Source organism: Dactylosporangium maewongense (assembly GCF_039531485.1).
Lineage (GTDB): Bacteria > Actinomycetota > Actinomycetes > Mycobacteriales > Micromonosporaceae > Dactylosporangium > Dactylosporangium maewongense.
In genome coordinates, this window is sequence record NZ_BAAAQD010000022.1 from 190,256 (window position 1) to 232,390 (window position 42,135).

The window sequence follows — 42,135 nt, forward strand, 5'->3', positions numbered from 1 at the left end:
CGCGCCTGTGCCTCGCGCCTGTGCCTCGCGCCTGTGCCTCGCGCCTGTGCCTCGCGCCTGTGCCTCGCGCCTGTGCCTCGCGCCTGTGCCTCGCGCCTGTGCCTCGCGCCTGTGCCTCGCGCCTGTGCCTCGCGCCTGTGCCCCGTGCCCCGTACCTCGCGCCGGTGCCCCGCACCCGTACCCCGCGCCCACGCCCGTGCCCCTCGCCAGGCGCCGCTCCCTGCTCCCCGCTCCCCGCACCGGGCGCTGCTCCCCGCTCCCAGTGCCAGGCGACGGCGACGGCGACGGCGACGGCGCGACTGCACACAACCTGCAAACGCGACAGCCGTACAAGCGGCGCCGGCTCCCTTAGAGTGACCGCCATGGATGCGGTGGTGGTGCCGTTCGCCGGGGAGGGGTCCGGGAGCGGAGAACTGTCGTGGGGCCAGCTCGACGTGTGGCTGAAGATGCGCCGGCTCGGGCGGTCGTTCGCGATGGGCGGGGCGCGGCCGTTGCCGCCCGGCGCGACGGTCGAGGACGTCGCCGGTGAGCTCGCCTACCTCATGGGGCGCTACCAGTCGATGCGCACCCGCTTCATTCCAACCGCCGATGGATTGCCGCGGCAGGTGGTGCACGAAAGCGGCACGATCGACCTGGAGGTCGTCGACGGCGACGCGGAATCCGTCGCCCAGCGGTTTCGGACGACGCCCTTCGACTACGAGCACGGGTGGCCGGTGCGGATGGCGGCCGTCGTCGAGGGGGACCGGTGCACCCATGCGGTCCTGGTCATGTCGCACCTGGTCTTCGACGGCGCGGGCGCGGTCGTGATGATGGCCGAGACCGCCGCCCGCACCCCGCTGCCCGTGCGGGGCGCCGCACCGCTCGAACAGGCACGCCAGCAGGCGCTCCCGGCGGCGCGCCGACACAACCAGGCCGCCCTACGCCACTGGGAGACGCGGCTGCGGGAGATCCCCGTGCCCGTCGTGGCGCCGTCGCGGGACGTGCGCAGCCCCCGCTACCACCAGGGCGTCTACCGCACGACGGCGCTCCCGGCGGCGCTGCTCGCCGTGGCGGAGGAGCACGGCACCGACACGGCCGCCGTGCTGCTGGCCGTGTTCGCGACGGCGTTCGCGGCGGTGACCGGCGTGGTCGTGCTGCCGCTGCGGCTGATGGCGAGCAACCGCTTCCGCGCCGAGCTCGACGGCAGCGTCAGCCCCGTGTCGCAGAACGGCCTGTGCGTCCTCGACACGACCGGCGACCTCGGGACCGTCGTGCGCAGGGCCCGCGGCGCGGCGATGGCGGCGTACAAGTACGCGTACTACGACCGGCGCGACCTCGAGGCCCGCATCGCCGCCGTCGCCGCCGACCGGGGCGCCGGGGTGGACCTGGACGTGAACTACAACGACCGCCGGTTCGGCGGCTCGCTGCGGCCCGTCACGCCGCCGGCCGGCCCGGACGGCGAGTTCGCGTGGGTCAGCGCGCACGACGACCCGCAGTCCGGCTTCTTCCTCAACGTCGACGGGTCCGATGAAGTGCTGGAGCTGACGATGTACGTCGACAGCCACTTCCTCGCCCCGTCCGACGCCGCCAGAATCCTGCACGAGATGGAATCGGTGGCGTCCCGCGCCGGGGACCGGGCCGCGGGCGCTGTCGGCATTGCGGCAGTAGGGCCCTGACCTGGGCGTTGTGGTGCGGACACCACAACTCGCCTGGTCCTGCCACGACTGACCGGCCCCCGCCGCCGCCCGCATCCTGGTCCGCATGTCAAGCCTGAACTCCGGCGCCGGCCTCGCGCGGCTCACCGGTTGCATCCTGACGCTCGTCGCCTTCGTCACCGCGGGCGTCTCCGCCCTCCTCTTCGTCACGCTGCCCGCCGCGCCCACCAGCGACGACCTGATCGCGGCCGCGGCGGTCGCCGGGGTCACCGTCGTGCTGTTCGCCGTCGGGGTGCCGCTGTTCGTCATCGGCGCGCGGCGCTTCGCCCGGCAGCGGCGCGTGCTGCGGACCGGCACGCCCTGCCTCGCCACCGTCACCGCCGCCCACAACGTGACCAACGCCGAGAACGACGACCCGGTCGCCCGCATCACCCTCGCCGTCCCGGTCCCCGGCGGCGCCGCGACCGCCGTCGTCCGGCAGGTCGTCCCGCAGCGGCTGCGCCGGACCGTCAGGCCCGGCGCCGTGCTGCCCGTCCGCGTAGACCCGGCCGACCCGGCGTTCGCCGTCATCGACTGGGAGCACGCCCAGCAGCGGCACCGCATCGCCGACGACGCCGCGGCCCACGTCGCCGTCGACGTCGCCGCGGGGCTGCTGTTCTAACGACGGCGGCGTACGACCGCGACCGCCTGTCGCTTTCCTGCCCGCCGTCGTCTCCGACACCGGCCAGCCCAAGCTATCGCCGGCCACGACGGCGGCGCACGACCAGGCGACCGGCAGCCACGCGCCACGGCCCCTCGTCAGCGGCAACGACTGCAGGGGTCGTGCGGACCGGCACCGGATGGACGTCAGGCGCGGACGGCGGGCTCCGCCGCGACCGGTGCCGGGGTGCGTGGCCGGCTGATCGTGCCGCGAGCGCCGAACACCACCCGCAGGATCGTGCCGGGGGTGAGCAGCGACGTCGGCGGCGCGACGAGGTTGAGCACCCGCAGGAACGCGGCACCGAGGTTCGCATCGCGGGTCGCCGCCCGGTGCAGCCGGTGCACGAACGCGTTGACGAACCGGACCTTGAGCGTCCGCCGCCCTGGGACCTCGGCGAAGCGCAGGTCGGTGCCGACCGCGATCGACCACGGTCCGTCGACGATGCGGGCGGCCTGCCGGAAGAACCGCCGCGCGAGCCCGGTGGTGCGGCCGCCGGAGGTGTTGAGCAGGCGCCGCAGCAGGAGCGCCTCCAGCGCCGCGACCGTCATGCCCTGGCCGTAGATCGGGTTGAAGCTGCACAGCGCGTCGGCGACGACGAGGTAGCCCTCCGGGAAGCGCCGCAGCCGCTCGTACCGGCGCCGGACGCTGGCCGGATAGCGCATCGTCACCGGATCGCCGGCCGGCACCGCGCACCGGATGATCGTCGCCAGGTGCGGCGCGGCGAGGCTGTCGGCGAACGCGGCCATCCCGGCGTCGTCGGTCGGCGGGCGCTCGCCGAGCATGCCGTTGAGCGCGACGGCGACGAGCCCGTCCTCCTGCGTCGCGGCGATGCCGGACCGCGGCGCGCCGGGCACCGCGTTGGTCAGCACCCCGGACATCCCGTCGAGGTGCTCGGGCTGGTACTCGTACCGCCGCGTCACGTACGTGACGTCGACCTGCACCCGCTCCTCGGCCGGCACCGGGAAGCCGGCCGCCGACAGCCACAGCGGCCCGCGCGACGCCCGGCCGCCGGCATCGACGACGAGGTCCGCGGCCAGCGTGCCGCCGGTGCTCAGGTGGACCCCGGTCACGGCGCTGCCGTCGGCGGACAGCACCAGGCCGGTCACGTCGGTCCGCGCCACCAGCCGCACGCCGGGCAGCGCGAGGACCCGCTCGCGGATGGTGTGCTCCAGCAGCGGCCGGCCGACCCCGGCGGCGACCAGGTCCGAGGGCGCCCGCCGCATCAGGTATCCGTCGTTGTACCAGTGGACCTGCCCGTGCAGGTCGACCATCGGCGCCCCGGCGTCGCGCAGCTGCGCGGACAGCCCGGGGAACAGCTCCTCCAGCGCGGTGCGCCCGCGGGCCAGCAGGACGTGCAGCTGATGGTCCTGCGGCACGCAGCGGCGGTGCGCCGGTGCCGCGCCGAGCGTGTCGCGGTCGAGCACCACGACCCGGCCGAAGTGCTCGCGGAGCACCCGCGCGGCGAGCAGCCCGCCGATGCTGGCCCCGATGACGACCGCCGTCGTGTCCCCTGTCACGCCCAGCAGCCTATGGATCACACACGGTCGATGTCGTCTCCGTGGTTGCGGTCTGCGGCGCTCAGGCTCCCGGCGGGGGCGGCCAGGCGAGGGCCCGCAGCGCCGAGGGCTCGCCGTTGACGACGTCACGGTCATGGCTGTGCCGCTCGTCCGGGTCCCCTGGCCGGTACTGCCACAGCGCGAACGTCGTCCAGCCGGCGGGCAGTTTCGGCGGCTTCGCGGTGTACCCGGCGATGTCCAGCGGATGGTCGCCGAACGACGCGTCGTTGCCCGTGCACGGGTTCCACCAGTTGGTGTTCGTGTAGATCATCGGCTTGCGGCCGACGCCCCGTTCGATCCGGTCGACGAACGCGTGGATCCAGGCCCGCATCTGCGCCGGCGTGAGCCCGTAGCAGGCGTCGGTGCGCACCCCCGCGTACGGCCACTCCAGGTCGACGAACGGCACCAGCGTCCGCGCGTCGCGGGTGAACCGGGCGTGCCGCAGGAAGTGCTCGGCCTGCCCGACGGGGTCACCCCGGTCCGGCCGCGCGTACACGTAGGCGCCGACGTACCGCCCGGCCCGCCGCGCCGCCGTGTAGTCCGCCGCGAAGTGCGGGTTGACGTACGTGCTGCCCTCGGTCGCCTTGATGTACACGAACGCGCTGCCGGCCGCGACCTCGGTCGGCCAGTGGATGCCGAACTGCCGGTGGTCGTGGCTGGAGATGTCGATCCCGCCGACCGGGTACCCCACCGGCCGCTCCGCCTGGATCGCCGCGACCGCCGCCAGCACGGGCGGGTCCGCCGGCGGGAGCGGCAGCAACGGCGCCGACGCGACCGCCCACACCGGCGCGGTCACCAGCAGCGACCAGGCCGCCACGCCCCGCGGGTGCCGCCGGGTGAACCCGGCCGCGGCCCGCCACAGGCGCCGCGACGCCGGCACGAGGCCCGCGACGGTCGCACGGGTCAGACGCCACACCGTCCCCGGAGCCTTCGTCACCGCTCCAGTGTGCCCCGCCCCCGCCCACCCGGCCCGCCGAGCCGATCCACGCCCGCCCCGCCACGCCGCGATGTGCTATTGAGTCGGAGTGACAACTGGCTGGTACGGGCAATGATCACCGGGCACGACTCGCTGTTCGTGCAGGGCAAGGGGTACCGGTTCGATCCCTACCGGGCCACGCTGGTCACCGCCGGGCTGACGCTCGTCACCCTCGTCACCCCAGACCTCGACAGCGCGTTCTCCCAGAGCCTCCTCGCCATGCTGGCCGAGGAACTGGCGCTCCAGGCCAACGCACGGATCTGACCGCAAATGATCAGCATGTGCTTCGAGGTTCCCGGGCCGGCGTCGCCGGGGTCCGTGACGTGGGAGCGGGTCCGTGGCCGTGACGCCGCGTCGCTCACGGACACCGACCTGCGGTACAGGCTCTTCCTGGTCCACGTCGAGTTCACGGTGGATGGCGTCGAGGTCATCTGGAAAGGCCGTTGGATCACGCTGGTGGATCTGTGCCTCGGGCTGACCGGGGTTGTGAGCCAGGTCAAGGCGGGCGCACCGTCGGCGTTCGGCTACACGGAGCACGAGGAGGTCATCCACGTCGTGCCCGAGGGTGGAAGGGTCGTGCTGACGTCGTCGATGAAGTCGTGGCGGGTGGACGCGGATGCCGGCGAGCTGGTCGCGGCGTGCACCAGGTTCGTGGACACCGCGTACGCGCGCCTGGTCGCGGAGCACCCCGACCTGACGCGCAACGCGGTGATGCGACGGTTCGCGCCCGGCTGGAACTGAAGCGGGCGGTCCGGGCTACTTCGGGAGGCGGATGACGAGCTCGACGCGGCGGTTGAAGGCACGGCCGGCCGTGCTCGCGGAGCCGTCGGTGTTCTTCTCCTCGACGAGGGGCTGGGTGCTGCCGAGGCCGGCGGCGGTGACCGACGCGGCCGTGACGCCGTGGCTGGTGAGGTACGCGCGGACCGTCTCGGCGCGGCGCTGGGAGAGGGTCTGGTTGGCGGAGGCTGAGCCGGTGGCGTCGGTGTGGCCGCGGACCTGGATCGTGCCGTTCGGGTAGAGCTTGTTGATGACCTTGATGGTGTTGTCGAGGGTGTCGGTGCTGCCGATGTCGGCGCTGCCGGTGGCGAAGAGGGCGTCGCTGTTGAAGGTGACGATGTAGACGTGGACGCCTTCGGGGGTGCGGGCCTCCAGGATCGAGCCGGAGACGCCGGTGAGGTCGACGTCGGGGCCGGGCAGGCGGTACAGGGAGTCCTTCACGAGACGGGTGTCGTTCTCCGGGTCGTGGGCGTTGCCGATCTGGCACGGGATGCGCAGGACGAGGCCGGCGCCGAAGTCCTGGGTCGCGCAGGTCGGGTCCTTCTGGCCGTCGCCGTCGTAGTCGTCGAGGCCCGGCTGGGCGCCCGGCGGCAGCGACGCGGGCGGGTCCTCGGCGGCGGAGGACGCGGTGTCCTCGGTGGACGCGGGTGCGGCCGTGCCGGTGGTGGGGCTCGCGGCCGGTGCGCCGCCGGAGTCGCAGCCGGCGAGCAGCGCGCCGGCGAGCAGCAGCACGCCGGCGGCGGTGGCCGGCAGGAGCATGGCGGCGGCGGTGTGACGCCGGGCAGGTCTCATGGCGCGGAGCGTAGGCAGCCGGGAGGGGCGACGCTCGTCACCTGCGGGTAGCCGACACCCCGCGCGTCACTCAGTCGGGTGCCGGGAGGCATCCGCCGTCGGCGATGCCGCCGCCCGCGTCGACGGTGGTGCGGGGCGGGCCGTGCTCGCCGAAGACGTACCCGAGGCCGGAGTTGCCGCAGAACAGCAGCCCACCGCCGGCGTTGGCGTCCAGCCGGCCGGGCTTACGGCTCTCCACCTCGGCCAGGCCGGCGCCGGTCAGCACTCCCTCGATCGACGGACCGTCGAAGCGGCCCTCGGCGCGCAGCCGGGCCAGTCCCGCCTTGACCTGCTCCACGCACGGTTGCAGCGCCGCCATGTACTGCGGAGGCAGCGCGCGGCGCTGCCGGAACGCGTTGTTGGCCTGGTCGTTGAGCCGGAACTGCTCCTCGGGATCCAGGGAGGCCGAAGCGGAAGGGACAGCAGACGGGACGGCGGACGAGGACGGGGCGGCAGCGGCGGAGGAGACCGGGGCGGCGCAGGCGGCGACGAACCGGCTCTGGGCCGGCCGGGGGGCCGACGGCGTCACCTGGCTTGCCGAGTCGGCGGTGCCCGATGCCGAGCAGCCCGCCGCGGCCAGCAGGACGGCGAGCGCGAGCGGTGCGAGTCCCCGTTGCACGGAGACGACACTATGCCACTTCCCGGGTGAGGCGCGCGGGCGATCGGCGTCTCCGGGCGGTTGGCGGGCTCGGCCATGGGTACGAACGGCGCTCTGACGAGAGGTGAGCACCATGCCGCACGACCGCATCGCCGAACTCATCGCCCCGCTGCGGGTCCGTCCCGGCTCGAAGGTGCGCCTGCCGAAGGACTTCGATCCGGGGTACACCGGCGACCTCATCGACAAGGCGGCCGGGACCGAACTGTTGCAGCGCGGCGTGGCCATGCTCGCCGACTTCCAGTCGCGGCTCGCCGCGCAGCACACCAACGGGCTGCTCGTGGTGCTGCAGGCGCTCGACGCGGCCGGCAAGGACGGCACGATCCGGCACGTGATGAGCGGCGTCAATCCGCAGGGCGTGCGGGTGCACAGCTTCAAGGTGCCGTCCGCGGAGGAGCTCGACCACGACTTCCTGTGGCGGTACGCGACCCGCCTCCCGGCCCGCGGCGAGATCGCCATCTTCAACCGGTCGCACTACGAGGAGGTCCTCGTGGTGCGGGTGCACCCCGAGCTGCTCGACCGCCAGCGGCTGCCGCCGCGGGCCCGCAACGGCTCGGTGTGGCGGCGCCGGTTCCAGGCCATCAACAACTTCGAGCGGCACCTCACCGACAACGGCTTCCAGATCGTGAAGCTGTTCCTCAACGTGTCCAAGGAGGAGCAGCGCAAGCGGCTGCTCGCCCGCATCGACCGCCCCGAGAAGAACTGGAAGTTCTCCGCCGCCGACCTCCACGAGCGCGGGTTCTGGCGCCGGTACCAGCAGGCCTACGCCGACATGCTGACCCACACCAGCACCGAGCACGCGCCGTGGCACGTGATCCCGGCCGACCACAAGTGGTTCTCCCGCATCGCCGCCGCGGCGGTCATCGTCAACGCGCTGGACGGGATCAACCCGCAGTACCCGGTCCTGGACACGCAGGCGCGCCGCGAACTCCAGGAAGTCCGCGGCGCGTTGGAAGAGGGATGAGATCAGGCCGTCTGGCGTGCGGCGGCGCCGTTGGAGCCGAGCAGCGACGCCTTGGCCCGCTCGTACTCGCGGTCGGTCAGCACGCCGCGCTGCCGCAGGTCGGCGAGCTTCGCGAGCTCATCGGCGCTGGAGGCGACCCGTGGTGTCGTGGGAGTCTCAGCAGCGGCCTCACGCACGTACTGCCGGAACTGGGCCTCGTGCTGCTGCGCGCGCTGCACGGCCCGCTCGTTCATCGACCGACCCCGGGCGATCAGGTAGGTCAGTGCGCCGATCCACGGCAGCACGATCAGGAACACCGTCCAGGCCGCCTTGCCCCAGCCGGACACGGTCGGATCCCGGAAGAGATCGGTGATGATGCTGACCATCAGCCAGATCCAGGCGAAGACGAGCATGAACCACAGGGTCGACAGCACGACTTCGCCGAACGAGACGTCCATTGCCTACCTCCGAAGGCCTCTCACCCGGGTGAGTCCCGGTCCCCTTCAGCGTGAGCCGATCGGGGGGAGAGTCCATCGCCCTCGGAGGGTGAACGGGGGCCGCGGCGCGACCGCGGCCCCCTGCGCGATCAGGCCGCGATCAGGCCGGGACCACCCATCGCTGGCTGGCGACGTTCGCGTATTCCCAGATGTGGATCTGCGTGCCGTCGGCGGAGGCGCCGCCGAGGGCGTCGAGGACCTTGCCGGACTGCGGGTTCAGGATCGAGCCGTTCGCCTGCGGCATCCAGACCTGGGAGCCGGTGCCGTTGCAGGTCCACAGCTGGACCTTGGTGCCGTTGGCGGTGCCGGCGTTGTCGACGTCGAGGCACTTGCCGAGCGCCTGGTACGTGTTGCCGACCCGGCTCCAGCGCTGCGCGGTGGTGCCGTTGCAGGTCCACAGCTGGATCTTCGTGCCGTCGGCGGTGCCGGCGTTGTCGATGTCCAGGCACTTGCCGGCGATACCCGTGATCGGGCCGGCCGTCGTGCCGGTCTGCGAGTACACCTCCAGCTCGTACACGCGGGCGTAGGCGTCGGTGGTGGTGAACCGCACGTACCGGGCGGAGACCGCGGCGAAGTTGTGCGTCGTGATGTTCGCCGTGTTGCCGGTGACGGTCGCGCGGGTCGTCCACGTGGTGCCGTCGGTGCTGGTCAGCAGGTTGAAGTTGCTGCTGTTCGCGACGTTCTCCCGGCCCGCGCCGGCGTGCCGGACGACGATCTGGCCGACCGACTTGGCGGCGCCGAGGTCGACCTGCAGCCACTTGTTCGCGCTGTTGGAGCACCACTTGTCGGCGGTGCCGCCGGAGACGGTGCCGTTGACGGCCTTCGCCGGGCTCTCCGCCGCGATGCAGGAGCTGTCCGCGGTCGCGGCCGCGTTCAGCGCCAGGTTGGCGACGGTGGCGCCGCCCGGGATGGAGTTCAGCGTGTACCACGCCTCGGTGTTCCACAGCGACAGCCCGCTGCTCGAGCTGAACGGACGCGGCGACCGCATGTGCACGACCCGGCCCGGCTTGCGCCCCGACACGGTCAGCGAGACCTTCTTGCCGTCCGCGGACAGGGTCGCGGCGGTGACGGTCAGGTTCTCCTCGTCGACCTTCGGGCCGCCGTAGGCGGCGGTCGGCTCGTACCGCCACTGCTCGAACTTGTACTTCGAGACGAGATCCGTCGCGGTCGCCGCCGACAGCGGCTGGGTGTACTCGATCTCGAACCCGGCGGCGGTGGCCCGCATCGCGAGCATGTCGAACACGGCGGTGCCGTTCGGGGTCAGCTTCTGCAGGCCGAACAGGAGCTTGCCGGACTGGCCCCAGTTGCCGCCGGCGCCGAGCCCGCCGAGGTAGATCGCGCCGTCAGGGCCGATGTTCACCTCGGAGATGCCGGCCTCCAGGCCCTGCGTCATGCGGAAGAGCGCGCCCTGGTACTCGCCGTTGACCTTCTCCAGGTACGCGCGCTGCAGGCCGCCGTACGTGACGTCACCGATGAGCAGCTGGCCCGCGTACACGCCGGTGGGCATGACGATCGGGGTGCTCGGCGAGTTCGCGATCTCGTTCTGCGGCATGTACAGCACCGGCGGCGTGACGGCGTTGTAGTCGAACGGGCCGGCGGGGGTGTTGTAGTGGTTGAAGAAGCGGCCGGGCTTGATCTGCACCAGCTTCGACGAGGGCAGCCAGCCGCCCTGGTTGTCGGTGACGAACAGGCCGTTCTCCGGGCCCCAGCCGATGCCGTGCGGCGTGCGCAGGCCGCCGGCGACGTACTCCACGGCGCCGGTCGCCTTGTTCACCTTGATGGACGTGCCACGGTTGGCCACGGGCTGCGGGACGGTGCTCGCGCCGCCGTAGTCGATCGGCACCGACAGGCTCAGGTAGAAGTAGCCGTCGCGGTACAGCAGGCCGAACGCGAACTCGTGGAACGCGCCGCTGAACGGCCAGGTGGCGACGGTGTTGTACTGGTCGGCGACCTCGTCGCCCGTGGTGTCGACGAGCGCGGTCAGCTTGCCCTTCTCGCTGACGTACACGATGCCGTCGACGACCTTGAGCCCCATCGGCTCCTTCAGGTTGCCGGCGATCTTCTTCCTGGTGACGTTGCCCGGGCTGGTCGCGCCGCCGGTGTTGCCGAGGATCCAGACCTCGCCGGCCTGCGACGTGCCGGACTGGTCGTTGCCGCCCCAGGTGCAGATGACGAGGCGCCCGTCGGGCAGCCAGTCCATGCCGGTGACCTTCGGCTCGAAGCCGCTCGGGCGCAGGTTCGTCAGCGTGAACCCGGGGTGCACCGAGGTCAGCGGCAGGCCGTCGCCGGGGGAGTCGCCGGCGCCCTCGCACTCCTTGCGGCCGGGCGCGGTCACCCGCACGACGCCGGCGTCGGTGCTGAGCACCGAGTTGGGCACGAGCACGAACGCCGACGAGCCGGGCGTCTTCCACTCGAGGGTGATCTGCTGCCCGCCGTCGCGCTCGAAGTGGTCGATGCGCAGCGCGTGGTAGCCGGTGGTGAGGGTGACGGTGCCTTCCTTCGGCGGCGTCGCGCCGTGCAGGCCGTCGTGGTTGATGACGGTGGCGCCGTCGATCGCCAGGCGCGAGCCGTCGTCGCTGCTGAGCCGGAACGTGTAGCTGCCGGCGGTGGCGATGTTGACGTTGGCGATGACCTGCGAGACGAAGAGGTTGTCGAATCCGAAGTCGGCCGGGGTGGTCCAGTTGATCGTCGGCATCAGCTTGTCGACGTTGGGGGTCTGGCCGGTCTTGAGGGTGCAGAGGGCGCTGAGCGGGGTCTGTACGTCGTAGACGCGCAGGGTCACCCCGGGCTCCTGCGCGGGGATCGCGCTGGCGGGCGCGGCCCAGACTCCGATGGCGGCAACGGTAGCGGCGACAGTGGCGGCGGTGAGGAACCTGCGCACCATGCTTCCTCCTGAGGGGGTTGGAAGCGTCTCGATGGCGGTCGGGACGCGAAGCAGGCGGGCCTATCGACGCCGACGACTGGACCACCTCGCCGGAAGATTAGGCAGTTCCCATCGACATGTCCATACCTTTCGACGTTCTCAGCAAAAGTTTGTGGCCTCGCTACAGAAGGCGACCGCTTTGCACCCGAAGCCCGCGTTAGCGGCCCGGGAGCGCTGGAAACCGTAGGCAGTGACAACCCCTCAAGATCCGGAGGTCGCGCCATGCGGTTCCGTCTTCGCGCCGCCCTGTCCCTCGCGGTCGGCACCGCGCTCGCCGGCGCCGGCGCCACCTCCTCCGCGTTCGCGGCCCCGCCGGCCGTTTCCGAGCAGGACCGCGCGTTCGCCACGGCAGCGGGGCGCGGCGGCGCGTTCGAGATCGCGGCCGGCCGGCACGCCAGCATCAACGCCCAGGACGCGACGATCCGGGCGTTCGGCAGCCGGATGATCGTCGACCACACCGTGGTCGGCAACTCGCTGCGCGGCCTCGCGGTCGGCCTGGGCCTGACCGTGCCTGAGCAGCTCGACGCGGAGCAGCGGGTCGTGTTCGCCGCGCTCTCGTCGATGACCGGGCCGGCGCTGGACTGCACGTACGCGATGGTGGAGTACTTCGACCACGTCGCGGCGGTCGGCGTGTTCGAGCGGGAGGCCCAGACCGGCACCAACCCGGAGCTGCGCTCGCTGGCCGGCACGATGCTGCCGACCGTGCGCGACCACCGGAAGGCGATCGCCGACGCCCTCACCGACCTGGACTGCGCCGCGACGTCCGCGACCCCGGCGCCGACGGTTCCCGCGGTGCCGACCGTGCCCGCTGTGCCGACGGTCCCCGTAAATCCAACAATGCCGGTAATTCCTACGGTGCCCGTGGTGCCGACCGTGCCCGTTGGGCCTACGGTGCCTGCCGGGTCCGCGGTGCCGGTCGGGCCGGCGGTGCCCGGAGGGCCGGTGCTTCCCGCGTCGGCGGGCTGAGCGGTCGAGGCTGAGCGGTCGAGGCTGAGCGGTCGAGGCTGAGGGGTCGAGGCTGAGCGTCACCCCCTTGGGAGGTGTCGCCGGGTGGTGGGGCCGCTAGCGTCGGTCCCGTGGCGACGCTGGTGTCCGTGAACGTCGGCCTGCCCAAGGACGTCGAGTGGCAGGGCCGCACCGTGCACACCGGCGTCTGGAAGGCGCCGGTCGACGGGCCCGTCATGCTGCGCCGGCTCAACCTCGACGGCGACGGCCAGGGCGACCTCGCGGGCCACGGCGGCGAGCAGCGGGCCGTCCTGGTCTACCAGCTCGCCTCATACCGGTACTGGAGCGAACACCTCCGGCGCGACGACCTGACGCCCGGCATCTTCGGCGAGAACTTCACCGTCGACGGACTGCCCGACGACGGGGTGTGCGTGGGGGACAGGTTCCGCGTCGGGAGCGCCGTCGTCGAGGTGACCCAGCCGCGGGTCACCTGCTATCGGGTCGGGCTGCGCCTCGGCGAGCCCCAGCTGCCGGCCCTGCTCGTCGCGCATCACCGCCCCGGCTTCTACCTGCGGGTCATCGCCGAGGGCGAGGTCCGCGCCGGCGACGACATCGTGAAGGTCGCCGACGGCCCGGAGAGCATCACCGTCGCGGCGGCCGACGCGCTGCTCTACCTGCCCGGCCACGACCGGGCCACCGCCGCCCGGGCACTGCGGATCGAGGCGCTCAGCCCCGGCTGGAAGGACTCCCTGCGCGCCCTGCTCGACCAGCCCGGCGGCGAAGGCAACGCGGGCCTCGCCGCGGTCGCGCCGCCGCCGGCCTGGCCCGGGTTCCGCCCGCTGCGGCTCGCCGGCGTCGAGCGCGAGACCGCCGACGTCCTGTCGCTGCGGCTGGAGGCGCCCGACGGGAGCCCGCTGCCCGCCGCGGAAGCCGGCCAGTTCCTCACCCTGCGCCTGGCGCCCGGCCTGGTGCGCAGCTACTCGCTGTCCGGGGAGCCGGGCAGACCCTCGTACCGCATCAGCGTGAAACTCGAGCCCGACGGCGCCGGCGGCCGCTACCTCCGCGACCACGCGCGGGCCGGTGCCACCGTCGACACCGCCGCACCCCGCGGCACGTTCACCCTCGACCGGTCGGACCGTCCGGTGCTGCTCGTCTCCGCGGGGATCGGCGCCACCCCGCTGCTCGCCATGCTCCACGACCTCGCCGCCCGCCGCGCCGACCGCCCCGTCTGGTGGCTGCACGGCAGCCGGGACGGCGCCGCCCACGCGTTCGCCGCCGAGGCCCACGCGCTGCTCGGCGCGCTGCCGTCGGCGCGCGAGGTGATCTGCTACAGCCGCCCCCGCCCGCAGGACCTGCTCGGCGGCGCGCGGGAAGGCCGCCTCGACGCGACCGTCCTGCGCGGGCTGGACCTGCCGCCGTCGGCGGTCGCCTACGTCTGCGGGCCGGCCGGGTTCATGGACGACGTCACGACCGCCCTGACCGCCGCCGGCGTCGCCGACATCCACCGGGAGCAGTTCACCGCTCTTGCAGCGGTGACGCCAGGTGTACGCACATCCGTGGCCGGACCGCCCCGGTCACGCCCGGGCCCCGGCCCATCCGTCACGTTCGCGCGCAGCGGCGTCACCGCGGGCTGGACCGGCAGCGACGGCACCCTCCTGGACCTCGCCGAGACCTGCCGCGTCCCGGTCCGCTGGTCCTGCCGGACCGGCGTCTGCCACACGTGCGAGACCGGCCTGCTGTCCGGCGATTTCGCCTCGAATCCGGAGCCCGTTGACCCGCCCGCCGGCGGCATCGTGCTCATCTGCTGCGCCCGCCCGCTGACCGACGTGGTCCTCGACATCTGAACGGGCGAAGGCCGGGCGCCGGGTGGTGACCGGCCTCACGTCAGGGGGTCCGTCGACGTCCCGCCGAGACGGTGCCGACCCGGGTCGCGGCGGCGAACGCGATGTCGAGCCGGTGCCGCGGGGCGTCGAGCCGGCTCCACTCCGCGGCGGCGTGCTGCTCGGCGGCGAAGAGGTGGCCGGTCACGCCGCGTTTGGTGTTTCGGCGATGCTGCAGCACCATCGGGTGGGCACAACAGGACCGGGGTGGACAGGGTGACGCGGACGATGCAGGCGGTGCACGACCTGGTCGACGCGCTGCACCATGCCCGGCCCGAGGACCTGCCGGCGGTAGCGTCGCGGGTCGCGGTGGCGCTCGGCGCGCTGGACGTCGAGCTGTATCTGGTCGACTACGGGCAGCTGGAGCTCCTGCCGCTGCCGCGCGGGCGGAGCGCCCCCGGTGAGCCGGTGCGCATCGACGGCACGCTCGCCGGCCGTGCGTACACCGGCGGGGAGCCGGTGCGTGCCCCGGACGGTGCCGGCCCGGCCGCCGACGAGCGGATCTGGGTGCCCGTCGTCAGCGGCGCGGACCGGCTCGGGGTCCTCGCCGCCCACCTGGGGCCGGACACCGACGTCGACGTCCAGGAGCTGCGGGTCATCGCGGCCGCGTTCGCCGGCATCGTCGCGACCCGCAGGACCTACGGCGACGCCCTGGAGCGCACCCGGCGGCGCCTGCCGATGCAGCTGGCCGCCGAGATCATCTGGAACCAGCTGCCGCCGCTGACGTTCGCCACCACGAGCGCGGCGGTCGCGGCGATCCTGGAGCCCTGCTATGACGTCGGCGGCGACGCCTTCGACTACGCCATCAACGACGAGGTGCTGCACGTCGCCGTCTTCGACGCGGTCGGGCACGGGATCGCGGCGAGCGCGCTGACGTCCCTGGCGATCAGCGCATACCGCAACGCCCGCCGCTGCGGGCTCGACCTCGCCGACACCTACCGGTCGGTGGACAAGTGGGTGCATGCCCAGTATCCGGCGGACTACGTCACCGCGGTCCTCGGCGAGCTCGACATCACCACCGGCGACTATCGCAGGATCAGCGCCGGGCACCCCGAGGAACTGCTCCTGCGCGACGGGCGGCTGGTGCGGACCCTGGCCGGGCCGACCGCCCTGCCACTCGGCCTCGGCTACCTCGGCGACCCGGCGCCGGTCGTCGCCGAGGAGCGCCTGGAGCCGGGCGACGCGCTGCTGCTCTACACCGACGGTGTGGTCGAGGCGCGCACCGCGGCCGGCGAGCAGTTCGGCGTCGAGCGCCTCGTCGAGAGCGTCACCAAGGCCCTCGCCGACCAGCTCCACCCCGCGGAGACGATGCGCCGGCTGGTGCGGACCCTGCTCGACCGCCAGGACGGCCAGCTGCAGGACGACGCGACCGCCCTCGTGCTCACCTGGACCCCGGCCGCACGCCCGGCGTGAGTGGCGCCGTGCGACCGCTCACGCCGGGCGCCGCGCTCAGGTCCGGCGTGAGCGGCGCCGTGCGGTCGCTCACCGGGGCGCCGCCCGCAGGTCCAGCATGAGCAGGACCTTGTCGTAGCGGCGGTTGCCGACCGCGACGAAGCGCGGCAGCCGCCCGTACACCTGGAAGCCCAGCGACCGGTAGAGATGCAGCGCACCGTCGTTGTCGCCGCGGGCGTCGAGCGTCAACACCTCGATCCCGGCCCGGCGGGCGTCCTCGATGAGGGCCGCGGTCAGTGCCCGCCCGACGCCCCGCCCGTGGACGTCCGCCGCGACCGCGAGTTTCTCCAGGTCGGCGTGCGGGCGGTGGGTCGGCCGGGCGTACCGCAGCCAGTAGCCGAGCCCGACGAGCCGCCCGCCGTCGTACGCGGCCCGCAGCGCCCCGTCCCCGTCCGCCACCGCCGCGGCTACGTGCCCGAGCAGCTCCGCCACCTCGTCCACGTCCGGCGGCTCGACCCACCCGAGCGCCGCTCCGTCGGCGACGAGCCCGGCGAGGATCCCGTGCGCCGCCGTGACGAACGCGTCGTCGACGACCGCGGGCCGGGTGCTCGGCTCAGCCACAGGACGCCAGCAGCAGCACCTCGGCCGGCCCGGCACGGAACGCCCGGTTGGTCTCGTCGTGCCGGCCCGGCAGGGTCTTGATGAGCACGACGGCTCGCACTGGTGCAGACATGCGGCGGAGCCTAACCAGCCGCCCCACGGGGCGGCCAGCCGGTCTTCAGTGGACCAGGACGATCTTGCCGCGGGCGTGCCGGGTCTCGCTCAGCTCGTGGGCGGCCGCGACCTCGGCGAGCGGGAACGCCGCCGCGACCGGCACCCGCAGGCGGCCTTCGGCGGCGGCCAGGACCGCGATCGGCAGCGCGTGCACGGCCAGGGGATCGGCGGTGCCGACGGCGTCGTCGGTGGCGTCCGCCGGGGCGCCGTGCGACAGGTGGACGCCGTGGGCCGCCGCGGTGAAGTCGGCGATCGTGACCACGCGGGCCGGGTCCCCGGCGATGGCGACGAGGTCGGGCAGCGCCCCGCCGGCGCAGTCGAACACCGCGTCCACACCGCCGGGCGCCAGGGTCCGGACCCGGTCGGGTAGGCCCGGGCCGTACGTCACCGGCTCGGCGCCGAGGGTGCGCAGGAAGTCGTGGTTGTGTGCACTCGCGGTGCCGATGACGGTGGCGCCGCGGGCGGCGGCGAGCTGGACGGCGACGGTGCCGACCGCGCCCGCCGCGCCCTGCACGAGGAGCGTGTGGCCGGCGCCGACCGCGAGCCGGTCCAGGACCCGCACCGCCGTCTCGGCGCTGCCCGCCGCGCCGCCCGCCTCCTCCCAACTCCACGCGGCCGGCTTCGGCGCCCAGGCGGTCAGGACGGCGTGGTCGGCGTTGGCGCCGCGGGTCGTCATGCTCACCATGCCGAAGACCTCGTCGCCGGCCCGCACGCCGGTGACGCCGGCCCCGACCTCGTCGACCACGCCCGCCGCGTCGAAGCCGGTCCGGTACGGGAACGTCGTCGGCACCACGTCCCGCCAGCGCCCGGAGCGGATGGTCACCTCCCCGGGCGAGACCCCGGAGGCCCGCACGGCGATCCGGACCTCGCCTGGCCCCGCGTGTGGCGCCTCGACCTCGGTGACGTGGACGACGTGGGGCGGCCCGTACTGGGTGAACTGCACTGCTCGCATGCCGCCCGACGGTAACGGACCACCCCGTCCGTTTCGTTAAAGTGAGAGCGGTGACGGTACAAGTGAAAGCCCGGCTGCGGTCGGACGCCCGCGACAACCGGGGCCGCATCCTCGCCGTCGCCCGCCTCGCGTTCGCCGCCGACGGGCCCGACGTGCCGATCCGCGAGATCGCCCGGCGCGCCGAGGTCGGGCCCGCCACGGTCTACCGGCACTTCCAGACGAAAGAGGCGCTGCTGACCGAGGCGTTCGCGGAGCAGATGACGATGTGCTCCGCGGTCGTGGCGGAAGGGCTGGCGGCGGCCGACCCGTGGCGCGGCTTCTGCCACGTGATCGAGCGGCTCATGGAGCTGCACGCGCTCGACCGCGACTTCGCCCGGGCGTTCATGTCGGCGCTGCCCGCGTCGGCCGGCCTCGCCGCCGACCGCGACCGCACCCTGCGGTTGCTGCTGGACCTCGTCGCGCGGGCGAAGGCGGCGGGCCGGCTGCGCCGGGACTTCGTCCTCGAGGACGTCAGCCTCGCCCTGATGGCGAACGAGGGCATCCGGGCCGCCGCGCCCGAGCTGCGGCTCGCGGCGTCGCGCCGGTTCGCGGCCCTGATGCTCCAGTCGTTCCAGGCGGACCCGGTCGCGGCGCCGCTGCCGCCACCCGTCAGGTTGCCGCTGTCCCGATAATGGCTCCATGGGGGAGCGGTGGGGCGCGGCCGTCGGATGGGCGTCGGCGGTGGGTGGCGTGCTCGGGTTCGCCTCGTTCGCCGCGGACCTGCTCGACGGCGACCTGCGGACGGTGCTGCAGCTGACGGCCAGCACCGGGTTCGCGTGGGGGTACGCCGCGTTCGTCGCGGCCTTCCCCGCCCGGTCGATGCGCACCGCCGTCGCCGCGGCGGTCGTCGTCCTGGCCACGGCGACGGTCGGCTACTACGCCCTGAACCTGGCCTCGGACCGCTGGCGCGCGCAGGGCCTCCTGCCGGTGCTGACGGCGATGGCGTACTGGCTGCTGCTGTCCGTCGTGGGCGGGGCCGTGCTCGGCGCGCTCGCCCACCTGCTGCGGTCCGACCGGCCCCCGGTGGCCGCGACCGCCGCCGGGCTGGCCTGCGGCCTTCTCGCGGGCGCCGGCATCCAGATCGTCGCCGATCACTTCGTCACCGGCGACTTCGGCGGGATGGCCCTGGCCGAAGGCTTCGCGCAGGCCTTCGCCGGCGTCGCGGTCACGGTGTGGATGTTCGGCCGCCGCCGGGGCCCCCGGGCATGGCCGAGGTTCGCCGTTGTCGCCGTCGTCGCCTGTACTGCCGCGGCCGCCGCCTGGGACGCCGTCGAGTCCGTCCAGGTCGCCGGCTTCTGACCCCTGCCTCGTGATCCGGAAGACTTCTTGTCGTCAGAGCGGCAGGAAGTCTCCCGGATCAGGCCGGGCGGACGTGGGGCTCAGCCACGCACCGATGCGCTGACGTTGAAGTCGGCGCGGAGCAGGTCCTCGTCCCTCGACGACGTTCCGACCAGCAGCTCGAAGGCGCCCGGCTCGACCACCCGTACACCTGCCGCGTTGACGAACGTGCAGGAGGCGACCGGCAGCTCGACGGTCACGTCACGCCGCTCGCCCGGGGCCACGTGCACCTGAGTGTAGGCCTTCAGCTCCTTGTCCGCCCAGGTCGCCGACGTGATGGTGTCGCTGACGTAGACCTGCACCGTCTCCAGCGCCGGGCGGGTGCCGGTGTTGTGGAGGGTCACGGTGGCACGCAGCGTGTCGGCGGCGGTCACCTCGGTCTGCTCGATGCGCAGGTCGGTGTAGTCGACGGTGGTGTAGCTCAGGCCCTGCCCGAACGCGAACGCCGGGCGCTGCGACAGGTCGGCGTAGCGGCTGCCGTGCTGGCCGCGGACCTGGTTGTAGTACGTCGGCTGCTGCCCGGAGTGCTGGGCGAAGGAGATCGGCAGGCGGCCGGTCGGCTCGATGCCGCCGAGCAGCAGCTCCCCGATCGCCTGGCCGCCGCGCATGCCCGGGTTGGCCGCGAAGATGATCGCGGCCGCGTTGAGCGCCGACGGCGGCAGCACGAGCGGCTTCGAGCTCATGAGGACCACGATCAGCGGCGTGCCGGTGGCGGCGAGCGCGTCGAGCAGGGCGACCTGCCCGCCGATGAGCTCCAGGGTGGCGGTCGACTTGCCCTCGCCGACGAGCTCGATGTGGTCGCCGACGACCGCGACCACGTAGTCGGCCGTCTCGGCGAGCGCGACCGCCTCGGCGATCATGGCCGGGTCGGGCGCGCACGGGTGCACGACGTGCGGGCGGGGCTGGCCGTCGGGGAAGAACTCGCCCTCCGGGTCGGGGCCGACGGTGAGGATGTCGGCGCCGCGCGCGGTGGTGACGGTCCAGCCCTCGGGCACGGCGGCGCGCACGCCGTCGAGCACGGTCTGGGTCAGCTCGCGCGGGTGGCCGTCGGGCAGCCACTCGGTCTGCCCGGACGCGCCGGCCCAGTCGCCGAGCTGCGCGTGCTGGTCGTCGGCGTTGGGCCCGACCACGGCGACGGTCTTCCCTTTTTGTTGAGGGTCGGCGAACGGCAGCGTGCCGTCGTTGCGCAGCAGCACCAGGCTGCGGCGGGCGATCTCCAGGTTGACCGCGGCGTGCGGGCCGCACCCGATCACGGCCGCCTGCCGGTCCGGGTCGGGGTGGCGCGGCTGCTCGAACAGGCCGAGTTCGAACTTCAGCGTCAGGATCCGGCGTACGGCCTGGTCGATGTCCGACTCGTCGAGCATGCCCTTGGTGACCGCGTCCTGGGCGCCCTCGAAGAAGCCCGGCGTGGTCATCACCATGTCGTTGCCGGCCTTGACGGCGGCGGCCGAAGCGGAGGCGTAGTCGACGTGGACCCGCTGCTCCCACACCATCCGGCCGACGTTGTCCCAGTCGGTGACGAGGGTGCCGGTGTAGCCCCACTCGCCGCGCAGGACGTCGTCGAGCAGCCAGCTGTTGACGGTGATCGGGACGCCGTCCATCGACTGGTACCCGAGCATGAACGTGCGGCAGCCCTCCCGGGCGACCCGCTCGAACGGCGGCAGGAACCACGAGCGCAGCTTGCGCGGCGACAGGTCGGCCTCGCTGGCGTCGCGGCCGCCCTGCGTCTCGGAGTAGCCGGCGAAGTGCTTCGCGGTGGCCAGGATCGCGGTCGGGTCGGCCAGGCCGTCGCCCTGGTAGCCGCGGACCATCGCGGAGGCGAACTCGCCGATGAGGAACGGGTCCTCGCCGAACGTCTCGCTGACCCGGCCCCACCGCAGGTCGCGGGCGATGCACAGGACGGGGGAGAAGGTCCAGTGGATGCCGGTGGCGGCGACCTCCACGGCGGTCACGCGGGCGACCCGCTCCACGAGCTCCGGGTCCCAGGACGCGGCCATGCCGAGCTGGGTCGGGAAGATCGTGGCGCCGCTCCAGAACGAGTGGCCGTGGATGCAGTCCTCGGCGACCAGCAGCGGGATGCGCAGGCGGGTCTTCTCCACGAGCGCTGTCGCCTCCAGGACGCGCTCCGGGGAGGCGTGCAGGATCGAGCCGGCGTGCATGTCCTCGACGAGGTGGCGGACGCCGTCACGCGCGTTGAGCTGCAGCATCTGCCCTACCTTCTCGGGCAGCGTCATGCGGGCGAGCAGGTCGGCGACGCGCTCGGCGACGGCGAGGGAAGGGTCGAGGTAGGGCAGAGGGGCTGGCACGGAGTTCCTTTCACGCTGGTCCGCACAGAACGATACGCGGGAGAGCGCTCTCTGGAGAACCCCCAGGCTCGGGGCATTACAGAGCGTGTCCTGGGTCACAATGCGTAGCGCGACTACCTATGCAAGCATCGACGCATGGGGAAGTCTGTCGCCGGCGCCGTCGCGGGCCGCCGGATCAAGTACGTCTTCGTGATTTTCTGGCTGGCCGTCGCGGCCTTCGCCGGCCCGCTCGCCGGCAAGCTGACCGATGTCGAGCGCAACGACGCCAAGTCCTGGCTGCCCGGCGGAGCCGAGTCCGTGCAGGTCATCGACGTGCAGTCGAGCTTCGCCTCGCCGGACACGGTCCCGGCGATCGTGGTGTACGAGCGTGACTCCGGCCTCACCGACGGCGACCGGGCCAAGATGGCCGCCGATGCGGCGGCGTTCGGCCGGGTCCCTTCGCTCGACGGCACCGTCACCGGACCGATCCCGACCAAGGACGGGCAGGCGGCCCAGATCATCGTGCCGCTCAACCTCGGGGCAGACGGCTGGTCGAAGGCCGGCACGCTGGTCGACCAGCTGCGGGACACCGCCAAGCAGGGCGCCGACGGGCTGACCGTGCACGTCACCGGCCCCGCCGGCAACGCCGCCGACTCCAGCGCCGCGTTCGAGGGCATCGACAGCAGCCTGCTGCTCGGCACGATCGCCGTCGTGGTGGTCATCCTGCTCATCACGTACCGCAGCCCGCTGCTGTGGCTCCTGCCGGTGATCTCCTCCGGCGTGGCGCTCGTCGCCGCCCAGGCCGTCATCTACCTGCTCGCCAAGCACGCCGACCTGGTCGTGAACGCGCAGAGTGCCGGCATCCTCACCGTCCTGGTCTTCGGCGCCGGCACCGACTACGCGTTGCTGCTGATCGCGCGGTACCGCGAAGAGCTGCGCCGCCACGAGGACCGCCACGAGGCGATGGCGGAGGCGCTGCACCGCTCCGGACCGGCGATCATCGCCAGCGCCGCCACGGTCGTGCTCGGCATGCTGTGCCTGTTCTTCGCCGAGACCAACTCGACCAGCGGCCTCGGCCCGGTCGCCGCGATCGGCATCGCGGTCGGCCTCGCCGTCATGCTGACCCTGCTGCCCGTGCTCCTCACGATCTGCGGCCGGTGGATCTTCTGGCCGCTGCGCCCGAAGGCCGGCTCAGTCGAACCGACCGCGACCGGCCTGTGGGCCCGCGTCGGCGACCGCATCGCCCGCCGCCCGCGCGGCGTCTGGATCGTGACCGCGCTGGTACTGGCCGTCGCCACGATCGGCGTCGTGCAGCTGGACGCCACCGGGCTCACCAACAAGGAGTCGTTCCGCGGCACCCAGGACTCGATCGTCGGCGAGGAGGTCCTGGCCCGGCACAGCGCCGGCGCCGCGGGCAGCCCTGTCGTCGTCATCAGCACCGCGGGTGCCGCCGCGGCGACCAGGGCGGCGTTCTCGGGTGTACCCGGTATCGACCCCGCCTCGGTCAGCGAGCCGGCTGTCAAGGGCTCCTACGCGTACGTGACCGGCAACCTCGTCGACCAGGCCGACAGCCAGGCGGCCTACGACACCGTGGACCGGGTCCGTGCCGCGGTCCACGCCGTCCCCGGTGCCGAGGCGAAGGTCGGCGGCACCACCGCCGTCAACCTCGACGTGCAGCGCGCCGCCACGCACGACCGCAACCTGATCATCCCGATCGTCCTCGCGGTGGTGCTGCTCATCCTGATCCTGCTGCTGCGCTCGGTGCTCGCCCCGGTCATCCTCATGGCGACCGTCGTGCTGTCGTTCGGCGCCGCCCTCGGCGTCAGCGCGCTGGTCTTCAAACACGTCTTCGGCTTCGGCGGCGCGGACTCGTCGCTCCCGCTGTTCGTCTTCGTGTTCCTGGTCGCGCTCGGGATCGACTACAACATCTTCCTGATGACCCGCGTCCGGGAGGAGGCTGTCAAGCACGGCACCCGCCGTGCGGCGCTGATCGGGCTCTCGGCCACCGGGGGCGTCATCACCTCGGCCGGCCTGGTCCTCGCCGGCACGTTCGCCGTCCTGGCCACGCTGCCGCTGACCGCCTTCGCCGAGATCGGCTTCGCGGTGGCGTTCGGAGTGCTCCTCGACACGATCGTCGTGCGGTCCGTGCTCGTCACCGCACTGAACCTCGACGTCGGCGAACGCATGTGGTGGCCCAGCGCCCTCGGCCGGACCACCAGACCCTCACTCGAGAAAGAGCGAGTGGCCGTCTAGAGGATGGGGCGCCCGTCCCGGTACGGACCGCTGACAGGCTCTTCCTCAGTCATCCAGAGGTCGTCGTCGTAATCGCGTTCGTCGTGCGACAGCATCCGTGCTCCCTCCTTTTGTGCAGGGATCGATGTACCCCTGACGGGTGAGCCCCAAACCCGTCAGGGGTAGATCCGTATGATCCGCTGCCGTGAGGTACGTCACGACCGTCTTCCTGCCCGCCCTCGGCGGCGCCCCCTTCGCACCCGCACTGTCGGCGGCGCTCGCCCCGTACGACCTGAACGACTACGCCCACGAACCGTTCGACCCGGCCGCCGGCTGGGACTCGTGGACGCTCCCGTCGAGCGACGCCCTGCCGCTGCGCCGCTGGCGGCGACGCGACCCGGCGGTCGTCCGCCTCGCACCCGTGGGTATCGTCGCCGCCGCCCCGAAGCGCCTCGTCGACTTCGACGAGATGCGCGCCGCCGCGGGCCGCGAGGCATCCGGCGCCTGGGACGCGTGGGCGAAGGTCGTCCGCACCCACCCGCCGGCACTGCCCCGCACCCACTTCACCGAACAGTCCGAGTTCATGCTCCAACCGGCGATCCAGGAGGTGGCCCAGGCTGCTGTGACGCAGCGTCACCGGTACTTCACCTTCTCGGTCCTGCTGGCCGACCCGGTCACGCACTTCGGCGATGACCGCGCCGCCTTCATCGCCCGCGCCTCGACCCAGGCCTTCACCACCCACGCGTACCTGACCCTCGACGGGCAGTGGCTCACCCAGCACACCGCGGACCGCGGCTGGGACACCCACGTCGCCGCGATGACCGCCTACCTCGACACACTGCCGGACGACACGCTCATCACCCGCGTCTCCTGCCACGCGTAGCCTGGCCTGCCCTGGCTTGCTCGCCCTGGCTTGCTCGCCCTGGCTTGCTCGCCCTGGCTTGCTCGCCCTGGCTTGCTCGCCCTGGCTGGCTTGCTCGCCCTGGCTTGCCCCGGCTCGCTCGCGCTGGGCTGCTCGCGCTGGCTTGCCCACTCGCGCTGGCCTGCCCTGGCTGGCTTGCCCACTCGCGCTGGCCTGCCCACTCGCGCGGGCCTGGCGGTGGCCGGTGCTGCCCGCCGCGGGTTGCTCAGGCGCCGCGTGGTGGGCCTTGGTGGGGCGGGCGTCGGTCAGCGGGCCCGGTCGTAGACGAGGGCGAGGGTGCCGTGTTCGCCCGCCGCCTGGCTGGTCAGGGACCACTGACCGGCAGGGAGGCCGTCGTCGAACAGGCGCGGACCGCCGCCGAGGAACACCGGGAAGATGGTGAGCGCCAGGCGGTCGACCAGGTCGGCGGCGAGGAGGGCCTTGATGACGCTGGCGCTGGACAGCACGAGGATGTCGCCGCCGTCGGTGGCCTTCAGGTCCGCGGCCACCTCGGCGGTGGGCTTGTCGACGACCGTGGTGCGCTCCCAGGGAGCCTCGCGCAGCGTCGAGGACAGCACGACCTTGTCGGCGTCGACGAGCCACTTCGCGAAGCCCTCGTCGCGCGGGTCGGCGCCCTCCATGTCGATGACCGTGGGCCAGAAGCCGAGGAAGCCCTCCGCATTGACCCGGCCGAGGAGCGCCGTCGTCGCCGGCTCCCACAGCTTCGTCAGGTGGTCACGGGCAACGTCGGTGATCGCATACGGCATCACCCAGCGCATGTCGATGGGGTTGTCGGGCGCGGCGTAGCGGCCGTCGAGGGACAGGCTCATGTTGGTGACGATCCGGCGGGTCATTCGGTGCTCCTCGTGTCGATGGCGGTGGTGAGTTTGTCGAGGCTCTGGCCATAGCCGAGCTCGATGCCGGCGATGAAGTCGGCGGAGTCGACGGTGCTGCCGGTGATGCGGTAGTGGACGTCGAGGTCGGTGCCGGTCTCGGACGGTCGTAAGTCCATGTCGACGTGCGAGGTGAACGCGACCCCACCGTCGGGCAGCAGCGGGGACAGCCGGTAGGAAAGGCGCTCGCCCGGACGCACGTCCTCCACGACGCCCTCGGCGCGGCCCACGACCGTGTCGGTGCCGTCGGTGTCCTCGGCGTCGCGGTATTCCAGGACGAGCCGCCCGCCCGGCCGCGCCTCGATGACGAGGCCGGAGACCCGCAGGCCGTCGGGTGCCAACCAGTCGCTGAGCAGCTCCGGGTCGGTCAGGTGGCTCCAGACGAGGTCGGGGCCGCCGCGCAGGGCCCGGGTGAACCGGAACGCGCGCCCGTCCGCCCACCCGGACGCGCTCGCGGCGTCCCGCTCGGCGAGCACGCTGCGCACGTGACGCTCGAACAGTGAGTCGACGCCGCTGACGAGATCCGCGGCATCGGCGAGGCCGCCCAGCACGACCGCCAGGTCGCGCAGCGGGGTGCTCAGCAACGCGTACATGCGGCGCTGCCCGGACCGCAGCGAGGTCACGATGCCCGCCCGCTCGAGCGTCTGCAGGTGCTTCGTGGTCTGTGGCTGCCGCGCCCCGGTGAGCTGGGCGAGGACCCCGACGGACCGGGGGCGCTCAGCCAGCAGGCTGATCAGCCGCCAGCGCGCCGGGTCCGCGAGCGCGGCAAGGAGTGCTTCCATGCCGCAAAGTATGCTCCACGGAGAATATTCCTGTCAAGGAATAACTTGGTCGATCCCTCGGGCGAGCGATGGGAGTTTTTGTCGTACCCCTGTGCGAGGGTGAGGGCGTGAAGGTGAAGTTCGAGGCGCAGTTGTGGGCATGGGACGCCCGGCGCATGGACACGTGGGTGTTCGTGACGCTGCCGGTCGACGAGTCGGAGGACATCCGTGACCTGACCGGCTCGGTGAAGCGGGGCTTCGGGTCGCTGCGGGTGCGGGTGAGCATCGGCGGCACGACCTGGAAGACGTCGATCTTCCCGGGCAGCGGCGGCGGCCCCTACGTCCTGCCGGTCAAGGGCCCGGTCCGCAAGGCCGAGTCCCTCGACGTCGGCGACACGGCTGCGGTGACCGTGGAGCTCCTCGATGTCTGACCTGCTGGATCCGGGCGTTGCTGCCCCTCGTTCTGCGCCGCGCCGCCGTCATCGTGCGGTGCGCGACCGAGCCTCTGCGCTCCGGGTGGCGGTCCGATTAGCTTCGGCTTAGCTTCGGCCGGCCTGAGCCCGGTCGCCGTCGACGCGGACCCGCGGGGTCACACCACGGAGGCGGCGCGTTCAGTGCGGTGAGCGCGGAGCCCTCGGCCGGCGGTGAGGTGATCGAGCGCGAAGCGACGACGATGATGCCGTCGAACTCCAGGCCCTCGGACGAGCCGCGCCTGCCACGGTACGTGGAGACCCGGCCGAGCCGTTGTCGACAAAGCACCGGCACCGCCCGGCACCGCCCGGCACCGCCCGGCACCGCCCGGCCCGGCCCGGCACCGCCCGGCCCGGCCCGGCACCGCCCGGCCCGGCCCGGCACCGCCCGGCCCGGCCCGGCACCGCCCGGCCCGGCGGGGTACCGCCCGGCGGGGCGGTGGCGACCGACGAGGCAGTGGCGGCGGACCGCAGCTTGCAGGCGTTTCCGGTGCCGCCGGGGTCTGTTCGCCCCCGCCGGCGTTGCGGCCGCGCTGCTTTCAGGGCGCGGTAGCCGCCGACCGCGGGACTTCCCATGGTCGACGGCGCGGGTCGGGCGTGGTTCAGACGGACGGCTCGTAGTGCGTCACGGGGACGGCGCCGTCCACGAGGGTGGAGGCGACGGTGCGCAGGTTGAGGCGCTGCTTCGGCTCGGCGAACAGGCGGCGGCCGCCGCCGAGGACGACCGGGTGTACCGCCACGTGGTATTCGTCGATGAGGCCGTGGTCCGTCAGGGCGGCGGCGAGCGACGCGCCGCCGGTCAGCAGGAGGTCGGCGCCGGGCTCCGCCTTGAGCGCGAGCACCTCGTCGCGCAGGTTGTCGCTGATGACGCGGCTGGTCCACGCGTCGCCCTCGAACGTTCGGGAGAAGACGATCTTCGGGGTCGCGCGCCAGAACGGGGCGAAGGCGGTGACGTGCGGGTCGTCCGTCATCGACTCCGCGTCGGGCCAGAACCCGACCATCATCTCCCACACGGGCCGTCCGAAGAGCAGCGTGTCGACCCGCTGGTCGAGGCTTTCGGAGTACGCCGACAGCCCCGGGCCCATGGTCGTCCAGTCGAACTCCCCGTTCGGCCCGTCGATGAACCCGTCGACCGACGTGTGCACCCAGTAAATGATCTTCCGCATGGCTCGCTCCTCCTTGTGGTACTGACGCTGTCACCTGGAGGTCGGGGCGCGCAGGCCAAGCTCGACATCACCATCGTGTGACGCGCGACACAGGGTGCATCGAGCGAGCCGCCCGGCGGCAGTTCTGCGACGATGCGGTGTGCTGATCGTCGTATCTGGATTGCCGGGGACCGGGAAGAGTGCCGTGGCCGCGGGGGTTGCCGCCGGGCTGGGTGCGGTGCAGCTGTCCATCGACGAGGCCGAGGACGCGATGCTCGGCGCCGGGCTGGCCGCGGGGTGGGAGACGGGCGTCGCGGCGTACGAGGTGACCAGGGCGTTCGCCGAGCAGAACCTGGCGCTGGGCCGGATCGTCGTGGTCGACGCCGTCAACGACAGCGAACCCGCCCGGCAGACGTGGCGCGGCGCTGCGGCGCGGGCCGGGTCGGGGTTGCGGTTCGTGGTGCTCACGTGCTCGGACCGGCAGGAGCACCGCCGGCGTCTGGAAGGCCGGCGGCGGGGGCTGCGGCACCTGCCGGAGCCGACGTGGGCGCACGTCGAGGCCCTCGCGTATGCGCCGTGGACCGATCCGCACCTCGCGGTCGACACAGTCGCGCCGTTGGACACGGTGGTCGAGGCGGTGCTCGGGTTCAGTCGAGGATGACGAACTGGTAGCCGCGGGCCTGCAGCGCAGGGATGACGGTCTCCAGTGCGGCGCAGGTCTGGGCGCGGTCGCCGCCGCCGTCGTGGCAGAGCAGGATCTGGCCCGGGCGGGCGGCGAGGAGGTGGTCGGTGATGGAGCGGGTGCCGGGCTGGGTCCAGTCGCGGGGGTCGTTGGTCCAGTTGATGGGCAGCATCCGGGCCTGGGCCGCGGCGGCGAGGACGGCGGGGGAGACGGCACCGCCGGGGGATCGGAAGATCGTCGGCAGCTTGCCGGTGGTCGAGTAGATCTTGTCCTGCGCGCGGTCGATCTCCTGCTGTACGCGGCCCGGGTCGAACTGGGCGAGCTTCCCCGGATGGCTCCACGTGTGGTTGGCGACGTGGTGGCCCGCGGCGACGAGGTCCTTGGCGACGTTCTCGTGGCCGAGGACCTGGTTGCCGATGAGGCAGAAGAGGGCCGGCACGTGGTAGCGGTCCAGCAGCCGGAGAACCTTCGGCGTCCACCTGGGGTGCGGGCCGTCGTCGATGGTCAGGGCCACCGCGTTCGCCGGGAAGGGCGGGCCGGGCCTCAGCTTGCGGTACTCCTCCAGCGTGAACACCGGCCGGTCCAGCGGCGGCATCGGCGAGGGCGACGGCGCCGGGGGCGAGGGTTGTGTGGAGGCGGCCGCCCCGGGGACGGACTGGGGGCCGCGGTGCGGAGCCGGAGAGAGCGGCGGACCCGCCGAGCCGCCCGCGACGAGGGCCGTGCCGGTCGCGGCGAGCCCGGCGCCGAGCAGGCGCCTGCGGGACAGTCCGGTCACAGCGGTCACCTCCGGTGCATGATCACATCACGCCGACGCACTGTTCTTGACGCGATCGGCCCGCAAAGGGTTGCACACCCCAGATGCGGAGAGTGTCAGCGGTCCGCGTCGAGGCGGTAGCGGCGCTGGAGCAGGACGGCGACGGTCATGAGGGCGGCCGGGACGAGGGCGAAGCCGTAGCGGACCGCGGCGAGGGCCGACGGCGTCTGTGTGACGTGCTCGCCGGCGGCGCTGGCCGCGAAGCCGCCGAGGGCGAGGCAGGCCGCGTACACATAAGGCCCCAGCGCGCCGCCGGTCGCCTCCGCCGCGGTCCAGACGCCGGTGTAGCCGCCCGCGCGGGTCGTGCCGTCGGGGCCGGAGGCGGCGATGACGTCGGGGAGCATCGAGAAGGGCAGCAGCTGCATGGCGGCGAACGCGACGCCCAGGACCGCGACCGCCGCGACGATCAGGGGCAGGCCCGCGGCGCCGCCGAGGGCGAGAACGAGCGAGCCGGCGACGAACGCGACCTGGGCGACGAGCAGGCCGCGCTGCTTGCCGATCCGGCGGGCGCCGGCCACCCAGACCGGCGTGGCGAGGATGGCCGGGGCGACGAACGCGGCGACGAGGACGGTGGTGAGCTTGGGGCGGCCCAGCTCGTACTCCGCGAAGTAGGGCACGGCGGCGAGGACCAGGTGCGTCGTGGTCGACATCGCCAGGTAGGACGCGACCAGGGTGCGGAACTGCCGGTCCCGCAGCGAGGCCAGCAGCCCGTGCCGCGTGCCTGCGGCAGGCTGTACCGGAGCCGCTGCCGAAAGTCGTCGGACGCCGACGATGCCGACCAGCATCGCGGCGAACATGGCGACACCGAGCAGCAGGCCCATCCAGGCGTACCCGAGCAGGGAAGCGAGCAAGGGGGCGGCCACGCCGCTGAGCAGGATGCCGACGGTGAGGACCACCATGCGGAAGCCCATCAGGCGGGTGCGCTCGTGGTAGTCGATGCGCAGATCCGCGGGAGTGGCAAGGTAGGGGACCTGGTACGCGGCGAAGAGGAGGTTGCCGGCGATGAACGCGACCGCGACCCACAGCCCCGCCGGAGCGCCGCGCAGGCCGGGGACCGCGAAGAGCGCGGCGAACGCGACGGCGAGCGCGCTGCCGGCCAGCATGAGCCGGCGCCGGTGGCCGCGGCGGGCCAGGTCGGCGTCGGAGAGCCGGCCGACCCACGGGTGCAGGACGACGTCGAGGATCTTCGGTGCGAGCAGGACGAACCCCGCGAGCAGCGGTGCGACGGCGAGGACGTCGGTGAGGAAGTACAGCAGGAGCAGGCCGGGCACGGTGACCCACACGCCCATGCCGACGGAGCCGGTCGCGAACGGGATGAGACCGCGCAGCGGCAGCCGGACGTTCGACATGAACCACGCTCCCGTAATCCAACGTGCGATGGATAATAGGCGACGATGGACGATCTGAACAGCACGCGCCGGCGCCCCGGGCGGCCCCGCGCGGCAGACATGGCAGGCACCCGTGAGGTGATCGTGCGGGCGGCGACCAAGCTGTTCGCGCGCCACGGTTTCGACGCGGTGAGCGTCCGGGCCGTGGCGGAGGCGGCGGGCGTAGACGTCGCCACGGTCCACCACCATGCCGGCAGCAAGGCCGCGCTCTACCAGGCCTGCTTCGCGGCGGTCTTCGAGGCCGAGCGCAGCGCCCTGGAGCCGGTCATCAAGGGCGCCTACGACATGCAGGGGCTGCACCGCGTCCTCGACGCGTTCGTCGACTTCCTGCAGGAGCGGCCCGAGACCACCGGCCTGTGGCTGCGCCGGTGGCTGGACCCCGACCGGCACGCGGGCGTCGACGAGCAGTATTCGACGCCGCTGTACGAGCAGGTGCAGGCGGTTCTGGCCGCCGCGCACCGGGCCGGGGTGCTGCACGAGCCGCAGCCGCACCTCGCGGTGCGCAGCCTCATCTGGGCCGTGCACGCCCACACGGTGACGGCGCTGCACGGCGAGGTCACCGAGGACTCCCGGTTCGCGCTGCGGGCGTTCGTGCACCGCTGGCTGGACCGCATGTACGGGCAGCCTTGACGCCCCCGGTGACCGGCGCGCAGAATCCAACGCGTGTTGGAATACAGGGTGGTGGTCATCGGTGCCGGGCCGGCCGGGCTCGCCACGCTCAAGGCCCTCGCCGACGCGCGGGTGCCGGCGATCTGCTTCGACGCCGGTGACCGGCCCGGCGGGCTGTGGGTGCTCGGCGGCCCGCACTCGTCGGCGTACCGGACGCTGCACCTCAACACCAGCCGCACCCGCACCGAGTTCGCCGACTTCCCGATGCCGGCCGGCTGGCCCGACTACCCCGGTCACGCGAGCGTCGCGGCGTACCTCGCCGACTACGCCCGCACGTTCGGCCTCGACGAACGGATCCGCCACCGGCACGTCGTGACCCGCGTTCACCAGACGCGGCACGGCACCTGGGAGGTCACGGCGGAAGGTCCACAAGGGACGGTCGAGGTGACGGCCGCCGCCGTCGTCGTCGCCAGCGGGCACAACACCGTGCCCCGGCTGCCCGACCCGCCGCACCCGGGCGACCTCACCGCCACCCAGCTGCACAGCCACGACTACCGCGGCCCCGAGCAGCTGCAGGGCCGCCGGGTGCTCGTCGTCGGCGGCGGCAACTCCGCGATGGACATCGCCGTCGACGCCTCGCACGCCGCCACGCGCACCCTGCTGTCGGTGCGCCGCGGCGTCTGGATCGTGCCGAAGTACCTGTTCGGCCGTCCGTCCGACACGCTCAACGGCGCGCTCGCGAAGCGGCTCCCGTGGCGGGCGCGGCAGCGCATCAGCCAGACGATGCTGCGGCTCGCCGTCGGGCCGCCGCAACGGTACGGCCTGCCCGCCCCCGCCCACGGCTTCCTGCAGGACCACCCCACGCTGTCCGACGCCCTCCTGCCGCGCATCACCCACGGCGAGATCGAGGTGCGCCCGGCGATCGACCGTTTCGACGGCGATGACGTCATTTTTTCCAACGGCAACAGGGATTCCGTCGATGTCGTCGTCTGGTGTACCGGCTACCGCGTCGACGTGCCGTTCCTCGACCCGGCGCTGCTCGGCGAGGGCGCGGACCGGCTGCCGCTCTACCGGCACGTGTTCCACCTCGACGCGCCGGGCCTCATGTTCGTCGGGCTGATGCAGTCGACCGGCGCCGCGCTGCCGGTCGTGGAGGCCCAGGCCAGGCTGGTCGCGGGGCACCTCGCGGGCACCTACGCGCTGCCACCGCTCGCCGCGCAGCGCAAGGACTGCGCCGCCGAGCTGCGCGCGGCACGGGACAGGTGGGGCGAGCGCCGCCCGGCGATGCGGATCGACTTCGACGCCTACCTCGACCTCGCCGCCCGCGAACTGGCCACCGGCCGCAAACGCGCGGCGGCCACCCAGAATCCAGCGCCCAGCGGTCCGATCCGAGCAGACGGTGGCGAGACGCGGGCAGAAGGCGGCGAGATGCGAGCAGACGGTGGCGCACGGCAGGCGCCCGGCGGCGGAGCCGGCACGTGAGCGCGCTGCGAGGGCGGCGGGTCGTCGTCACGGGCGCCAACGGCACGTTCGGAAAGCTGCTCGGCGCGCGGTTCACGGCGGCGGGCGCGTCCGTCGTCGGCATCGACCTCGTCGCCGTCGCCGGGCCGGTGCCCGTCCTCGCCTGCGACCTCACCTCCGCCACCGCGGTCCCCGGCGCCGTCGCCGCGGCCGTCGACCGGCTCGGCGGCCTCGACCTGCTCGTCAACAACGCCGGCGTCGGCGGTCCCGCACCCGCCGAGCTGCCGCCGGACGAGGTCGTCGCGCGGCAGCTGGACGTCAACCTCCTCGCCGCGTGGCGCACGACCGCCGCCGCCATGCCGGCCCTCGAGGCGTCCCGCGGCAGGGTCGTGTTCGTCGCCAGCAGGATGGCCGTGCTGCCGCTGCCCCTCGCGGCCGCGTACGGCGTCAGCAAGCGGGCCCTCGTCGCGTACGCCGACGCGCTGCGCCTCGAGGTCGGCACCCACGTCGGGGTCAGCGTGGTCTACCCGAGCATGGTCGCGTCCCCGATCCACGACACGACCGCCGCCGCCGGCCTGTCGCTGCAGGGCGTGTCCAGGCTGGAGCCGGCCGACGGGGTCGTCACCGCGATCGTGCGCGCCGCCACCGCCCGCAAGGCGCCCCGAGCGGTCGCCACGACCCGCCGCGGCCGCTTCGAGATGGCCGTCGCCCGCCACTTCCCGTCCGTGGCGGACGCCATGGTCCGTCGTACCGTCGCCGCCAGACTCGCCGCGGGTGCCTTCGCCGACGCCCCTCTCGCCGCAGGCATGGTCCGCCGCTTTCTGTCATGATCGCGACTGAGGGCGGCGTGGCCGGACGGCACTGACGACGATCGCGCGCATGAGCTCGTTCACAACGCCTCGCGCACCTATAACCCCGCTCAGCCCCACCCGCGTCCGCGCCGCCCTCACGATCATCGCCGTGGCCGCCGTCCTTATCATCGTCGCCGCCGTGGCCGCCTGGAACCCGTGGCACTTCGTGGTGCTCGGCTTTGGCGGGTACTGGTTCGCCGGTGCCCTCACGCTGGCGCCGCTCGCCGGTGGGGTCGTCGCCGTGCTGATCATCCGGAACCGGAGCGCCGCCATCGCGGTCGGGGTCGGCAGCGCCGTGCTGACCCTGATCGTCGCGGTCGGCGGCTTCCTTCTCGCCCTGCTGGTCGACCCCCACTGGGACCGCACCGTGCTCGCCGCCTCGCCGAGCGGCAGGTTCCAGCTCGTCAGCCTGGAGGAGTCGGACATCATCTTCCGTCAGCAGCTCCGGGTGGGTCGCCCCGACGGCATCCTGACCCGCGAGTCCGCCCGCCCCCTCATCTGCGTCGAGGCCACCTTCGGTGACACCCCGGAAATCAGGGTGAAGTCCGCCCGGTTCGTCGCCGAGCACGAGGTCGAGATCACCTTCGAGGACGGCAAGACCTGGCGGACCCGGTTCGACCCCGACGACCTGCAGCCCGCGGATGTCCTCACGGAGAACTGTTCACTCTGACGCCCCGCCGGTCCGGCCGCTCCGAGTGCCGGACCGGCGCACAGTTAGTGCAGGGCCGTCTTCAGGACGATCAGCGCGACGCCGAAGCTGCCGGCGACGGCCGCCGACACCACCCGCTCGGCGCGGCTCAGCCGCCCGTGCCGGCCGACCTCCCAGCCCGCCAGGCACAGCAGCAGCGTGGAGCAGACCAGGGCGGCGACCACGGACCACGGCTGCGAATGGCCCGCCAGGTCGGCCGCGACGAGCACCGCCACCGGCACCGCCGAGGCGGTCACCATCTCCCAGCCGCTCGCGAGCTGCCGGCGGACCACCGCCCAGGCCGGGCGGTGCCCCTCGTGGATCCGTTCGGCGACCAGCCGCGCGTAGCGCTCCGCGCTCCAGTACACGAGCAGCGTCACCACGACCGCGACGGCGGTGGCGGCCGCGGTGTGGGCGTGCGACGCGGCCATGACGGCGGCGCTCACGATGACGCCGTAGATCCCGGCCGCAGTGCTCTCCTCGTCCGCCCGCGCCATCAGCACGCCCTAACGATCTTCGGCGGCTCCGGCCGGCACCTCCTCCTGGCTGGGTGAAGGCCCGCCGAGGACCGCGGCCAGGTGCGCCGCGGCCATCGTGTCCCGCCGCCGCAGCGCCAGCAGCGCCCGGAGCCGGCGCGCCGCCTCCGCACGCCAGGCGGGGTCCTGCGCGTCGAGGTCCTCGGGCTCGTCCTCGCCGGTGTAGCAGACGAAGTCGTCGGTCGTGGACTCGTCCAGGACCAGCAGCGCCATCCCGTTCGCGGCGGCCGCGTGCGCCGGGTCGGCGTCCAGCGCCCGACCGTACAGCTCGAACGCCTCGGCGCGACGCCCCCACAGGCTGCGAAGCCAGGCCTGTCGGTCGCCGGTGCCGTCGTACAGCGGCGAAAATTCCAACACGGTGCGGAATTGCCGCAGCAACAGCCCCGCGAGCAGGGTCGCGGTCACCGGGTCGGCGGGCTCGGCCGCCAGCGCGCGCCGCAGCCACCCCTCCGCCTCGGGCACGTCGTCCGGCGTCTCGAGCGACGACGCCCCTTCCAGCACGCACAGGCGGTGCCCGAGCTCCCGCGCCGCCCCCGCACCACCGGCCTCCGCCGCCTGCCGCAGTCCCTCGAGGTCCACGGCGCTACCGTACTGGCCATGTACAGCTGGTACGTCGTCCGCCGCACCTCGATGGTGAACAACAACGACACGGCCACCGACTGGTTCGTCCTCAGCGACCACGCCGACCTGCTGCGCGTCCTGGACACCCTGGACGTCAACCCGAGCTGGACCGATTCCTGCGCGCTGCAGGTGTACCGCGACAGCCGGCTCGACGTCAGCATCGACCTGCTCGCCACGGTCTCCGACGACGACGAGGGCGACGACGGGGACGACTTCTGCCCGCCCGACCTCACCGGGGTCACGATCCCCGCCCTCGACGGCACCCCGCTCCCGCCCGGCCATCCCGTCATCCTCGACGGCACCCCGCTGCACTACGGCAGCAGCACGTTCTACAACTGACCTCGCCACGGGAAGCCCCTACCGCAAATCCAATAGCCGGTGCCTTCGTGCCGGATGACGTCCCCGTCAGGCCGGCCGACGCAGACCGCGTCGCCGTCCACCCACACCTGCTCACCCCTGCGGAGGAAGACGGGTCGCGGGAGCTCGACGGCCCAGTCGCCGGCGTCGACCCTGTCCACGAGCGTCAACCGGTCCACCGGAGCCGGCGCCGTCCGGATCGGCCACACTGTCCCGCCACCCGTCCCGAGATCCATGCCACGAGAATATCCACTCGGCCGGGGATTAACGGCCGCGTCAGACGGTCGCGAGGGCGTCGACCTCCACGCAGAACGCGGGGTGTACCAGGAGGCTGGCGAACACCTGGCGGATCTGGGCCTCCGGGTCGCCGGGGGCGACGAGCCCGCCGGCGGAATCCAACGGCACCTGGCCGGAGACGGCGACGAACTCACCGGAGAAGTGGACCGCGTGGCTGTAGCCGATGACCGGGGGCAGCCCGCCCGGGCGGGTGAAGTGTTCCACGCCAGCCCATCCTAGGCCGGGACGGTGGTGGGCAGGTCGGTGGTCATGGTGGTGAGCAGGCGCAGCGCCTGGGCGGACGGGGTGGCGGGCTCGGCGTGGTAGACGAGCAGCTGCTGGCCGGGGGCGCCGTTGACGGTGAAGGTCTCGAACGACAGGGTCAGCTCCCCGACCATCGGGTGCACGAAGCGCTTCGTGCCGGCGGTCTTCGCGGCCACGTCGTGGCGGGCCCACAGGCGGCGGAAGTCCTCGCTCTTCAGCGACAGCTCTCCGACGAGGTCGGTGAGGCGGGGGTCGTCGAGGTCGGCGCCCGCGGTGGCGCGCAGGCTGGCGACGGTCTCGGCGGCGACCTTCGGCCAGTCCGCGTAGATCCGGCGGGTGGCGGGGTCCAGGAAGACGGCGCGGACCTGGTTCTGACCCTTGACCGAGCAGTGGTTGAGGGCCGCGGCGAGGGCGTTGTTCGCGAGGACGTCCAGGTGGCGGCCGACCACCATGGCGGGCGTCTCGGTCCACAGGTCCAGCAGGCGCAGCAGGTGTGCGCTGACCCGCTCCGGCTGGCGCGGGCGGCGCCGCGGGCGGGATGCCGGGCGGGCCAGCTCCCGCAGGTGCGCGATGCCTTCGTCGTTCAGCGTGTACACGCGAGCCAGGGCATCGATCACCTGGTCCGACGGGTGCTTCTCGCGGCCCTGCTCGAGCCGCACGTAGTAGTCGGCGCTTACCCCGGCGAGCAGGGCGACCTCCTCCCGGCGCAAGCCGGGGGTGCGACGGCGGGCCGGCTCGGGCAGGCCGAAGTCCTCGGGCCGGGTCACCTCGCGGCGCGCCCGCAGGAACTCGCCGAGCCGGTTGTCGCTGTGCATCCGTCCAGCGTAGGCGGCTCGGACGGCGGCTGCCTGGCCGTGGTACTCCCAGGTAAATCCCGTCCTGGATGGATTGTGCCGAGGCGCCGACGGTGGAGGCATGACAAACACCAACAGGGTCGCCGTCGTCACCGGAGCGACCAGCGGCATCGGCGCGGCGACCGCGAAGCGTCTGGCGGACGGCGGCGCGGCCGTCGCGCTCGTCGGGCGGCGGGAGAGCCGCCTCAAGGACCTCGCCGCCGAGATCGGCGGCAGCGCGCTGCCGGTCGCCGCGGACGTCGGCGACCTCGACGCGATGCGGGCCGCCGCGGCCACGATCCGCGAGGCGTTCGGCCGGGTGGACCTCGTCGTGGCCAACGCGGGGGTCATGCTCGCCGCGCCGTTCGAGGCCGCGCAGACCGCCGAGTGGCAGGAGATGATCACGACGAACGTCAGCGGGCTGCTGCACACGGGCCGCGCGTTCATCGACGACCTGCTCGCGGCGGCCGCGGACGGCCGGGCGGCGGACCTCGTGCACGTCGGGTCCGTGGGCGGGCACATGGTCTTCCCGAACTACAGCGTCTACACGGCCACGAAGGCCGCCGTCGCGCACCTCACCCGCAACCTGCGGGCGGAGCTCGGCCCGCGCGGTGTCCGGGTCAAGAACGTCGAACCGGGCTTTGTGCTCACCGAGCTCGGCGACGGCATGCGCGACACCGCCCAGCGCGACCAGCTCGCCCAGTGGCGCGACTCGATCGAGGTGCTCACGCCGGAGGACGTCGCCGACGCGATCGCCTACGCGACGGCCGCACCGGCCCGCGTGAACCTGGCCGAGATCATCGTCGTGCCGACGCAACAAGGCTGAGTGCCGACGCAACAAGGCTGAGTGCCGACGCAACAAGGCTGAGTGCCGACGCAACAAGGCTGACCGCGGGCTTGACCTTGACCCTGGGGCAGGGTCCGACGATGGCGGCATGACCGACATGGCGCACATCAGCGAGCGGGTCGCGGCCTTCTGCGGCACCACGAACATCCCCGGCTACGTCGCCGGCGTCCACCACGCAGGCGGGCAGCACATCGTCGCGCACGGGGTGGCCAACGCCGCCACCGGCGCGCCGATGCGCGGCGACACACGGTTCCTCTTCGGCTCCATCACGAAGGTGATGACGACCATGCTCGTGCTGCGGCAGGTCGAGCTCGGCGCCGTCGACCTGGACGCGCCGGTCGTGACGTACCTGCCGGAGTTCACGCTCACCACGCCCGGCGCGGCCGGCCGGATCCTCGTGCGGCACCTGCTGACACACACCAGTGGGATCGACGCCGACCTGTTCTTCCCGGCCGGGTGCGGCCCCGACGCGCTGCGGATCTACCTGGACGGGCTGGGCCGGCAGTGCGGGACCCTGTTCGAGCCGGGCGAGCTCGTCAGCTATTCCAACGGCGGCATGATTGTCGCCGGGCGGATGCTGGAGGTCGTCACCGGGACGCCGTATCACGAGCTGCTGCGGCGGGAGGTGTACGCGACGGCGGGCATGACCGATGCGTGCACGTCCGCGGAGGAGGCGATCCTGCGCGGCACCGCGGTCGGGCACTTCGCCGACCCGGTCACCGGCACGGTGCGGACCACCGGCATGTTCACGCTCCCCGCGACGTGGGCACCGGCCGGCGGCACGCCGATCGGGACCGTCGGGGACCTGCTCGCGCTGGGCCGGGCGCATCTCGCCGGCGGCGGTACACCGGCGATCTCGGCCCGCTCGGCGGAGCTGATGCGCACGGTCGCCCACGACCTGGGCACGCCGAACGTGCCGCCGGTCGGGATGGGCTGGCTGGTGCGTGAGCTGGGCGGCACGACCGTGCTGACGATGTCCGGGGCGTCGCCGGGCGGGGTCGCGGTGCTCGCCGTCGCGCCCTCGGAGGGCCTGGTGTTCGCCGCGTACGGCAACGACGCGCGCGCCCTGTCGCTGCACGACGCGCTGCTGTCGTCGCTGCTGCCGGCCGCGCCGGTGGCCCTGAATCCAACAGACGTTGCATTGTCGCGCTACGTGGGCACCTACCGGTCGGACCAGCTGCGCATCGAGGTCAGCGTCGTGGACGGGCAGCTGGAGGAGCGGATCACCTACGAACCCGCCGACGCCGTGCAGGAGGCCACGTTCACGGGGTTCGTCGGCGGCCCGTTCGTGGTTCCGCCGCTGCGGTACGAACCGGTCGGCGCCGACCTGTTCGCACCCGCCGGCCTGCCGCTCGGCGACCTCGATCTGACGTCGCGCCAGTACCTCGTGTCGTATCACGGCGACGGCCCGGACGGCCCCACCCACCGCTGCTCGGGCGGCCGCATGACCCGCCGCGTCCCGTCCGGGCGCTGACGGCCGGTCGGCGCTGACAGGATGCGGGGCGCTGACGGCCCGGTCCACGCTGACAGGATGCCGGGCACCGACGGCCCGGTCCACGCTGACAGGATGCGGGTGCTGACAGGATGCGGGACATGAGCGACGAACGGCACCTGCTCACCATCGGCCGGCTCGCCGACTACGCGGGCGTGACCATCAAGGCCGTCCGCCACTACCACGCGCGCGGCCTGCTGCCCGAGCCGTCCCGCGACGAGTCCGGGTACCGCCGCTACACCGCCGCCCACGCCATCCAGCTCGTGCAGATCAAGACCCTGGCCGACGCGGGCGTGCCGCTCGCCCGCGTCAAGGAGCTCCTCGCCGCGGCCCCCGCGGAGTTCGCCGCGGCGATCGCTGAGATCGACCACGACCTGCGCCGCCAGGCCGAGAAAATCCAACGCAGCCGGGACCGCGTCGCCCAGCTGCGGACCGGCGACCGCTTGTTCGTCAGCGAGGAGGTCGCCGCCTACCTCGACCGGCTGCGCGCGCTCGGGGTGAGCGACCGCGCCGTCCTGCTGGAGCGCGACATCTGGGTGCTGCTGCACGCCGTCTCGCCGCGGCAGGCGGACGGCTGGATCACCGACAAGCTCGACGCCCTCGACGACCCCGAGTTCCAGGCGATCTACCTCGCGTACGACGCCGCGTTCGACGCCCCACCCGACGACCCGTCCCTGCCGGCCCTCGCCGCCCGTGCCCGCCGCTGGCACGCCGAGCGGTACCCGTCCGGCGAGCCCTCCACCGGCGCCGACCCGGACATCACCCGCCTCGCCGCCCTCGCCGCCGGCGCGTCGTCACCCGCCTGGACCCGCCTCGCCGAGCTCGCGCGATCGGTGTGAACGGCGACGAAAGGCGGGTAGCGTCGCCGACGTGCGGGGACCCTATGTGGCGGTGATCGGGGCAGGGCGGGCGACCGGGGAGCAGGAACGCGTCGCCGAGCAGGTGGGGGCGCTGCTCGCCGAGGCGGGCGCGGTGGTCCTCTCCGGCGGGCTGGGCGGGGTCATGCGGGCGTCGTGCCGCGGCGCGCACGAGCGGGGCGGCCTCACCGTCGGCCTCCTCCCCGGTGGGGACCGGAGCGAGGGCAACCAGTTCCTGACCGTGGCGCTGCCGACCGGCATGGGGGAGCTGCGCAACGGGCTCATCGCCAGGACCGCCGACGGGCTCATCGCGGTCGGTGGTGGGTGGGGGACACTGAGTGAGATCGGCTTCGCGATGCGGCTCGGGCGGCCGCTCGTCGCCGTCGGCAGCTGGGCGGTCACCGCTCCCGACGGCGGCCCGACATACCCGGTGATGGGCAGCCCCGACGAGGCCGTCGCCTGGCTGCTCCGGGAGATCGCCCACCCAACAGCGCACTAACCGCCGCAGGAAGCCTCCCAGCGGCGCATTGGACGCCGCGGGAAGCCGCCCAACAGCGCAATTGCCGCCGCGGGAAGCCTCCCGGAGACGCGAAGTGCCCCTTGCCCGCCCTCGCCGTCGTGGATCTGCACCCGGTGGTGTGCCGTGCTCCGTGCCTCGTCACCTGTGCGCTGTGCTGGGCGTGCGTTGTCTGCCGGGGAGTCGAACCCCCGCGCCTGCCCGCGGCGCGCCAGAAGAGGAGCCGAATTGCCCGTCGGCTCTCGGGTCGTGCACGCCTCCACGACGGCTACCTGCTTCGCGTCCAAACCCGGTCAGTCCAGGAGGTCGGCCTCCCAGTTCGTGCGCTGCACGGCGGTGTCGACCTCGCGCAGCTGCCGCGCCACGTCGTCGGCCTCGGCGCGCAGCTCGGCGACCGGCAGCGCGGACAGCATCTTCAGCTCCGAGCGCAGCTGCCGGTAGCCGCGCTGCCCCTCACCCGCGGCGGCGCTGGCCGCGGCCGTCACCACGCTGTGCCGCAGGCGCAGCACGTCCCGCCGGGCGAGGGCGTCGGTGAGCGTGCCGTCGCCGAGCGGCGTGGCGGCGTTGGTGCGGTTGATCCGCCGGATCAGCGACTCGAGCTCGTCGAGGACGGCGCCCGCCTCGGCGAGCAGCGCGGCCGCGTCCTCGGCGGGCGTCTCACCCTCCTGAAACCGGGCGCTGCCCGTGATGCGGGCGCGCAGCTGTTCGACCCGGCGCGCCGCGTCGGCGCGCAGCGCAAGCGCTTCAGCAAGCTTCACGCCCGCCAGTGTCCGCCACGACGATCATGCCCGCACGCCGTTTTCCGGCAACCGGCCCGCCTTGAGCGCGGCGGCGGTCTCCACGGCGCGGCGGGCCTGGTGCCGGGCCGCCTGCAGCACGACGTCGCCGGGCGGGCCGTCGCCGGTCGCGTGCGAGGTGCCGTACGGGTTGCCCGACCTGAACTGGATCGGGTCCGTGTAGCCGGGCGGCACGATGATGCCGCCCCAGTGGTAGAACACGTTGGCGAGCGCGAGGAGGGTGGACTCCTGGCCGCCGTGGGCGGTGTTCGACGCGGTGAACGCCGTGTACACCTTTCCTGCGAGCCCGCCGCTGAACCACAGCGGCCCGGTGCTGTCGATGAACGCCTTCAGCTGCGCGGACACGTTGCCGAAGCGGGTCGGCGTGCCGACGAGCACCACGTCGGCCCAGTCCAGGTCGTCCAGCGTCGCCCCGGCGACGTCGGCGCTCGCCGAAACGTGCGCGGCCCACGCCGGATTCCCTCCGATGATGGATTCCGGCACGGTCTCCGCGACCTTTCGGAGCCGAACGGTCGCGCCGGCCTTCTCGGCTCCCTCCGCCACGGCCGCCGCGAGGGCGTGCACGGTGCCGGTCGCGCTGTAGTAGACGACGGCGGCATTCACGGGCTGCATGTCGTTGCTCCGTTATCTTTCAGTGCGCTTTGGCGAGCACACGATCGATAGCCCCGCCTTGCGGTGGGACAGTCCCGGTCTTAACGGCGGATGCCGTGCCGGGTTGACGCTTCGCAGCCACCTGCCCGCGTGCG

Annotated in this window: 43 protein-coding genes and 1 pseudogene; 23 read left to right on the plus strand and 21 right to left on the minus strand. The window is 73.2% G+C overall.

Features of this window, described 5'->3' with window-relative positions; genetic code table 11:
• The first annotated feature begins 362 nt into the window (after positions 1 to 362).
• Both ABD332_RS42680 and ABD332_RS42685 read left to right on the plus strand, forming a co-directional pair.
• Complete coding sequence (locus tag ABD332_RS42680; protein WP_344509662.1) at positions 363 to 1,655, plus strand: condensation domain-containing protein; 1,293 nt, start codon at positions 363 to 365, stop codon at positions 1,653 to 1,655.
• Positions 1,656 to 1,740: 85 nt separating this feature from the next.
• Positions 1,741 to 2,295, plus strand: a complete 555-nt coding sequence (locus ABD332_RS42685; protein ID WP_344509664.1) for a DUF3592 domain-containing protein — start codon at positions 1,741 to 1,743, stop codon at positions 2,293 to 2,295.
• Positions 2,296 to 2,480: 185 nt separating this feature from the next.
• Here the strand turns inward: ABD332_RS42685 and ABD332_RS42690 are convergent, their stop codons facing one another.
• Positions 2,481 to 3,851: an FAD-dependent oxidoreductase gene (locus ABD332_RS42690; protein ID WP_344509666.1), complete on the minus strand. Its 1,371-nt coding sequence runs from the start codon at positions 3,849 to 3,851 to the stop codon at positions 2,481 to 2,483.
• A 61-nt stretch (positions 3,852 to 3,912) separates the two neighbouring features.
• Complete coding sequence (locus ABD332_RS42695) at positions 3,913 to 4,827, minus strand: GH25 family lysozyme (RefSeq protein ID WP_344509668.1); 915 nt, start codon at positions 4,825 to 4,827, stop codon at positions 3,913 to 3,915.
• A 111-nt stretch (positions 4,828 to 4,938) separates the two neighbouring features.
• On the opposite strand from ABD332_RS42695, the gene ABD332_RS42700 reads away from it, so the two are divergent.
• Complete coding sequence (locus ABD332_RS42700) at positions 4,939 to 5,130, plus strand: hypothetical protein (protein ID WP_344509670.1); 192 nt, start codon at positions 4,939 to 4,941, stop codon at positions 5,128 to 5,130.
• Between the two features lie 6 nt (positions 5,131 to 5,136).
• Complete coding sequence (locus ABD332_RS42705; RefSeq protein ID WP_344509672.1) at positions 5,137 to 5,607, plus strand: hypothetical protein; 471 nt, start codon at positions 5,137 to 5,139, stop codon at positions 5,605 to 5,607.
• A 15-nt stretch (positions 5,608 to 5,622) separates the two neighbouring features.
• Here ABD332_RS42705 and ABD332_RS42710 read toward each other — a convergent pair whose 3' ends face one another.
• Together ABD332_RS42710 and ABD332_RS42715 are read right to left on the minus strand one after the other, a co-directional pair.
• Positions 5,623 to 6,435, minus strand: coding sequence for an OmpA family protein (locus ABD332_RS42710; protein WP_344509674.1), 813 nt, complete (start codon positions 6,433 to 6,435; stop codon positions 5,623 to 5,625).
• A 70-nt stretch (positions 6,436 to 6,505) separates the two neighbouring features.
• Positions 6,506 to 7,093, minus strand: coding sequence for a hypothetical protein (locus ABD332_RS42715; protein WP_344509676.1), 588 nt, complete (start codon positions 7,091 to 7,093; stop codon positions 6,506 to 6,508).
• A gap of 112 nt (positions 7,094 to 7,205) precedes the next feature.
• Between ABD332_RS42715 and ABD332_RS42720 the strand changes: the two genes are divergently transcribed.
• On the plus strand, positions 7,206 to 8,093 hold the full coding sequence (locus ABD332_RS42720) for a polyphosphate kinase 2 family protein (RefSeq protein ID WP_344509678.1): 888 nt from the start codon (positions 7,206 to 7,208) through the stop codon (positions 8,091 to 8,093).
• A 2-nt stretch (positions 8,094 to 8,095) separates the two neighbouring features.
• Here the strand turns inward: ABD332_RS42720 and ABD332_RS42725 are convergent, their stop codons facing one another.
• Both ABD332_RS42725 and ABD332_RS42730 read right to left on the minus strand, forming a co-directional pair.
• Positions 8,096 to 8,530 carry an SHOCT domain-containing protein gene (locus tag ABD332_RS42725; RefSeq protein WP_344509680.1) on the minus strand — a complete coding sequence of 145 codons (435 nt, stop codon included), beginning with the start codon at positions 8,528 to 8,530 and terminating at the stop codon, positions 8,096 to 8,098.
• Between the two features lie 139 nt (positions 8,531 to 8,669).
• The gene (locus ABD332_RS42730; RefSeq protein WP_344509682.1) at positions 8,670 to 11,453 is read right to left on the minus strand and encodes a ricin-type beta-trefoil lectin domain protein; all 2,784 of its coding nucleotides are present in this window, start codon (positions 11,451 to 11,453) and stop codon (positions 8,670 to 8,672) included.
• A gap of 261 nt (positions 11,454 to 11,714) precedes the next feature.
• Between ABD332_RS42730 and ABD332_RS42735 the strand changes: the two genes are divergently transcribed.
• On the plus strand, positions 11,715 to 12,458 hold the full coding sequence (locus ABD332_RS42735; RefSeq protein WP_344509684.1) for a DUF4142 domain-containing protein: 744 nt from the start codon (positions 11,715 to 11,717) through the stop codon (positions 12,456 to 12,458).
• 110 nt (positions 12,459 to 12,568) lie between these two features.
• Positions 12,569 to 14,281 carry an MOSC domain-containing protein gene (locus ABD332_RS42740; RefSeq protein WP_344509686.1) on the plus strand — a complete coding sequence of 571 codons (1,713 nt, stop codon included), beginning with the start codon at positions 12,569 to 12,571 and terminating at the stop codon, positions 14,279 to 14,281.
• A gap of 40 nt (positions 14,282 to 14,321) precedes the next feature.
• Here ABD332_RS42740 and ABD332_RS42745 read toward each other — a convergent pair whose 3' ends face one another.
• On the minus strand, positions 14,322 to 14,465 hold the full coding sequence (locus tag ABD332_RS42745) for a hypothetical protein (RefSeq protein ID WP_344509687.1): 144 nt from the start codon (positions 14,463 to 14,465) through the stop codon (positions 14,322 to 14,324).
• Positions 14,466 to 14,533: 68 nt separating this feature from the next.
• Here ABD332_RS42745 and ABD332_RS42750 point away from each other — a divergent pair, with 68 nt between their 5' ends.
• A complete protein-coding gene (locus ABD332_RS42750; RefSeq protein WP_344509689.1) occupies positions 14,534 to 15,730 on the plus strand; it encodes a PP2C family protein-serine/threonine phosphatase in 1,197 nt (398 codons plus the stop codon).
• A gap of 69 nt (positions 15,731 to 15,799) precedes the next feature.
• On the opposite strand, the gene ABD332_RS42755 is transcribed toward ABD332_RS42750, so the two are convergent.
• Entirely contained in the window at positions 15,800 to 16,330 is a 531-nt protein-coding gene (locus ABD332_RS42755; RefSeq protein WP_344509691.1) for a GNAT family N-acetyltransferase, read from the minus strand.
• A 157-nt stretch (positions 16,331 to 16,487) separates the two neighbouring features.
• Positions 16,488 to 17,435 carry an NADP-dependent oxidoreductase gene (locus tag ABD332_RS42760; protein ID WP_344509693.1) on the minus strand — a complete coding sequence of 316 codons (948 nt, stop codon included), beginning with the start codon at positions 17,433 to 17,435 and terminating at the stop codon, positions 16,488 to 16,490.
• Between the two features lie 50 nt (positions 17,436 to 17,485).
• On the opposite strand from ABD332_RS42760, the gene ABD332_RS42765 reads away from it, so the two are divergent.
• On the plus strand, positions 17,486 to 18,106 hold the full coding sequence (locus ABD332_RS42765; RefSeq protein ID WP_344509695.1) for a TetR/AcrR family transcriptional regulator: 621 nt from the start codon (positions 17,486 to 17,488) through the stop codon (positions 18,104 to 18,106).
• Between the two features lie 7 nt (positions 18,107 to 18,113).
• A complete protein-coding gene (locus tag ABD332_RS42770) occupies positions 18,114 to 18,773 on the plus strand; it encodes a DUF6518 family protein (protein ID WP_344509697.1) in 660 nt (219 codons plus the stop codon).
• 80 nt (positions 18,774 to 18,853) lie between these two features.
• On the opposite strand, the gene ABD332_RS42775 is transcribed toward ABD332_RS42770, so the two are convergent.
• Positions 18,854 to 21,118 carry an exo-beta-d-1,3/1,6-glucosidase gene (locus ABD332_RS42775; RefSeq protein WP_344509699.1) on the minus strand — a complete coding sequence of 755 codons (2,265 nt, stop codon included), beginning with the start codon at positions 21,116 to 21,118 and terminating at the stop codon, positions 18,854 to 18,856.
• 135 nt (positions 21,119 to 21,253) lie between these two features.
• Between ABD332_RS42775 and ABD332_RS42780 the strand changes: the two genes are divergently transcribed.
• A complete protein-coding gene (locus tag ABD332_RS42780; RefSeq protein WP_344509701.1) occupies positions 21,254 to 23,350 on the plus strand; it encodes an MMPL family transporter in 2,097 nt (698 codons plus the stop codon).
• Positions 23,351 to 23,534: 184 nt separating this feature from the next.
• The gene (locus ABD332_RS42785) at positions 23,535 to 24,212 is read left to right on the plus strand and encodes a hypothetical protein (protein WP_344509703.1); all 678 of its coding nucleotides are present in this window, start codon (positions 23,535 to 23,537) and stop codon (positions 24,210 to 24,212) included.
• Between the two features lie 284 nt (positions 24,213 to 24,496).
• Here the strand turns inward: ABD332_RS42785 and ABD332_RS42790 are convergent, their stop codons facing one another.
• Together ABD332_RS42790 and ABD332_RS42795 are read right to left on the minus strand one after the other, a co-directional pair.
• Positions 24,497 to 25,084 (minus strand): dihydrofolate reductase family protein, encoded by a 588-nt coding sequence (locus ABD332_RS42790; RefSeq protein ID WP_344509705.1) that lies wholly within the window; start codon positions 25,082 to 25,084, stop codon positions 24,497 to 24,499.
• Positions 25,081 to 25,905: a metalloregulator ArsR/SmtB family transcription factor gene (locus tag ABD332_RS42795; protein ID WP_344509707.1), complete on the minus strand. Its 825-nt coding sequence runs from the start codon at positions 25,903 to 25,905 to the stop codon at positions 25,081 to 25,083. Before ABD332_RS42795 ends, ABD332_RS42790 begins: the two co-directional genes overlap by 4 nt.
• 68 nt (positions 25,906 to 25,973) lie before the next feature.
• Between ABD332_RS42795 and ABD332_RS42800 the strand changes: the two genes are divergently transcribed.
• Positions 25,974 to 26,315 (plus strand): DUF1905 domain-containing protein, encoded by a 342-nt coding sequence (locus tag ABD332_RS42800; protein WP_425552382.1) that lies wholly within the window; start codon positions 25,974 to 25,976, stop codon positions 26,313 to 26,315.
• Between the two features lie 641 nt (positions 26,316 to 26,956).
• Here ABD332_RS42800 and ABD332_RS42805 read toward each other — a convergent pair.
• Positions 26,957 to 27,520, minus strand: coding sequence for a dihydrofolate reductase family protein (locus ABD332_RS42805; RefSeq protein WP_344509711.1), 564 nt, complete (start codon positions 27,518 to 27,520; stop codon positions 26,957 to 26,959).
• Between the two features lie 139 nt (positions 27,521 to 27,659).
• Here ABD332_RS42805 and ABD332_RS42810 point away from each other — a divergent pair, with 139 nt between their 5' ends.
• A complete protein-coding gene (locus tag ABD332_RS42810; protein ID WP_344509713.1) occupies positions 27,660 to 28,160 on the plus strand; it encodes a P-loop nucleotide/nucleoside kinase family protein in 501 nt (166 codons plus the stop codon).
• Here the strand turns inward: ABD332_RS42810 and ABD332_RS42815 are convergent.
• Together ABD332_RS42815 and ABD332_RS42820 are read right to left on the minus strand one after the other, a co-directional pair.
• Positions 28,147 to 28,956, minus strand: a complete 810-nt coding sequence (locus ABD332_RS42815) for a polysaccharide deacetylase family protein (protein WP_344509715.1) — start codon at positions 28,954 to 28,956, stop codon at positions 28,147 to 28,149. The two genes, ABD332_RS42810 and ABD332_RS42815, sit on opposite strands and share 14 nt — an antisense overlap.
• Before the next feature lie 95 nt (positions 28,957 to 29,051).
• A complete protein-coding gene (locus ABD332_RS42820) occupies positions 29,052 to 30,344 on the minus strand; it encodes an MFS transporter (protein ID WP_344509718.1) in 1,293 nt (430 codons plus the stop codon).
• Positions 30,345 to 30,389: 45 nt separating this feature from the next.
• Here ABD332_RS42820 and ABD332_RS42825 point away from each other — a divergent pair, with 45 nt between their 5' ends.
• Genes ABD332_RS42825 through ABD332_RS42840 form a run of 4 tightly spaced genes read left to right on the plus strand, consistent with a single transcriptional unit; the run spans position 30,390 to position 33,974 of the window.
• Entirely contained in the window at positions 30,390 to 31,013 is a 624-nt protein-coding gene (locus tag ABD332_RS42825; protein WP_344509720.1) for a TetR/AcrR family transcriptional regulator, read from the plus strand.
• A gap of 33 nt (positions 31,014 to 31,046) precedes the next feature.
• Positions 31,047 to 32,474, plus strand: a complete 1,428-nt coding sequence (locus tag ABD332_RS42830) for a flavin-containing monooxygenase (protein WP_344509722.1) — start codon at positions 31,047 to 31,049, stop codon at positions 32,472 to 32,474.
• Positions 32,471 to 33,283, plus strand: coding sequence for an SDR family NAD(P)-dependent oxidoreductase (locus tag ABD332_RS42835; protein WP_344509724.1), 813 nt, complete (start codon positions 32,471 to 32,473; stop codon positions 33,281 to 33,283). The genes ABD332_RS42830 and ABD332_RS42835 overlap by 4 nt, the downstream gene beginning before the upstream one ends.
• Positions 33,284 to 33,332: 49 nt before the next feature.
• Positions 33,333 to 33,974 carry a hypothetical protein gene (locus ABD332_RS42840; protein ID WP_344509726.1) on the plus strand — a complete coding sequence of 214 codons (642 nt, stop codon included), beginning with the start codon at positions 33,333 to 33,335 and terminating at the stop codon, positions 33,972 to 33,974.
• A 44-nt stretch (positions 33,975 to 34,018) separates the two neighbouring features.
• Here ABD332_RS42840 and ABD332_RS42845 read toward each other — a convergent pair whose 3' ends face one another.
• Positions 34,019 to 34,489, minus strand: a complete 471-nt coding sequence (locus ABD332_RS42845) for a hypothetical protein (RefSeq protein WP_344509760.1) — start codon at positions 34,487 to 34,489, stop codon at positions 34,019 to 34,021.
• 9 nt (positions 34,490 to 34,498) lie between these two features.
• Positions 34,499 to 35,107, minus strand: coding sequence for a hypothetical protein (locus ABD332_RS42850; protein WP_344509728.1), 609 nt, complete (start codon positions 35,105 to 35,107; stop codon positions 34,499 to 34,501).
• Positions 35,108 to 35,125: 18 nt separating this feature from the next.
• Here ABD332_RS42850 and ABD332_RS42855 point away from each other — a divergent pair, with 18 nt between their 5' ends.
• The gene (locus tag ABD332_RS42855) at positions 35,126 to 35,488 is read left to right on the plus strand and encodes a hypothetical protein (RefSeq protein ID WP_344509730.1); all 363 of its coding nucleotides are present in this window, start codon (positions 35,126 to 35,128) and stop codon (positions 35,486 to 35,488) included.
• A 294-nt stretch (positions 35,489 to 35,782) separates the two neighbouring features.
• Here the strand turns inward: ABD332_RS42855 and ABD332_RS42860 are convergent, their stop codons facing one another.
• Positions 35,783 to 36,007, minus strand: coding sequence for a Rid family hydrolase (locus ABD332_RS42860; RefSeq protein WP_344509732.1), 225 nt, complete (start codon positions 36,005 to 36,007; stop codon positions 35,783 to 35,785).
• Positions 36,008 to 36,018: 11 nt separating this feature from the next.
• The gene (locus ABD332_RS42865) at positions 36,019 to 36,861 is read right to left on the minus strand and encodes a helix-turn-helix transcriptional regulator (RefSeq protein ID WP_344509734.1); all 843 of its coding nucleotides are present in this window, start codon (positions 36,859 to 36,861) and stop codon (positions 36,019 to 36,021) included.
• 100 nt (positions 36,862 to 36,961) lie between these two features.
• Between ABD332_RS42865 and ABD332_RS42870 the strand changes: the two genes are divergently transcribed.
• The 4 genes and pseudogenes from ABD332_RS42870 to ABD332_RS42885 all read left to right on the plus strand — a co-directional run.
• Positions 36,962 to 37,705 carry an SDR family oxidoreductase gene (locus ABD332_RS42870; RefSeq protein WP_344509736.1) on the plus strand — a complete coding sequence of 248 codons (744 nt, stop codon included), beginning with the start codon at positions 36,962 to 36,964 and terminating at the stop codon, positions 37,703 to 37,705.
• 109 nt (positions 37,706 to 37,814) lie between these two features.
• On the plus strand, positions 37,815 to 39,200 hold the full coding sequence (locus ABD332_RS42875; RefSeq protein ID WP_344509738.1) for a serine hydrolase domain-containing protein: 1,386 nt from the start codon (positions 37,815 to 37,817) through the stop codon (positions 39,198 to 39,200).
• Positions 39,201 to 39,319: 119 nt separating this feature from the next.
• Positions 39,320 to 40,057, plus strand: coding sequence for a MerR family transcriptional regulator (locus tag ABD332_RS42880; RefSeq protein ID WP_344509740.1), 738 nt, complete (start codon positions 39,320 to 39,322; stop codon positions 40,055 to 40,057).
• A gap of 28 nt (positions 40,058 to 40,085) precedes the next feature.
• A pseudogene (locus ABD332_RS42885) lies at positions 40,086 to 40,574 on the plus strand (TIGR00725 family protein); the annotation flags it as partial.
• A gap of 311 nt (positions 40,575 to 40,885) precedes the next feature.
• Here ABD332_RS42885 and ABD332_RS42890 read toward each other — a convergent pair.
• Both ABD332_RS42890 and wrbA read right to left on the minus strand, forming a co-directional pair.
• Positions 40,886 to 41,350: a DIP1984 family protein gene (locus tag ABD332_RS42890; protein WP_344509744.1), complete on the minus strand. Its 465-nt coding sequence runs from the start codon at positions 41,348 to 41,350 to the stop codon at positions 40,886 to 40,888.
• A gap of 24 nt (positions 41,351 to 41,374) precedes the next feature.
• The gene (wrbA, locus tag ABD332_RS42895; protein ID WP_344509746.1) at positions 41,375 to 42,001 is read right to left on the minus strand and encodes an NAD(P)H:quinone oxidoreductase; all 627 of its coding nucleotides are present in this window, start codon (positions 41,999 to 42,001) and stop codon (positions 41,375 to 41,377) included.
• Positions 42,002 to 42,135 lie beyond the last annotated feature (134 nt).

Coding starts and splice junctions, on each gene's coding strand:
- ABD332_RS42680 (WP_344509662.1), top strand. CDS start 363: ATGGATGCGGTGGTGGTGCCGTTCGCCGGGGAGGGGTCCGGGAGCGGA.
- ABD332_RS42685 (WP_344509664.1), top strand. CDS start 1,741: ATGTCAAGCCTGAACTCCGGCGCCGGCCTCGCGCGGCTCACCGGTTGC.
- ABD332_RS42700 (WP_344509670.1), top strand. CDS start 4,939: ATGATCACCGGGCACGACTCGCTGTTCGTGCAGGGCAAGGGGTACCGG.
- ABD332_RS42705 (WP_344509672.1), top strand. CDS start 5,137: ATGATCAGCATGTGCTTCGAGGTTCCCGGGCCGGCGTCGCCGGGGTCC.
- ABD332_RS42710 (WP_344509674.1), bottom strand. CDS start 6,435: ATGAGACCTGCCCGGCGTCACACCGCCGCCGCCATGCTCCTGCCGGCC.
- ABD332_RS42720 (WP_344509678.1), top strand. CDS start 7,206: ATGCCGCACGACCGCATCGCCGAACTCATCGCCCCGCTGCGGGTCCGT.
- ABD332_RS42725 (WP_344509680.1), bottom strand. CDS start 8,530: ATGGACGTCTCGTTCGGCGAAGTCGTGCTGTCGACCCTGTGGTTCATG.
- ABD332_RS42730 (WP_344509682.1), bottom strand. CDS start 11,453: ATGGTGCGCAGGTTCCTCACCGCCGCCACTGTCGCCGCTACCGTTGCC.
- ABD332_RS42735 (WP_344509684.1), top strand. CDS start 11,715: ATGCGGTTCCGTCTTCGCGCCGCCCTGTCCCTCGCGGTCGGCACCGCG.
- ABD332_RS42760 (WP_344509693.1), bottom strand. CDS start 17,435: ATGCGAGCAGTGCAGTTCACCCAGTACGGGCCGCCCCACGTCGTCCAC.
- ABD332_RS42770 (WP_344509697.1), top strand. CDS start 18,114: ATGGGGGAGCGGTGGGGCGCGGCCGTCGGATGGGCGTCGGCGGTGGGT.
- ABD332_RS42780 (WP_344509701.1), top strand. CDS start 21,254: ATGGGGAAGTCTGTCGCCGGCGCCGTCGCGGGCCGCCGGATCAAGTAC.
- ABD332_RS42790 (WP_344509705.1), bottom strand. CDS start 25,084: ATGACCCGCCGGATCGTCACCAACATGAGCCTGTCCCTCGACGGCCGC.
- ABD332_RS42795 (WP_344509707.1), bottom strand. CDS start 25,905: ATGGAAGCACTCCTTGCCGCGCTCGCGGACCCGGCGCGCTGGCGGCTG.
- ABD332_RS42800 (WP_425552382.1), top strand. CDS start 25,974: ATGGGAGTTTTTGTCGTACCCCTGTGCGAGGGTGAGGGCGTGAAGGTG.
- ABD332_RS42805 (WP_344509711.1), bottom strand. CDS start 27,520: ATGCGGAAGATCATTTACTGGGTGCACACGTCGGTCGACGGGTTCATC.
- ABD332_RS42820 (WP_344509718.1), bottom strand. CDS start 30,344: ATGTCGAACGTCCGGCTGCCGCTGCGCGGTCTCATCCCGTTCGCGACC.
- ABD332_RS42825 (WP_344509720.1), top strand. CDS start 30,390: ATGGACGATCTGAACAGCACGCGCCGGCGCCCCGGGCGGCCCCGCGCG.
- ABD332_RS42840 (WP_344509726.1), top strand. CDS start 33,333: ATGAGCTCGTTCACAACGCCTCGCGCACCTATAACCCCGCTCAGCCCC.
- ABD332_RS42845 (WP_344509760.1), bottom strand. CDS start 34,489: ATGGCGCGGGCGGACGAGGAGAGCACTGCGGCCGGGATCTACGGCGTC.
- ABD332_RS42855 (WP_344509730.1), top strand. CDS start 35,126: ATGTACAGCTGGTACGTCGTCCGCCGCACCTCGATGGTGAACAACAAC.
- ABD332_RS42865 (WP_344509734.1), bottom strand. CDS start 36,861: ATGCACAGCGACAACCGGCTCGGCGAGTTCCTGCGGGCGCGCCGCGAG.
- ABD332_RS42870 (WP_344509736.1), top strand. CDS start 36,962: ATGACAAACACCAACAGGGTCGCCGTCGTCACCGGAGCGACCAGCGGC.
- ABD332_RS42875 (WP_344509738.1), top strand. CDS start 37,815: ATGACCGACATGGCGCACATCAGCGAGCGGGTCGCGGCCTTCTGCGGC.
- ABD332_RS42880 (WP_344509740.1), top strand. CDS start 39,320: ATGAGCGACGAACGGCACCTGCTCACCATCGGCCGGCTCGCCGACTAC.
- wrbA (WP_344509746.1), bottom strand. CDS start 42,001: ATGCAGCCCGTGAATGCCGCCGTCGTCTACTACAGCGCGACCGGCACC.